Here is a 57,160-nt window from a genome sequence, read left to right on the forward strand (position 1 = left end):
CACGCCGGCCGAAGCCGCGTGGCTGACCGACGACGAAAAGCGCGTGATCCTGCAGCGCCTCGCGCGCGAAAACAGCGCGGCCGCGGCGGCCGGCGCCGAGCATAGCCTCGCGGTGGCGCTGCGTTCGGGCCGCTTCTGGCTGCTGACGCTGATCTACTTCTGCCTCGTCACCGGCAACGCGGGTTTCTCGTTCTGGCTACCGCAGATCGTCAAGGATCTCGGCGTGACGAACCTCGTCACCAATGGCTTCGTCACCGCGATTCCTTATCTGGCGGCGGGCATCGGCATGATTCTGATCGGGCGCTCGTCGGATATCACCGGCGAACGGCGCTGGCATTACGCGGTGTGCTGTTTTATCGGCGCGGCGGGATTGCTGGGCAGCGCGTCGGTCACGAACTCGATTCCGCTCGCCGTGACCGGTTTGTCGATTGCGTATGTCGGGATTCTCGCGGGCTTCGGCATCTTCTGGTCGATGTCGACGACTTTCCTGCAAGGCTCGGCGGCCGTCGCCGGGATCGCGGTGATCAACTCGATCGCGAATCTGGCGGGCTATGTGAGTCCGTATGTGCTCGGCATCGTCAAGGACGCGACGCATAGCGTGACGCTTGGGCTGGTGCTGATCGCGGGGGCGTTGATCGTCGGCGGGCTGGTGACGCTGATGATGCCGCGCGTGAAGGTGCAACACGCGGCGGCGGCCGTGCCGGGCAACGCCTGATGCGTTTGCGGCTTTGATGTTTGTGTTTGCGTACGTGCGCGTTGTTTGCGGACGCGCGCATGCGAGGCCCGGCACGCCAAGCAGCGCGGCATGCGGCGCTCACCCGCCCTGGCCGCGCCGCCCGCGCAAAACCTTGCTCTACAATGCGGACGACATCGCCCGCCAGTTCCACACATGACGCTTTTGCAGACTGCCCGCCCTTCCCGACCCACCCGCGAGACCGCTGCCGCGAGCCTCGCCGAACAGGCCTATGCGTTCGTCAAACGCGAGATCATCACGATGCGTTTGCGGCCGAGCGAGGTGCTCAACGAAGCGGAGCTGATGGCGCTGACCGGCATCGGCCGCACGCCGGTGCATCAGGCGCTGCATCGGCTGGTGCACGAAGGCATGCTGACCATCATGCCGCGCAAAGGCATCATGGTCCGGCCGGTTTCGCTCGACGACGTGCTCGCGATCATCGACGTGCGGCTCGTGAACGAAAGCTACTGCGTCGAGCTGGCCGCGCGCCACGCGCAGCAGCACGATTACGACGCGATGCAGGCGCTGCTGGAGCGCTCGTCGGTGTGCGTCGCCGCGCACGACATTGAAGGCATGATGGATATCGACCGCGAATTCCATCTGGCGATTTCGGCCGCGTCGCGCAACCCGGTGCTGGCCGATATTCTGCGCGGCCTGCATGAGCGGTCGCTGCGCTTCTGGTTCATTTCGCTGTCCGAGCCGCATCATCTGGAAGACGTCCATGAGGAGCATCTCGAGCTGTTCCGTCTGCTGCGCGAACGCGACGCCGAAGGCGCGCGCGAGTCGGTGCAGAAGCATATCGAGGCGTTCCGCGCGACGCTGTTCAACCGGATGTGAGCACCCTCGACCGAACGCCCTGAACGGCGCGCTCTCAATCGAACTCAACCGGCTTGCCCGGTTCAACCGGATTCATACCGACATCATGGCCACTGCCTTCACGCCCTTCCCGCCGCTTGCCCAGCTCGCCGCCGATCTCGCCGCCGGCCGCACCACCAGCCGCGCGCTGGTCGAAACCGCGCTCGAACGGATTGCCGATCCGGCCGGCCAGGGCGCGGCCGTCTTCATGCACGTCGACGCGGACAACGCCCGCGCCGCCGCCGATGCGCACGACCGCCTGCGCGCCGCCGGCACGGTCCTCTCGCCGCTCGCCGGGATTCCGGTGTCGGTCAAGGACCTGTTCGATATCGAAGGCCAGCCGACCCGCGCCGGCTCCGTCGTACTCGCCGACGCGCCCGCCGCCAAAGCGGACGCGGTGGCGGTCGCGCGGCTGAAGCGGGCGGGCGCCGTGCTGGTCGGGCGCACCAACATGAGCGAGTTCGCGTTCTCCGGACTCGGCCTGAATCCGCACTACGGCAACCCGTTCTCGCCGTACCAGCGCGGCGTGAAGGGCGACGAGCGGATTTCGGGCGGTTCGTCGTCGGGCGCGGCGGCCTCGGTCGCGGACGGCATGGCGGCGATCGCACTCGGCACCGACACCGGCGGCTCGATTCGCATTCCGGCGGCGCTGTGCGGGCTGACCGGCTTCAAACCGACCGCCGACCGGATTCCCAGGCAAGGCGGCGTGCCGCTGTCGTCGACGCTCGATTCGTTCGGCCCGATCGGCGTCTCGGTCGCCTGCTGCGCGCTGGTGGACCGGATGCTGGCCGGCCTCGAGCCGCGCATTCCGGCCGCCCGGCCGCTCGAAGGCGTGCGCCTCGGCGTGCTGACCAATTTCGTCACCGACGGCGTCGAACCTGCCGTTGCCGCCGCGATCGACACGGCGCTCAAGCATCTGGAAGCGGCCGGCGCAATCGTCACCGAAGTGCGCTTCGCGCCGCTCGACCGTTTGCCGGAGATCAACCGCTTCGGCTTTTCGCCGATCGAAGCGTATGCGTGGCACCGTCCGTTGCTGGAGAAGCACCGCGAGCAATACGATCCGCGCGTGCTGGTGCGCATTCTCAAAGGCCAGCCGGCCAGCGCCGTCGACTATCTGGACCTGCTGGCCGAGCGCCAGGCGCTGCTGGACGAAGCCGCGCGCACGCTGTGGCAGCGGTTCGACGCGGTGATCGCGCCGACCGTGCCGGTGCTGCCGCCGCGCGTGGCCGACCTGGTGAACGACGACGACGCGTTCGGCCGCACCAATGCGTTGATCCTGCGCAATCCGAGCGTGTTCAACTTCCTGGATTCGTGCGCGCTGTCGCTGCCCTGCCATCTGCGCGGCGACGCGCCGGTCGGGCTGATGCTGGCCGGCGCGCCGCATGCCGACGACGCGTTACTCGCCATCGGCCGGGCCGCGGAGGCGGTGCTGAACGCGATTCGTTGAGTGGGTGAAGGCGGCGGGAAGGCGAAGGCGGGGCGGGAGCGCATTAATACAGCCGCAAGCGCGCCGGAAATGCGGCGAATCGCCGCGTTCCCCGCCCGCAAACGTGCCGTAATACCGCGATAAGCGGCGGGGCGGGGGTTCGCGCTAGAATCGCGGGCACCCGCCCTTTCCGTTTCCAAGACAGCCACATAATCCATGAATAACGACACTGCGATGCTGCGCCGCGAGCGCTCCCTGCTGGTTCTGCTTGGCCTGATCTGCGTCGCCCTCGTGGCCGGCGCGCTGTATTTGCAATACTTCCTGCACGAAGACCCCTGCCCGTTGTGCATCATCCAGCGCTATTTCTTCCTGTTGATCGCGATTTTCGCGTTCCTCGGCGCGCGTTTTAATAGCTGGCGCGGGGTCCGGCTGCTGGAAGTGATGGCGGCTTTGTCGGCGCTGGCCGGCGCATTGACGGCCGCGCGCCACGTCTACGTGCAGGCGAATCCGGGCTTTAGCTGCGGTTTCGATGCGTTGCAGCCGGTGGTCGACAGCCTGCCGCCCGCGCATTGGCTGCCGGGCGTGTTCAAGGTCGCCGGGCTGTGCGAAACGGCCTATCCGCCGATTCTGGGCCTGACGCTGCCGATGTGGTCGCTGGTCGCCTTCGTGGTGGCGTTCATCCCGCTGGCGCTGACACTGACGAAGAATCGCCGCCGGTTCGCCTGAACCACCCGCGGTATTGGAATAGCGCCGGCGTGCCGGCCGCCGTTCGCGGCGGCGCGAACTCCGGCGTTTTTTTGCGCTCATTACGTTTGCGCTCCCTCGCGCGCCGTTCCCCTCCGTATTCCGCAACACATCCCCGCCACACCCCGCCCCATCTGGCTTTGCGCCATTTTCACCGTCACGCAACTTCCCGGCGCGGCGCGAATCGTACTTATTCATGACCGCATCCGAATAAGCGTCATGCGCCATGGGAAATATTTTTGAGACTGGGTAGTGCTAAATTCGGACCTGGATGGCGATCTACGTGCGCGAGGCCGGCTTTGGCGCGACCCCATGCGTAACGCGCGCCCGGTCCGCACTGTCTTCTGGATTCGCCATGACATCGCAAACCATCCGCTTTTATCACCAGGGGTCCGTCCGTGAAGTCGCGGACGTTCCGGCGACGCGCACCGTGCTTCAGCACCTGCGCGAGGATCTGCGTTGCACGGGCACCAAGGAAGGTTGCGCGGAAGGCGACTGCGGCGCCTGCACCGTCGTGATCGGCGAACTGGACGCGCACGGCGAACTGGCGCTGAAAGCGGTCAACGCCTGCATCCAGTTCCTGCCCACGCTCGATGGCCGCGCCCTCTTCACCGTCGAAGACCTGCGCGCCGCCGACGGCACGCTGCACCCCGTCCAGCAAGCCATGGTGGATTGCCACGGCTCCCAATGCGGTTTCTGCACGCCCGGCTTCGTGATGTCGATGTGGGCGCTGTACGAAAACCAGCCGGCCGCCGCCGGCCTGCCCACCCGCGATGAGATCAACGCCGCGCTGTCCGGCAATCTGTGCCGCTGCACCGGCTACCGGCCGATCGTCGACGCGTCGCAGAAAATGTTCGATTACCCGCAATACCCGCGCGTGACGCTGGACCGTCAGGCCATCGCGGAGCAACTGCGCGCGCTGCAACGCCGCGACACCTTCGAATACCGCGCCCCCGACTCGCGCGGCGCCGGGTTCGGCTCACCCGCCTTCCACGCGCCGGTTTCGCTCGACGCCTTCGCCCGTCTGCGTGCCGAGCATCCGCAGGCGCGCCTGCTGGCCGGCAGCACCGACGTCGGCCTGTGGGTCACCAAGCAGTTCCGCGATCTCGGCGACATTCTGTACATCGGCAACGTCGCCGAATTGAAGACGATCGAGCGCGACGCACAAATGCTGACCATCGGCGCCGCCGCCACGCTCGAAGACGCGTACGCCGCGCTCGCCGTCGATTACCCCGAACTCGCCGAACTGTGGACCCGCTTCGCGTCGCTGCCGATCCGCAACGCCGGCACGCTCGGCGGCAATGTCGCGAACGGGTCGCCGATCGGCGATTCGATGCCGGCGCTGCTCGCGCTCGACGCCGAAGTCGTGCTGCGTCACGGCCCGAAAACCCGCACGCTGCCGCTCGACGCGTTCTACCTCGGCTACCAGAAAACCGCGCTGGCAGCGGGCGAATTCGTCGCGGCGCTGCGCGTACCGCGGCCGGCGGGCACGCTGCGCTTTCGCACTTACAAAGTGTCGAAACGCTACGATCAGGACATCTCGGCGGTGTGCGCGGCCTTTGCCTTGCAGATCGACGAAACCGGCACGATCCGGCAAGCCCGTATCGCATTCGGCGGCATGGCGGCGACGCCGAAGCGCGCCGCGCAAACCGAAGCCGTGCTGAGCGGCGCGACATGGAACGAAAGCACCGCGCGGCAAGCCATGAACGCGCTCGTCGCCGATTACCAGCCGCTTAGCGACATGCGGGCGTCGAGCGCTTACCGGCTGAAGGTGGCGCGCAACGTGCTGTGGCGCTTCCACCTCGAAACGCGCGACGACGCGCCGCTCGCGCTGTGCGACGTGAATGCATTCGCGTTCGAAACCGGCGCACCGGACGCCCTCGTGGCGAAGGAGCCGTCGTGATGAACCGCACCGATGCTTTCGTCGATCAGGCCGTGAAACCGATCGTGAATCAGGCTGCAAGGCACGCGGCGAATCCGGCCGCCAGGCACGTCGCGTCGCTCGACCACGACACGGCAATCGGCGTCTCGCTGCCGCACGAATCCGCGGCGCTGCACGTCAGCGGCGAAGCCACCTACACCGACGACGTCGCCGAACTGCACGGCACGCTGCACGCCGCGCTTGGCCTGTCGCGCCACGCGCACGCGCGGATCGTCTCGATGGATCTGGACGCGGTCAGAAACGCGCCCGGCGTGATCGCCGTGCTCACCGCGGAAGATATCCCCGGCGAAAACAATTGCGGCCCGGTGCTGCACGACGACCCGATTCTCGCCGTCGACGAAGTGCTGTATCTCGGCCAGCCGGTCTTCGCCGTGATCGCCGAAAGCCACGACCTCGCGCGCCGCGCCGCCGCGCTCGCGAAGAGCGACGACGTGATCCGCTACGAGCCGCTCGAAGCGATCCTCACGCCCGCCGAAGCCAAGGCGCGGCAGCAATACGTGCTGCCGCCGCTGCATCTGAAGCGCGGCGAGCCGGCCGCTAAAATCGCCGCCGCGCCGCACCGGATCGCCGCCACGTTCGAAGTCGGCGGTCAGGAACAGTTTTATCTCGAAGGCCAGATCGCGTACGCCGTGCCGAAAGAAATGGACGGCATGCTGGTCTACAGTTCGACGCAGCATCCGAGCGAAATGCAGCAGGTAGTCGCGCATATGCTCGACTGGCCGGCGCATAGCGTGGTGTGCGAATGCCGGCGCATGGGCGGCGGCTTTGGCGGCAAGGAATCGCAATCGGCAGTGTTCGCGTGCGTGGCGTCGCTGGCGGCGAAACTGCTGCGCCGCCCGGTCAAACTGCGCGCCGATCGTGACGACGATTTCATGATCACCGGCAAGCGCCACGACGCGATCTACGCATACGAAGCCGGCTTCGACGACAACGGCCGCATTCTCGGCGCGCGCGTCGAAATCGCTTTGCGCGCGGGCTATTCTGCCGACCTCTCCGGCGCCGTCGCGACGCGCGCCGTGTGCCATTTCGATAACGCGTACTACCTGTCCGACGTCGATATCGTCGCGCTGTGCTGCAAGACCAACACGCAATCGAACACCGCGTTTCGCGGCTTCGGCGGCCCGCAAGGCGCGCTCGTGATGGAGGTGATGATCGACAGCATCGCGCGTCAGTTGAAGCGCGATCCGCTCGACGTGCGCGTCGCCAATTACTATGGGATCGGCGAGCGCGATACGACGCCGTACGGGCAGCGTGTCGAAGACAACGTGATCGCGCCGCTGACCGACGAACTGCTCGACACCAGCGACTATCGCGCGCGCCGCGCGGAAATCGCGGCCTTCAACGCAACGAGCCCGGTGCTCAAACGCGGTCTGTCGTTCTCGCCGGTGAAGTTCGGCATTTCGTTCAACGTGCCGTTTCTGAATCAGGCCGGCGCGCTGGTGCATGTGTACAAAGACGGTTCGGCGCTGGTCAATCACGGCGGCACCGAGATGGGCCAAGGGCTCAACACGAAGGTCGCGCAGGTCGTCGCCAATGCATTGGGGTTGCCGCTCACGCGCGTGCGGGTCACGGCAACCGACACGTCGAAGATCGCCAACACCTCGGCGACCGCGGCATCGACCGGTAGCGATCTGAACGGCAAAGCCGCCGAAGCCGCCGCGCACACCATCCGCGCGCGGCTCGCCGAACTTGCGGCGAAGCAACTCGGCGGCCACGCGAACGACGTGCGCTTCGCCAACGGCGAGGTGTCGGTGAACGGCGGCGCGATGCCGTTCGAACAACTGGTGAGCGCCGCGTATCTGGCACGCGTGCAGTTGTGGTCGGACGGTTTCTACACCACGCCGAAGGTTCATTGGGACGCGAAAACGCTGACCGGTCACCCGTTTTATTACTTTGCGTACGGCGCGGCGGTGTCGGAAGTCGTGATCGACACGCTGACCGGCGAATGGAAACTGGTGCGCGCGGACGTGCTGCACGACGCCGGCCAGTCGATCAATCCGGCGATCGACATCGGTCAGGTGGAAGGCGGCTTCATTCAGGGCATGGGCTGGCTCACCACCGAAGAACTATGGTGGAACCGCGACGGCCGTCTGATGACGCATGCGCCGTCCACGTACAAGATTCCGGCGGTGAGCGACACGCCCGCGGCGTTCCACGTGCAGCTCTATCAGAACCGCAACGCCGAGCCGACCGTGTTCCACTCGAAGGCGGTCGGCGAGCCGCCGCTGTTGCTGCCGTTCTCGGTGTTTCTGGCGATTCGCGACGCGATCGCGGCCGCCGTGCCGAACGCGCAGCAAGCGCCGCCCTTACGCGCGCCGGCCACGCCCGAGGCGATTCTCGACGCGCTGGACGCCTTACATGCGGCAAGCGACACGCAACCCGCCGAATCGAGCGACGTGATGTGAAGAACGTGAATCGAAGCGCATGAACCGAACCACCCGAACCACGGCCCCACGCGACACGAACGCGTCGGACCACACTCAACCGGCCGCACGGACACCCCGCGCGGCCCTGTATGGAGACCCGCCGGATGCAAGCCTGGCTACCTGACCTGCAACAACTGCTCGCGCACGGCGACGCCGCCGTGCTGGTGACGGTCGCGCGCGTCGAAGGGTCGGCGCCCCGCGAGGCCGGCACCAAGATGATCGTCACGCGCGAATCGGCGAAACACACGATTGGCGGCGGCCACCTCGAATGGAAAGCGATCGAGACCGCGCGCCAGGTCTTGCGCGACGGCATGCGCTCGCCGCACATGCGCCGGCTGGAGCGTTTCGCGCTCGGCCCAAGCCTCGGCCAGTGCTGCGGCGGTGCGGTGATTCTCGCGTTCGAGCGGCTCGATATCGGCGATCTCGGCTGGATTACGTCGCTCGCGAAACGCGTGGCCGCGGGCCAATCGACGGTGCGTAGCGTATCATTCGGCCCCGCACCGGATGCGGTGATGCTGTCCGACCCCGAGCCGGGTGTCGACGCCGCCGACTGCCTGCTGTGGGACGGCGCCGGCTTCGACGACAGCGGCGCGCTGCTCACCGAGACCGTCGCGCCAGGCGACTTTTCGGTCGTGCTGTTCGGCGCCGGTCACGTGGGCGCGGCGCTGGTTCGCGTGCTGGCCACGCTGCCGTGCGCGGTGCGCTGGGTGGACGAGCGCGACGCGCAGTTTCCGCCGGCCGAACTGCTGCACGCGGCCAACGTGAAAATCGATCCGAACGACGCCCCCGACGAAGCCATCGACCAGGCTTTGCCGAACACTTACTTCATCGTGATGACGCATAACCACGCGCTCGATCTGGAACTGGCCGAGCGGATTCTGCGGCGTGGCGATTTCGCGTTCTTCGGCATGATCGGCTCGCATAGCAAGCGCAAGCAGTTCGAACACCGGCTCGCCGCGCGCGGCCTCGACCCGGCGCTGATCGGGCGAATGAAATGCCCGCTCGGCGTGGACGGTATCGTCGACAAGTCGCCGGAAATCATCGCGATCTCGGCGGCGGCGCAGGTGTTGCAAGCCGTCGAGGCGAACGCAGGCCTGCATCACGCGACGCATACGGTTTGACGCAAGGCGCCTTGTCCGACAGCCCTCAGATAAGGCGACAGCATCCAGTGCGAACCGACTCCAACACCACCCCTGACCGACCATGACTACAACGACCGCTACCCCCACGACGCTCGCCGACAAAACCGCGCGGGCACCGAAGGCCGAGTTGCACATTCATATTGAAGGCTCGCTCGAACCCGAGCTGATTTTCGCGCTCGCCGAGCGCAACGGCGTGAAGCTCGCGTACGACTCGATCGACGCATTGCGCGCCGCGTACGCGTTCACCGATCTGCAATCGTTCCTCGACATCTATTACGCCGGCGCGAGCGTGCTGCTGCACGAGCAGGATTTCTACGACATGACGACGGCATATGTGGAACGCTGCCTCGCCGACAACGTGATTCACAGCGAAATTTTCTTCGACCCGCAGACGCACACCGAACGCGGCGTGCCGATCGCGACGGCCGTCGCCGGCATTGAACGCGCGCTCGCCGACGCTGAAAAGCGCGGCATGACCAGCAAGCTGATTCTGTGTTTTCTGCGTCATCTGTCGGAAGAAGATGCGCTCGCCACCTTCGAAGAAGCGCGGCCGCTGTTCGAGCAGTACAAGCATCGCCTGATCGGCGTGGGGCTCGATTCGTCGGAGCGCGGCCATCCGCCCTCGAAGTTCGAACGCGTGTTCGCGAAGGCGCGCGCGCTCGGTCTGAAACTGGTCGCGCATGCGGGTGAAGAAGGCCCGCCGTCGTATATCTACGAAGCGCTCGATCTGCTGAAAGTGGACCGCGTCGATCACGGCGTGCGCAGTATCGAAGATCCGGCGCTCGTTGCGCGTCTGGCCGATTCGCGCGTGGCGTTGACCGTGTGTCCGCTGTCGAACCTGAAGCTGTGCGTGTTCGACGATCTGACCAAACACACGCTAAAGGACCTGCTGGATCGCGGCGTCGCCGTGACGGTGAATTCCGACGATCCCGCTTATTTCGGCGGTTACGTGAACGCCAATTATTTCGCCACTATCGACGCGTTGAAGCTCAACGATGCCGAGGTCTACACGATCATCCGCAACAGCTTCGAAGCGTCGTTCGTCACGCCCGAGCAACGCAGCGAACTGATCGCGAAGCTCGACGCGCACTGGCACCCAGACGGCCCGCACTGACGGGCCGACGTATAGCAGCCGGCGGCGGCGCACGCTCTCCAGAGAGCGCAGGCAAAACACCGTCGCCGAGCTGTTCAGCTTCCCACAATCGGAGACGGTTTTTCCATGACTCATTCGGCCAACCCGGCTAAAGCAGGCCAATCCGCATTCCGCGCACAACTGCTGACCTTCAACGGCGATCCCGCGCAATCGCCCAATGCGGCGGTCTTCAACGAGGACGGCTTGCTGATCGTCGAAGACGGTCATGTGGTCGCGGCCGGCGCGTATGCGGCGCTCGCGTCGCAACTCGCGCCCGGCACCCAGGTGCAGGACATGCGCGACAAGCTGATCGTGCCGGGCTTCATCGACACGCACATCCACTATCCGCAGACCGACATGATCGCCTCGCCGGCGCCGGGTCTGTTGCCGTGGCTCGACACGTACACGTTCCCGACCGAACGCCGCTTCAGCGATCCGGCGTATGCGCAAGACACGGCGAGCTTTTTCGTCGAAGAACTGCTGGCTTGCGGCACCACCACCGCGCTGGTGTATTGCACGGTCCACAAGGAATCGGCCGACGCGCTCTTCACCGAGAGCGAAGCGCGCAATCTGCGGATGGTGGCCGGCAAGGTGCTGATGGATCGCCATTGCCCCGAGTTCCTGCAGGACACGCCGCAATCGGGCTATGACGACAGCGCCGAATTGATCGGCCGCTGGCACAACCGTGGCCGCCAGATGTACGCGCTCACGCCGCGTTTCGCGCCGACGTCGACCGAAGCGCAACTCGAAGCGTGCGGCGTGCTGGCCAAAGAGCATCCGGACATTTTCATTCAGAGCCACGTCGCGGAAAACACCGACGAAGTGAAGTGGGTCGCCGATCTGTTCCCGGGTCACCGCAGTTATCTGGACATCTACGATCACTACGGTCTGCTGCGCCGCCGCGCGGTGTACGGCCATTGCATCTACCTCGACGAGGAAGACCGCAAGCGCATGGCGCAAACCGGCGCGGTCGCGTCGCACTGCCCGACGTCGAATCTGTTCCTCGGCAGCGGCCTGTTCGACTTCGACAAGGCCGACGCAGCGGGTATGCCGATCGCGCTGGCTACCGACGTCGGCGGCGGCACGTCGTTCTCGATGCTGCAGACCATGAACGAGGCGCACAAGGTTGCGCGTCTCACGGGCCATCATCTGACCGCGACACGCATGTTCTATCTGGCGACCGCCGGCGCCGCCGAAGCGCTCGACCTCGCGGATAAGGTCGGCACGTTGAAGCCGAAGTCGGAAGCGGACTTCGTCGTGCTCGATCCGCAAGCGACGCCGCTGCTCGCACGCCGCACCGCGCGCACCGAATCGCTGGAAGAGTTGCTGTTCGCGTTCGCGCTGCTCGGCGACGATCGCGCGATCTATGAAACGTATGCGGCAGGCAAGCGCGTGCATCGTCGCGACGACGTGCGGGTGCATGCACCGCGTACGGCGAGAATCGCGGCTTGAGCGTGATTTGAGCGTGGCATAACAATCGTCACGCAGCGGAATGAAAAAACGGCGCTTCGATTCGAAGCGCCGTTTCTCTTTGGCTCATACCGTGGCGGCCGTGGCGACAGTGACGACGACCCGCTCAACGCATGGTGCAAATCTCATGCAACGCGTTAAGCCGCCGCACCGGATCGGCGACATACGGATTCGACTCGTCCCACGCATAGCCCGCCAGCACCGCGGCGATCATCCGCCGGATCGACGGCGCCTGTTCCGGATAGAAAATGATGTCCTGCAACGCCCCCGTATACCAGCGCTCGACAAACGCGCGGAACGTATCGATCCCCTTGCGCAACGGCACGTCGTAAGCGGCGGACCAGTCGACCGCTTCGCCGTCCAGTTGCCGGTTCAAGGTCTCAACCGCGAGATGCGCGGAGCGCAACGCGATCGTCACACCGGACGAGAACACCGGATCGAGAAACTCGCCCGCATTGCCGAGCAACGCGTAACCCGGCCCATGCAAGCGCTCCACGTTCGCCGCATAACCACCGATATGCCGCACCGGCATCAGGAACGGCGCGTTGCCGATCAGCCGGTTGAACGTCGGCTCCTGCTGGATCAACTCGCGCAGCTTCGCGTCGCGCTCCGCTTCCGGCACCTCGAGGAAACTCGCCTCGGCCACGCACCCCACTGACGAACGCCCGCCCGCCAGCGGAATCATCCAGAACCACACGTCGCGGCGCTCCGGATGGGTCGCCACGCAGATCTTGTTGCGATCGGTGACGCCGGCCGGAATGCCGTCCTGCACGTGCGTGAAGATCGCGGCGCGGGTCGGCATGCGGGTCGGCGCTTCGAGGTTCAGCAGGCGCGGCAGCACGCGGCCGAAACCACTCGCGTCCAGCACGAAACGCGCTTCGATCTGATACGCGCGATCCGCCTCGTCGATCACGTCGACCAATGGCCTCGCGCCGGTGTGAACCGCGCGCACCGCGTGACCGAAACGCACGTCGGCGCCCTGCTGCGCCGCGCAGCGAATCAGAATGTCGTCGAACACCGCGCGTTCGACCTGATAGGTCGTGCCCCAACCCGGCGAATGCTTGTCGCGGAAGTCAAACGCCGACGACTTGTCGCGGTGAATGAAATGCGCGCCGTTCTTGTACTGGAAGCCGGCTTCGACCACAGCCTGCAGCATGCCGGCTTCTTCGAGGTAGGCCATGCTCTGCGGCAGCAGGCTTTCGCCGATCGAGAAACGCGGAAAGTGCTGGCGCTCCAGCACCAGCACGGAACGACCCGCTTTGCGCAGCAGCGCTGCCGCAACCGCGCCCGCCGGACCCGCGCCGATGATCGCGACATCGACGCTAGTGCGCTCTGACGTGTGTGTAGTCAAGTTTGCCTCAAATCGTTTGCTTGCCATGTGCAGCGTTACGCTGCATCCTTACTTCTCGTTACAATTGCCTGCTAAACGCCCCGCATGAAATGCGCCCGGGGCACAGCAAAAACAAAATTTCGCCGCGGAGCCCAGCGTGTCGCCATCCGAAACATCCAGCGTGCCGTACGTGCCCGAAACGGCCTTCGGGATCTGGTTCCTGCGTACCCACACGTGGGAACACCATGTCCTGCGGGTCGCGATCAACGACCTCAAACGCCTGATCGACACGCCGTTACCGGCTGCGCCGGTGATCGTCGACGTCGGCTGCGGACAAGGCATTTCGTTCCGGCTGCTGGCCGAGGCGTTCAGGCCGCGGCGCATTGTCGGGGTCGACTTTCACGAGGCGTCGCTGGCGCTCGCCACGAACGCGGCCAAGGCGTGCCGCGCCCAGTGCGCCGATATCGAGGTGCTGCACGGCGACTGCGCGAAACTGCCGCTGCCTGATGCAAGCGCCGACATCGTGTTCTGCCATCAAACCTTTCATCATCTCGTCGAGCAGGACCGCGCGCTCGCCGAGTTCCGCCGCGTGCTCAAACCGGGCGGCGTGCTGCTATTCGCCGAATCCACCGACGCGTACATCAAGTCGTGGGTGATCCGACTGCTGTTCCGTCATCCCATGCACGTGCAAAAGAGCGCCGACGGCTACCTCGACATGATTCGCCGTGGCGGCTTCAGCTTCACCCCGCGCAACGTTTCGCTGCCTTACCTGTGGTGGAGCCGCGCGAAAGACTTCGGTCTGTTCGAACGCATCGGTCTGTCTCATCCGCGGCCCGGCAAGCGTCGTGAGACGCTGGTCAATGTCGCGGCGGTCAAGGCCGACCCAAGCTCGCTTTAAAGCTCGTCAGGTCAACACCGTTCCAGCACGAATCAAACCTGGTTCCCTGGTTCTCTGCTTCTCTGCTTTAGCGGCGCAAGGCGGCGGCATGCATTGCCGTTCGCCTTGCCACCTCGCCGCCTTCCTGCTTCGCCGCGCCGCGAGGCGCCGCTTCCAACCACCTGCTTTTACTTGCGCAACGTCACCACGTCGCCCGTCAATGCCACACCGGCGATCACCGCACCCGCACCACACGTGAACTCGGTCGCGCTTTCACGCAGTTCGTTCTTGTAGTTGCTCTTGATGTTGATCACCGCGTTGCCGCCTTCCTTGCGCGCGCGTTCCTGCAATTCGATCACCGCCGACAGGAACACGTGCTGGCACGCCTCCAGGTCGCTCTTGCCGAACGCGTTGGTCTTCTTGTTGGTGGCGAATTCGCCCATCGATTTGACAACGGCCGCGTGGTGCTGACCCGCGAAATACAGGCCGATGTCGTCGCTGACCTTGCCCGGTTCGCTGTGCAAGGCGGCGTCGATCGGATAGTTGTCGACCGTATCGCGCGCGAAGGCCGGCGTGGCGCTCAGCGTGGCGAACGAAGCGATCAGTGCAGCACACATCAGATGGCGTTTCATTGAGACTCCTTGGTGGTTGTTGTTGCTATGTGAGTTCTATTTCAATCCAGCCTGCTTCAACGACTCAGTTCGCGTCCAGCACGACGAGTTGCCCCTTCACCGCGACCGCCGCCGCGCTATTGCTCACGCCGCACGTAAAATCCGTCGACGAGTTGGTCTCGGTACTATGAAAACGCGTCTGCACGTCGATCACCGCGTTCGCGTTACGTTCGCGCGCCGCCGCACGCAGCTTGCGCACCGCTTCGGCGAGCGCCGCATGGCACGCGCCATCCGGCGTGTTGACCTGACGGGCAATCCGCACCGAGTACGACACATCGCCCAGTTGGGTCTTCACCGCCGGGTGATCCTGCTGGCCGAAATACACCTGCACGCTCTCGGCCGTTTGACCCGCGGCCGCACCCGGCGCCACCAGCTTGCGGAAATGGACCGGGTCGCCGCCGCCCGATTGACCGCCGGCTGCATTCAGCGGCACCGACAACACCTGCGTCGCACAACCCGCCTGCGTGAGCGCCACGACCGCCAGCGCGCCCAACACACCTATCTTTTTCATTGTTATCGCCCTCGGTTTTTTTAGATTTCGCGGCCGTCTCAGCCGCCTTGCCACGCTTCAAACATCAGGCTCGCGCAACTGCCGCCGAACCCGAACGACACCGACATCGCCGTCTCGATCCGCGCGTCGCGCGTAGTGCGCACGAGCGGCAAATCGCCCAACTCCGGTTCGGGTGTCTCGATCCCCGCCGTCCCCGCGATGAAGCCGTCGCGCATCATCAGCAACGTATAGATCGCCTCGTGCGCGCCGCACGCGCCGAGCGGATGCCCGGTCATGCCTTTGGTCGACGAGAACGCCGGCACGCCGTGGCCAAAGGACCGGTCGGACGCGGCGCCGAACACGTCGCTCAGCGCGCGCAGTTCTTCGACGTCGCCGAGCGGTGTCGAGGGCGCGTGCGCGTTGATGTAGTCGGGCCGCTTGCCCGCTTCGCTCAGCGCACCGCGCATGGCCCGCGCGATGCCGGCCGCGCGCGGCGTGACCATGCCGGCGCTGTCGGTGCAGTCGCCGAAACCGGTCAGCTCCGCGTAGATCCGCGCGCCGCGCGCCAGCGCGTGATCGCGCGCTTCGAGCACCAGCACGCCGGCGCCCGAGGCGATCACGAAGCCGTCGCGCGCCGTGTCGTAAGGCCGCGAGGCGTGCTGCGGCGTGTCGTTGAAGCGCCGCGACAACGCGCCCATCGAATCGAACATCAGCGTCATGTTGTCGTGCAATGATTCGCTGCCGCCGGCCAGCACGATCTGCTGGCGGCCGCTCTGAATCAGTTGCATGGCCTGCCCGATTGCGAGCGCCGACGTGGTACACGCCGACGACGGCGAATAGCTGACGCCTTCGAGCCCGAACACCTGCGCGACGTTGGCCGACGCGGTGCTGCTCATTGCGTGCGGCACGACGTACGGCGGCACCTTGTCGATGCCGCGCGCGTTGGCGATCAGCATGGCCGCGTCGTAACTCAGCATGTTGCCGACGCCCGAGCCGATCACCGTGCCCGCTTGCGGCGAATGCAACCGGGCTTGCGCGAGCCCGGCGTCGTCGATCGCCTGGCGTGCGGCGTGACAGGCGAAGCGCGCGGTGTCGCCCATGAAGCGCTCGAGCTTGCGCTCGAACGGCGGCTCGTGCGCGACCGAGGCCACGCCCGCCACCTGCGAGCCGAAGCCGCGCTCGCGCCACGCGTCGATCCGTTCGATCCGCGAGCGACCCGAGCGCAACGCGGCGGACACGCCGTCGAGCGTATTGCCGAGGCACGACACGATGCCCATGCCGGTCACGACGACCCGTTGCAGCGCCACGCTCATCGAACGCGCCTGAATATCAGCGACGTGTTGATGCCGCCGAACGCGAAGTTGTTGCTCATCACGTAGTCGGCGTCGATCTCACGGCCCGTGCCGACGATGTAATCGAGCGGCGCGCAAGCCGGATCGACCTGGCTCAGGTTCAGGGTCGGCGCGTACCAGTTGCGCTTCATCATTTCAATGGTCCACCACGCTTCGAGCGCGCCGCACGCGCCGAGCGTGTGGCCGACATAGCTCTTCAGCGAACTGATCGGCATGTGCGCGCCGAAGGTCTGCGCGGTCGCATGGCTTTCGGCGATATCGCCGCGATCCGTCGACGTGCCGTGCGCGTTCACATACTGAATCGCTTCGGGCGGCAGTTGCGCGTCGCGCAGCGCGAGTTGCATGGCGAGCGCCATGGTTTCGGCGGTCGGCTGGGTCATGTGTGCGCCGTCCGAATTGCAGCCGAAGCCGACGATCTCCGCGTGAATCCGCGCGCCCCGCGCGATGGCATGTTCGTATTCTTCGAGCACCAGCGTGGCCGCGCCTTCGCCGACCACGAGCCCATCGCGCGCGGCATCGAACGGACGCGGCGTCAGATGCGGCTCGTCGTTGCGCGTGCTGGTCGCGTACAGCGTGTCGAACACGGCGACCGCCGGGCCCGACAACTCTTCCGCACCGCCCGCCAGCATCAGCGTCTGCTTGCCGCTCTGGATCGCCTCATACGCGTAGCCGATCGCCTGACTGCCCGACGCGCACGCGCACGAGGTCGGAATGATCCGCCCTTTGAGGTCCCAGAACAGGCTCACGTTGACCGCCGTGGTGTGCGGCATCATCTGCACGTAGCTGTTCGATGTGACATCGCCCATCGAGCCGGTTTTGAGCATCGTGCCGAACGCGCGGATCGGCTGCACCGAGCCCGACGACGAACCGTAGGCGACGCCCATGCGGCCGTCCTTGATGGTGTCGTTATCGGCGAGGCCGGCGTCGGCGAGCGCGAGTTCGCTGGCACGCACCGAATACATCGACACGGGGCCCATGGAACGGGTCTTCTTGCGCGGATAGTGCGTGGGCAGTTTGAATTCCGGCAACGGACACGCGAGCCGCGTATGCAGCGACTCAAAGTAATCCCATTCGGGCATGCGGCGCACCGCGTTCACGCCGCTTCTCAGGCGCGGCTCGATCGCGTCCCAGCTATCGCCGAACGCCGTGACGCCGCCCATGCCGGTAATGACGACACGCTTCATCACACCATCCCACCGTTGACGCCGATCACTTGACGCGTGACGTACGAGGCCGCATCCGACATCAGGAAGCTGACCACGGACGCCACCTCGGCAGGCTGGCCGACGCGGTTCATCGGCACCGTCTTCAGCGCGTGCTCGAGTTGCAGTTCTTCGAGCATGCCGGTCTCGATCAGACCCGGCGCCACGCAGTTGACGGTGATGTTGCGCGTCGCCAGTTCGACGGCGAGCGCCTTGCTCGCGCCGATCAGGCCGGCTTTCGCCGCGCTGTAGTTGACCTGGCCGCGATTGCCCATCACCCCGGACACCGACGCGATCGTGACGATCCGGCCGCCCTTGCGGGCGCGCACCATCGGCATGGTCAGCGGATGCACGACGTTGTAAAACGAGTCGAGACCGGTTTCGATCACGATGTCCCAGTCTTCTTCGGTGAGCGCGGGAAATGCGGCGTCGCGGGTCACGCCCGCGCTGCAGACAATTCCGTAGTACGGGCCGTGCGCGGCGACATCCGCTTCGAGCACGTCGCGGCACACCGCGCGTTCGCGCACGTCGAATTGCAGCACGCGCGCCATGCCGCCCTGCGCGGCGATGCCCGTCGCAACCGCTTCCGCTTCAGTGCGTCCCGTGCGGCAATGCACGGAGACGGCGAAGCCGTCGGCGGCCAACTTGTACGCAATCGCACGGCCAATGCCGCGGCTTGCGCCGGTAACGAGAACACGCCGGCTCATGAACTGAAACTCCCCTCAATGAATGACTGAAAATCGGGCGGTTGAAACACCTTGATGACGGCCTCCGCGCAGTGCAGATCGCCGTGTTGGATCGTGCATTCGTACGCGCCGTGGCCTTCTTCGCTGCGCAGCAGTTCGGTGACGTGAACTCTCAGTTGTGCGCCGCCGCTGAACGACGGCTCCAGCGCTTTGTAACTGCGCGAGCCGAGCAGGACACCGGGCCGCGCGCGGCCGCCGCCGCGCATGGCCAGCAACGCGACATGCGCGGCGATCGTCTGCGCCATCAGTTCGATGCCGAGCCATGCGGGCATCGCGCCGTCGGCGTCCGCGTACCAGGCATCGGCGTGGACGGTGGCGCGCGCGCTCAGCGTGTCGTCGTCGAAGGCTTCCACGGCGTCGATCAGCAGCATGGTGCCGCGATGCGGGATGATCGCTTCGATCGGCTGTTGCAGCAGTTGCTCGTGAGTTGGCGTCGGTGTCGACGTTGGCGTTTGCGTCGCAGCCGGCGTGGTTGGGGTTAGCGTCGTCGTAGTCATGGTGCGCATTACCGGGCCAGAATCAGGCTGACATTGCTGCCGCCGAAAGCAAACGAATTGCTCATCACGTACTGCGAATCCGCGCCGCGCGGCAGAAAGCGCTCGTTCTCGACGAGGTCCAACGCCGGTAGTGAAGGATCGGCCTCGCCGTCCCACACATGACGCGGCAGCGGCACGTCGTCGCGCGACAGCGTCAGCCACGCGAAGCCGAGTTCCGTGGCGCCGGCAGCGCCGAGCTGGTGGCCGGTCAGCGGCTTGGTGCCGCTCGCCGCGACGCCCTCGGGGAAGACTCGCGCCATCAGGCCGGCTTCCATCTCGTCGTTCTTGCGTGTGGCGGTGGCATGCAGATTCACATAGCCGATCGCCGACGACGCGACGCCCGCATCCGCGAGCGCTTCGCGCAGCGCGAGTTCGCCGCCCACGCCTTGCGGGTCCGGCGCCGAGATGTGATGCGCGTCGCTCGACTCGCCGACGCCCGCGAGCCGCACCGTCGCTTCGTCGCGGCTCATCAGAAACACCGCGGCGCCTTCGCCGACGTTGATGCCACAGCGATTGCGGCTCATCGGATTAGTGCGCACGGCGCTGGTCGATTCGAGCGAGGCGAAACCCTGCACCGTCAACTCGCACAGCGAATCGACGCCGCCCACCACCACCGCATCGCACAACTGCAACTGCAGCAGACGACGCGCCGACGCAAACGCCTTCGCGCTCGACGTGCAGGCCGTCGAAATCGTGAACGCCGGCCCACGCAATCCGAGCACAGCGGCGGCGAACGGCGCGGCGGTGCCGATTTCCATCTGCCGGTAATTGAAGCTCGCGGGCAAGCTGCCGGCCTGCGCCCGATAGACGAATGCGGCTTCGGCCGCTTCGATGCCCGACGTGCTGGTGCCGAGCACCACGCCGATCCGGTGCGCGCCGTAACGTTCGCGCGCGACCTCGACGGCGGGGGCGATCTGCGTCAACGCGGCGAGCAGCAGACGGTTGTTGCGGCAGTCGTAACGCGCGAGTTCGGCGGGCGGCGCCAGATCGAGCGGCGCGAGCACGCTGCCGACGAACGCCTCGCCGATTCCCGTATGCGCGCTGCCCATGCCGGGCGACTGCGCGGCGGCGAGCGCCGGAGCGATGTGGTCGAGGTCGCCGCCGAGCGCGTTGATCATGCCGAGCGCGTGCAAATAAACTGATGGCGCTTTCATGCGACCCTCCTTGATTCCGATGGCATGCCGATCGGCGCGAGCAGCACCGAGACGAGAATGCCGAGCGCGAGCGTGGCGCCAAAACTCTTCAGCGCGGGCATGGCGCTCATGCCGAGCATGCCGAACGACAACAGCGTAGTGGCCGACGAGAGCAGCACGCCGGTCCAGACCGCGCCGAGATCCGCCTCCGCGCGCAGACAACCTTCGCGCAGAAACACGGCATAGTTTGCGCCGACGCCGAGCACCAGCATGAGCGCGAGCCAGTTGAACAGATTGAGCGGCACGTGCGCATAGCCGAATGCGGCCAGCGTGACGCCCACGGCGAGCAATACCGGCAAGGTCACGGCGATGCCGCCGCGCAGACGATCGGCCACGTGGATTGTAGGTCGGGTGCCTGGCACACGGTCGTTCTGCGAGGTGTCCGTCACGGATGCTGCGTTCGCGGCGCGCACCGGGCGGCCTTCCTGCGAGACATCCACCGAGGTAACGTCCTTCGGCGCGTATCTCACCACCAGCAGAATCAGCACGAGCGCAAGCGCGCCGCCGAGCCACCAGCCGCTATCCACGCGATACGCGCCGAACAGCTTCGACACGCTCGCGGCTTTGTCGACGAACACCACACCCGGCAGACTTTGCGCCGTCGCGATCAGCGTGGGTTCGTTCTGCGGCGTCACGCCTTGCGGAATCACCACGGCGGCATACGCTTTCGTAGCAGGATCGACTTCGCCGAGCCACAGGTGCCGATACGGTTGCGACCACGGCGCGGCGAGCCATGTGTTCACCGTCAACGGCACTTGCGGTTTGGCGAACGCGGCGAGCCACGCGTCGGCAACTTCGTCCTTGAAGCCGGCTTGCAGCAGCGTCGCGCGCAACGCGGCCGGGTCATTGAAAACGTGTTGCGCGAGCAACGCATGATCGTCGTTCTGCTGTTTCGCGGACGGCACGAATTGCGCGACCGATTGATAGCTGCCCACCTTGTTCGCGGTGCCGTTCAACGCATCCAGTTTCGTGCCCAGCGCTTCGGCGCGTTGCAACACGAGCTCCGGCGTCTCGCCACGTACGACGAAAAACTGCGCGCTGTTGTCCACGCCGATCGCGTCGCGCACCTTGTCCTCCTGCGCGACGAGCGACGGATCGCGCTGGATCAGCAAATGAATATCGTCGTCGCTGGTCAAACGCAGCCAGCCGGGAATCGCGACGATCAGCAGCAGCGCCGCGACGAACCACGCGCGTCGGCCGCCGATCGCGCGATGCCAGACCGTCAGCCCACGCGCCGCACCCGCGAACAGACGCTGCGGACTGCGCTTCGGCGGCCGCGTCAGCAAGGCCGGCAACAGCCACAGCACCGAGGCGAATGCCGTCGTGATACCGGCCATCGCAAAGCACGCAATCTGCTTGAGCGCGGGGAACGGCACCCACATCAGGATCGCGTAGCCGAGCAGGCTGGTCGTCAATGCAACCGTCAGCGCGGGACGCACTGCGCGCGCGCCGCGCCGGGCATCCCAATCGCGGCCCGCGCCGAGATAGACCACGAAATACTGGATCGAATAATCGACGGCCTCACCGATCAGGCTCGCGCCGAACACCAGCGTCAACAGATGGAGTTTGCCGAACACCAGCATCGTGACGGCGAGCGCGCAGACAATGCCGAGCGCCGTCGACACGAAGCCGAGCAGCAGCAGACGCGGCGAGCGGAACACCCACATCATCAGAAGCGCGATGCCGCACAGCGACGCGACGCCGATCAGATGTACCTCATGTTCGGAAGCGCTGCGCGCCGATTCCGCGTAGAACACCGCACCGGTTCGCGCGACCGAGACGTCGGGGAACGATGACTTGAGTTGCTGTTCGCCTCGGGCAAGCGCGGCGAGCACGGCGTGCTGCGTCTTCGTTTCGTACGCCGAGCCCGGCAAGGTCGCGACGATCAGCACGCTGGTCGCGGCGCCGCGATGCGATACCAGCAGGTTGTCTTCGAGTTCGAGATTCGAGGTGGCGAGCGGCAGGCCGTTCAGCCAGTGTTCGAGCCAGCCGAACGGGTCGTCGGCGAGTTGCGTCGTCAGGCCGCCGTGCAGCGGGCTATAGATGCGCTGCGCGAGCGCGTCGTGCAAGGTGGATTGTTGTGGTGTAGCGAGCGCCGCGCGATCGGCCGGCGTCAACAACCCAAAGCGATACGGCAGATACAACGCGCCGATCTGCGACAGATCGAACGGCGGCAACTCCGCCGTCACCGAACCAAACGCCCCGCTCTGCCGCAGCGACGCGCCTAATTGCCGGGCCGCGGCCTTGGCATGCGCGTCGTCCTTGCTGGTGACGAGAAACACCGTGCGATCGCCGAGCGCGCTCGCCAGCGTGTCGACCGCCTGTTCGGCGACCGGGTCGGCCTCGGTGGCCGGCAACAGCGCGAGCAGATTGGTCTGCAACGGCGACGGCCCCGCGAAGCGCCAGCCGCAATACAGCGTCGCGATCAGCGCGAGCAGCAGCCACGCGGCGCGCATGCTCCACGCCTGTTTCGCGGACCGCTGTTGCAGCATGTCCATTACGGCGCTCCGAGCAGGCTGCGTTCAGCCGGCGTGAGTTCGGCGACCGCCGCACTCTTCGCGAAGTCGAGCTTCGTCACATCGCCGTTCGCGAGCGTGATGCGCAAGCTTTGCAGAAAGTCGCCGCCGCTCATCTCCAGGCCCTTGATCGATTGCGCGATTTGCGGCTGGTTCGGCGTGAGTTGCATGCGCCATTGCGCGGCGCTGCCTTCGGCTTGCACGTCGAATTGCGAGTACAGCGCGGACAGATCGCCGCCGAGCATCGCGCGCATCATCTTCGAGACTTGCGCGACGCCGCGCGCGCCTTGTGCGCTGTGAGCCGTCACGCGCTGGCCGGCGGCGTTGAGTTCGGCGACGCCGGAATCGGTGATCACGTAGGTGGCTTTGTACGGCGTGTCGATCTGCCAGATCACGCCGCGTTCGCGGAAGAACAGCAGCGAGCCGCTGCTGACCAGCGGCTGTTTCATCGCGGCGAGGGTCTGCGTCTGCGTGAACTGCGCGCGCACGCCCTTGGCCTGCGCGAGATGCGCCGCGATCTGCGAGACCAGCGCGGGGTTGCCGGCAGCGGATGACTGCGATGCCGACGATGCCGGCGATGTCTGCGACGATGGCGACGATTGCGCGGCCATGGCGGACAGCGGCCACGCGAGCGCCCCCACCACGCCGCACGCACCGAGTGCGACCCAGCCGCTCACCAGCGCCGCGCGCAAGCTCATTGTCCCCATGCGCGCTCCAGCTTGTCGAACACGACCGGCGGCGACACGAACTGCAGCTCCTGGGTCGCGGCATCGACCGCGACCTGAATCGTATAGCCTTTGGTCAGCCGCGTACCGGACGCGCAGTCGACGATTTCGTAGCCTATTTTCAGGCGGTTTTCGTGTTCGAGCAGTTGCGTGCGCACTTCGATCTGCTGGCCGTAAATGGCCGGCCGCACATACTTGAGATGTACCTCGACGATCGGCCACAGATAGCCGGACGCCTGCATCTCGCGGTAGTCGTAATCGAAGGTACGCAGCAGCGCCGCGCGGCCGATCTCGAAGTACTTCAGATAATGGCCGTGCCAGCAGACGTTCATCGCATCGACGTCGTGGAACGGCACTTCGACCATGGCGCTCGCGCTCGGCACTTTGCGGGACTCGCTCATGCGTGCGTCCCTCCGCGATAGTCTTGCAGCAGATCGCAATCGGCAATGCGCGCGGTCAGCGCGCGCAACTCGTGTTCGAGCGCACGGTCTTCGTCGACGAACGGCGATGCCGCGCTCACACGGTCCATAAAGCGCTGCAGCGGCGCCGGCACCGGCGTCTCGCTATCGAGCCTCAAGCGCAGGCGCGCGGCCTGCACGGTTGCCAGCGTGTGCGCGGCGGCCACCTGTTCGGTCAATTCCAGCACGCGCAAACAGTCGCGTGCTGCGATCGTGCCCATGCTGACTTTGTCCTGGTTGTGCGCCTCGGTGGAGCGCGAGAACACACTCGCGGGCATCGTGTTCTTCAACGCTTCGGCAGTCCATGCGGACGACGAAATCTGCACCGCCTTGAAGCCGTGATTGATCGCCGCCCGCGCGGGCGCCGCGCCCGACAGATTGCGCGGCAAGCCATTGTTGAAGTTCACATCGACCAGCAACGCGAGCTGCCGGTCCATCAGGTCGGCGAGATTGGCCACCGCGACCTTCAGCGAATCCATCGCGAACGCGATATGGCCGCCGTAGAAGTTGCCGCCGTGCAGCACGCGTCCGTTGTCGGGATCGATCAGCGGGTTGTCGTTCGCGCTGTTCAACTCGTTCTCGACGTCGCGACGCACCCACGTCAGCGCGTCGCGCGCCACGCCGATCACGTGCGGAGCGCAGCGAATCGAATAGCGATCCTGCAGCCGATGACCCGGCGTATCGCCGCGTCCGCTCAGATCGTCGCGAATCCAGGCTGCGGCTTCGGCCTGGCCGGCGTGCGGCTTTACTTCGAACAGCATCGCGTCGAAGTGCGCGGCGCGGCCGTCGAGCGCCACCGTGCAGAGCGCCGTGAGACGCGCGGTGAGACGCGTCAAGTGATCGGCGCGCGCGAACGCGAGACAGGCGAGGCCTGTCATCACCGCCGTGCCGTTCATCAGCGCGAGGCCTTCTTTCGGCGCGAGTGTGAGCGGCGCGTGACCGAGTTCGCTCCAGACGTCGCGCACGTCGCGCAGTTGGCCGGCGAACATCACGTCGCGTTCGCCCGCCAATGCGGCGGCCACATACGACAACGGCGTCAGGTCGCCGCTCGCGCCCACCGAGCCTTCCGACGGAATGCGCGGCAGCACGCGATGATTGACCAGATCGGCGAGCCGTTCGAGCAACACCGGACGCACGCCGGAAAAGCCATAAGCGAGCGAGTTCAACCGCGCGGCGATCACCGCGAGGGTTTGCGCGTCGTCGAGATACTGGCCCATGCCGCAGCCGTGATAGCGCGTGAGTTGCAACGGCAGCGCTTCGACCAGTTCCATCGGCACGTCCACCACGCAGGCATCGCCGTAACCGGTGTTGACGCCGTAGACGGTCGCGCCCTCCGCCAGATGACGGCGCAGGAAATCCGCACCGCGCTGGATTCGCGCGCGCCACGCCGGATCGGCGCTCAGCGCGATCGGCGCACGTTGATGGGCAATCGCGACGATCTCTTCGATCGTCAGCTTGCGGCCGCCGACCACGACGGCGTTTGCGCCTGCATCGGCATTAGCTTTTGCGTTCGTCTTCGCGTCGGCTACCGACGCATCGATCAGATCATGTTCGGCCATTCGCGCCTCGCTTGGGGCTGGCCCAGAAATCGAAGAAATTGAACCATTGATAAGGGGCCTTGCGGCAATAGTGTTCGAGCCGCGCGGCGTAACGTTGCGCCCATGCCGCGAGATGCTGCGCGCGTTCGCGGCGCGGCAACTCGATGCGCTCGGCGAACGGCTCGAAATAAAGACGGTAACCGTCCTGTTCTTTCAGACAGAAAAACAGATAGACCGGGCAGCCCAGCGCGTGCGCGAGCACATAAGGGCCTTGCGCGAACGGCGCGGTCGAGCCGAGAAATTGCGCTTCGGTCGTGCGGCCCGTTTCGTGCGCGGGCACGCGGTCGCCGACGATCACCAGCAACTCGCCGTTGTCCACGCGTTCCTGCATCAGCATCGCGGTCTCGGGACCGAAGTCGCGGACTTCGAGCAGATGGCGCGCGAACTCGCTATTGGCCGACGCCAGCACGCTGTTGAAGCGGCGCGCGTGCTCGGTATAGACGACCGCGGTGACCTTCGCATAAGCGCCCTGCGCGGCGAGCGCGCGGGTCATTTCCAGATTGCCGAGATGCGCGCCGATCACGAGCGCGCCCTTGCCGCTCGCGGTCAGCGCCTGGAAGGCGGCGGGATCTTCGAATATGACGTCGGCGTTGTTGACGCGGCCGGACCACGCCGCGAGTTTGTCGAAGCCCGATTGCGCGAACGCCAGCATGTGCCGGTACGCGGAAAGCCAGCCGGGACGCGGCGTATCGCCGTGCGGCGCGGCTTCGCCGAGATGTCTGAAGTAGTTGCTCGACGCTTCGCGCGCGGCGCGGCCGGTCAGCAGAAAATACGCAACGATCGGATGCAGCCACAGCGAGGTGAAACGGCGGCCGAACAGCTTGCAACTGAGCGCGAGCAAGGACATGCCGAGGTGGCTGCCGCGTTCGGCGATGCGCCACCAGTCTTGCTGGGTTTTATCGTGCTTGTTGGGCTTTTCGATTGGAGCGCTTTGGTGGCCTTGAGCGCTTTGGTCGGTTCCGGCATTCGCGAGTACAGCGCGGCGCGGCATTACCTTGTGCGCGAGCAGCATCGGCAGACGCCACAGCATGCCGAACACGAGCCGCGTATGGCTGCGACTGATGCGCACGTTGTCCCACAGCACATCGAAATGCGACACGCCGTCGGCGGCATACGTGACGCGCGTCGGAATGGAACGGAACGCCGCGCGCCGCCAGTAGAGGCGCACGAGGATCTCGATGTCGAAGTCCATCCGCGTGGGCAACTGCACGCGATCGATCAACTCGCAGGCGAGCGCCAGCGGATATAAACGGAAGCCGCACATCGAATCGCGAATGGTCAGCGACAGCGTCTCGATCCACACCCACACATGCGTCAGATATCGGCCGTAGAGGCGCGCTTTCGGCACGCTCTCGTCGTAGACCGGGCGACCGAGAATCACCGCGCCGGGTTCGGCTTGCGCGGCTTCGATGAAACGTGGCACGTCGGTGGCGTCGTGCTGACCATCGGCGTCGATCTGCAACGCGTGCGTGAAACCGGCGCGGTGCGCGGCGCGCAGCCCCGCCATCACCGCCGCGCCTTTGCCGCCGTTGACCGGCAAACGCAACAGCGTCAACTGATCCGCGTACTGCTGCGCGAGCGCGGCGAGCACCTGCTGGGTCGCCTCGTCGCTGCCATCGTCGACGACGAACAGCGGCAAACCATGCACCGCGAGATGGGCGACGGTCGCGCCGATCGCGTCTTTATGGTTGTAGATCGGAATGACGATGCACGCGGCGAACTTCATCACGCGGGCTCCCGGTAGACGATCACGCCGGACGCGCATTCACGGCCGCTCAGTTTGTAGACGAACTGCACGCGCCGACGCTCGGCGTCGTGGGCCAGGGTCAGTTTCAGGACCGCGCCCGGCGCCACCGGCGCCATGAACTTCAAACGATCGATCGATGCAATCGCGCGCGCCGCCGTTACGTGATCGGCCGCGAGGCGGATCGCCCAGTCGACCTGCACCACGCCAGGCAGAATCGGCAGCCCCGGAAAATGGCCGGCGAAATGCACGAGCGTGGGCGGCACACGCAGGTCGTAGTGCAGCGTGTCGCCGCTGCGCGCTTCGGCGAGTACTTCCATGCCTTCGCTGCGCGGTTCGAACGCGGCGGCGAGCGCCGCGACCGGCAGCTTGCCGCGTGCGTCGAACGGCAGCGTCGCGCGAAACCGCCAGTGACGCGGCAGCACGACGACGTCGAAATAGTCGGCGAGATAACGGCGCAGCGTCTTCGCAAGCGCCACGCGGCCTTCGTCGCGCAACGCCTCGCTGCCCGCTTCGGTCAACGCCACCACAGCGCCGACGCGCTCGCGCGTGGCGCCTTCCAGCGGCACCAGCGCCGCTTGCGCAACATGCGGATGCCGCGCGAGACGCGCTTCCAGTTCCGGCAACGACACGCGCTTGCCGTCCAGCTTCAGCACGCGATCCAGGCGTCCTTGCAGACGGAAACGGCCGTCTGAGTCGAGCGCGATCTGGTCGTCGGTACGATGCCAGCCGCGGTGGTCGAGATGCGGCGAGCGCACGTTCAATGCGCCGTCTTCGTCGCGACGCACGTCGATACCGGCTACCGGTTGCCAGGCGTCCGTCTGATCCTGACGCCGCCACGCAATGCCGCCGGTCTCCGTGCTGCCGTAGATTTCGAGCGGCGCGGCGCCATAGGCGGCGGCGTATTCCTGCGCGGCGTCCAGCGCGAGCGGTCCGCCCGACGAGAAGAACGCGCGCGGCGCCGGCGTCAATGCGGCAAAACCGGGCAACGCGGGCCAACGCGACAGTTGCGCGGGCGTCGACACCACGACCGTCGCGCCGCTTTGGTAGATCTGCTGTTGCAGATGCAAGGGTTCCAGGCTGATCGCGCGGTCGAACGCGCGGCCCGCCGCGAGCGGCCACAACACGCGAAACAGCAAACCGTAGATGTGATGATGCGGCACGCTCGTGAGCATCGTCGCGTCGCCGACCAGCGCGCCCCATTGGCGTTCGAGCGTGTGCACTTCGGCGTTGAATTGCGCGAGCGTTTTGCGGATCGGTTTGGGGATACCGCTGCTGCCGGAGGTGTAGAGCGTGAGCGGGGCTTGCGGGTCGATGGGGTGAGCGGCGTAGGCCGCGTGGGTTGCCGCTGGGTTATCGCCCGCCACGAACAGCGGCAAATCCGCATCCGTCAGCACCGCGTCATAAGCATCGGCCAGATCCGCGAGATACCCCGGCGTCGCATTCGCCGGAATCACCGGCTCTTTTCCGCACGCGAACAGCGCAAACAACGCGCAGGCAAAATCAAAGGGATCGTCGATACACAGCGCGTAACGTTGCGCGTCGCGCGTTTGCAGCAGCGCGATCAACCCCGCCACGCGCGCGCGAAACGCGGCGCGATCGAGCACCACGCCGCCATCGCGGCATACCGGCGTTTTCAACCCGGCGGCTTCGGCAGCCGCCGACAACACAGCATGCAACGCAATCATGCCGCCTCCGAACGCGCGGCTCGCGGCAGCACCACCAGATAGCGCCAGACAATCTCGGCCACCAGCAGCACGCCGATCAGCCCGTACGCGATCGCGCCGTTATACAGCGACCAGTTCGCGCGACTCCAGTACAGCGCCGTATAGGCGGAAAACGCGCCGTTCAACGCAAAGAAGCCGCACCACACCTGCGTCACACGCCACGTATGACGCACCGCGCGCGGCGGCAGATCCGGATTGCCGAGCCGCGCGAATTTCTCGATCATCGACGGCCCGCGCACGAGCGTCGCGCCGAACGCGATCAACAGCCCCAGATTGACGAGCGACGGATAGAGGCGCAACAGCAGTTCGCTGTTGGTCAGCACGATCGCCGCCGACGCGCAGCTCAGCAAGCCGACCACGGTCCAATCGATCGACGAAAGCCGCCGCAGCGAAGTCGCGACCGGACCGCTGCCGGCCCAGCGCTGCAACCACAGGATCGCGAACAGCATGCAGCCGACGTAGCGCGGCGTGTCCCAGCGCCACGCGCACAGAATCAGCGCGGGATAGGCGAGCTTCAACAGCACCTGGACGGCGGTTTTAGCCCAGCCGCGCCCGGCGTCCGGCGAGGCCGGGACGGTCCCGGCGGCCGTGACGTGAGCGTGAGCGTCGGCGTCGGCCTGATCCGCCGCCGCTTGCCTACGCGAGCGCGCGGCGAACATCAGCCTTGTGCCGCCAGCAGGGATTCGACCGCACCGATCACATCGCCGACCGTGCGCACCGATTTGAACTCTTCCGGCTTGATCCGGCGGCCGGTCATTTCCTGCAGTTTGATCGCCAGGTCGACAGCGTCGATGCTGTCGAGATCGAGCTCTTCGAACAGGTTCGCTTCGGGCGTCACGCGCTCCGGCTCGATCGCGAAGTTCTCTTTGAAAATGGCGCGGATGCGCTCAAGAATCTCAGCCTCGGACACGATTTATTCCCCCTTTCTGGTGGTTTCATTCACAGCGTGCGCCGCTTCGCGCTGGCTCGCGACGAGCGCGGCCAGGGTGCTGATCGAACGGAAGTGTTCGCGCGTGCGTTCGTCGTTCGCTGCGATGGTCAGTTGGTATTGTTTGCGCAGCACGATGCCGATTTCGAGTGCATCGATCGAATCGAGACCGATGCCGTCGGTATCGAACAACGGGGCGTCGTCGTCGATATCGGCGGGGCTCAGGTCTTCCAGATCGAGGGCCTCGATCAGAAGCTGTTTAATTTCCAGTTTTAAAGAATCCATAATCGAACAGGTGCTGAGTAATGTGTGCTTCGATGGCGCTCGTCACGCTGCGCGCCGCAAGGGCCGGTGTCGCGTCATGCGCCGCGAGCTGCTCGACGTCGAGCGGCTCGAGGACATTCACGCGCATCCGGAATGCGCGCGCCGGCACGTCGTACCAGCGCATCTGCTTGGTGAAAGCGGGGGGATCGCAGTCCATCAGCACCGGCACGATCGGTGCGCCGACCTTCAGTGCCATGTGCGCGAAACCGCGCGAAAACGCATGCAAGCGGTTCGGCGCGGGACTGCGCGTGCCTTCCGGGAAAATGATCATCGTGTAGCCGGCCGCCAGTTGCCGCGCGCCAGCCTCGACGAGTTCCGAGGGGTCGGCATTGCTGACGTATTCCGCCGAGCGCACGATGCCCCAGAAACAGGGGTTGCTCCAATGCGCGTTTTTCACCACGCAACAGGCGTGCGGCGTGAGCGACAACAGCACCATCACGTCGAGATAAGTGGGGTGATTCGCGACCACGATCGCCGGGCCGCCCGCGCGCAACGCCTCGACGTTCGACACATCGAGCTCCATCACGCCGACGCGCTGCAGCACCGCGACCAGCGCGCGGAAAAACCAGTGGATCACGCTCGTCACCGCGAATTGCCGCGACGCGCGATGCGGCCATACCCACGCAAGCGGAAACACCAGCACCGAAAACAGGGTGCCGCATACGCCGAACACCACGAAGGCCATGCCCGTCGCACAGAGACGCCAGCCGTAATCAAGCCGCGAGGTCATGCCAGCTCCAGTGCCAGGTGGCGTCGGCGTGTTGCCAGGCGCCCGGGTTGCCGGTTTCCAGGCAGTGCAGCAATGCCTGGCTTTGCGTCGCGAAAGTAGTCTCGGGGACGGGGGGGTTTGCAGCGCCGGCCGGACTGTCTGCATTGTCCGGCGCGTGCGCCTTGTCGGACGCATCTGCCATGCCCACGCCGTCACCCGCGGACAACCTGCACATCAGTTGCCCTGTGGCTGCGTCGCTGTCCAGCAGGATCGCCAGCGCGCCACCAGGCACTTCGTCTTCGATCGTGCCGTAGGCCGGATCGGCCGGTTCGTCGGCATACACCAGCAGCACCGGCGAGCCGGGTTGCGCCGCGTATTGCGCGTGCGCTTCCAGCAACGCGTAGCCGAGCGTTTCGGCACCGGCCGAAATCGCGCTGGCCGCGGACCGGTCGCCGCGCGCAATGCCGAACACGCCGGTCATCGCGTTGAGCACCGACAGGCTGAACGCGGTCGGCGACACCGGCTCGCCGGCGCTGATGGCGCGCAGGATGTCGGTGGTTCGGCGCAGTTCGCCGTGACGCGACGCGAACACGACCCGCGCCGGCTCTTGCGCGACGCACTCGTGCGCAACCTTCAGCGCGACTCGCGACAGAGTGCTGAGACGACGCCGTACGATCGGCTCGATAAAGCCGATGTCGGGTGCGGCAGATGCGGCAGCAGGCCAGCTAGACCAGCGAGCGACCGGAATGGTCCAGTGCAGATCGGGCATATCGGTGTTCGCGCGTTGATGCGAGGAGAGGCTGAAGCGCCTGACGGAATACGCAGCCGTCACAGCGTGCGGGCGCCGCGCGGACCGGCAATCTCCAGCCGGGAGTCAATCCAGATCCAGCTTTCTTATATAGGGTTCAGCGAATTAACGGCACCGAGCCCCATTTATTTAGGCACCGTTGACAATTAGTGTGACAAATTGTCCCGAGCCCCCGTACGGTGGCCGAATCATACTGAATATTGTGGATTAAATCAGCCACAAAAGACGTATCCATCTGTATCCGTATCGCCTGCACGACGGTTCTTCAAATACGCGTCAAGCCGCGCCGGCGGCGCTTCCCCGCACCGCGCTTGTGCCGCGCGCCCTGCCCCGCCGGGCTCGGCCGCCGACAACGATGCTTGGGACGATATCCTTACGCTCCAATACTTTCATTTAACTTTCTTAATAACTGTTTCATTTGACGAATTTTCCAACTTCACGCGACGCCCCGTTTTAATCCGCGCTACGCGCCATGCAGGTTCGCTGGCGGTAAAAACGAAACGGCCCGGCAGTCATCCCTGCCGGGCCGTTCTGTTTCTTCCGCCTGGATTGCTGGAGCGCGTCATCACGCCCTCCAGCGCACCCGCTTACTGCGCTTACTGGTTACTGCACGACCTTCGGCGCGGAAGCCGGCGCCGGCATCGCAGCGGGTGCGGCGCCCGTGGCGGCCATTTCGTTCGGTGCGCCGTCGTTTTTGTCGAGCGGAATCTTGACGGTATGCACGATGCCGTTGCCCAGCGGGAAATCGGCCAGCGCACTGCGCGCCAGATACGGCATGGCCCTGACCAGCGACGACTCGGCGCCCGAGTTGCGCGCGGTCACGTTATAGACTTCCTTGCCGGTCGCGCGCTCGGTGATCCGCACGCCGAGCAGATGCGTGAAGATCGGATAGCTCTGGCTCACATACCCGTTCGGAAACGGTCCATACGGACCCCACGGGCCCCACGGATCGAACGACCTTCCCCAGTAAGGCGCGGGCCACGGGTTGTAGTACACCGGCTGGGAGACCGTCACCATGTCCGAGCGAATCCCGTATGAGAGCCCGACCAGATAGCGCGCCTGCGCGGTGTCCACCTGACGGAACGCATGCGTGGCCAGTTCGTTGGCCACCGCGCGCTCGTAAGTACTGAGTTCCAGATTGTTCTGCTGATCCGCCGCCCGCGTGAAGGCATAGGTGCGGGTCGCGTCGTTGCCGCTCCAGTCGGAGAAGGCCGTGACCTGGGTGGTCACGTAGGTCGTGCAGCCGGACAGCAGCACCGCCAGCGACGCTAGCAGCAACGTGGCGCGGCGGGTCCATCGATTGATTGTCATGGTCTACCTCGTGAAGCTCTGTGTTGCCCGTTATCGCCCGTCATGAGCGGATTCGCCGACGCGCGGGCTTTGTTCCGCGTCGGCGCCCGATAATACGCTGACCAGGCGATTCGGTAAAAAGTTCGCGCCGCACGAATGGCCGAGGCTTTGTACAATGGCTCGACAAGCCCGGCTCGCACGCCAGAAGCGAGCTTGCCGACTCGAGTTCCCATCCTACAGAACGCCATGGCCGATACCGCTACGCCCAATGTGATCCGCCGCGCCGATTACGCGCCGCCCGCTTTCCTGATCGACACCGTCGCACTCGAGTTCGATCTCGTCCCCGAACGCACAGTCGTGAAGAACACCATGCGGGTGCGCCGCAATCCGGACGCGTCGCACGCCACGCAGCTCGCGTTGATGGGCGAGCAACTCGAATTCGTCAGCGCTGCGATCGACGGCAAGCCGTTCGCCAACGTGCATGCGCATGAGCACGGCCTGCTGCTCGACCATGTCCCGGACGACTTCGAACTCACGCTCACCAGCGTCTGCAATCCGGTTGAGAACACCACGTTGTCGGGCCTCTATGTGTCGGGCGGCAACTTCTTCACGCAGTGCGAGGCCGAGGGTTTTCGCCGCATCACCTACTTCCTCGACCGACCCGACGTGATGGCGACCTACACGGTCACGCTGCGTGCCGACAAGGCCGATTATCCGGTACTGCTGTCGAACGGCAACCTGCTCGAAGAAGGCGATCTGCCGGACGGCCGCCACTTCGCGCGTTGGGAAGATCCGTTCCGCAAGCCGAGCTATCTGTTCGCGCTGGTCGCGGGCAAGCTGGTGGCGCTCGAAGAACGCGTGAAGAGCGGCTCAGGCAAGGAAAAGCTGTTGCAGGTCTGGGTCGAGCCGCACGATCTCGACAAGACCCGTCACGCGATGGATTCGTTGATCAACTCGATCCGCTGGGACGAGGAACGCTTCGGGCTCGAACTGGATCTCGACCGTTTCATGATCGTCGCGGTGAGCGACTTCAACATGGGCGCGATGGAGAACAAAGGCCTCAACATCTTCAACACGAAGTACGTGCTGGCGAACCCCGAAACGGCCACCGACACCGACTTCGCGAACATCGAGGCCGTGGTCGGCCACGAGTACTTCCACAACTGGACCGGCAATCGCGTGACCTGCCGCGACTGGTTCCAGCTGAGCCTGAAGGAAGGCCTGACCGTGTTCCGCGATCAGGAGTTCTCGGCCGACATGGCCGGCGGCCAGACCAACAGCAGCGACGAAGCCGCGCGCGCCACCAAGCGCATCGAAGACGTGCGCGTGCTGCGCCAGATGCAGTTCGCCGAAGACGCGGGTCCGATGGCGCATCCGGTGCGTCCGGAAAGCTACGTCGAGATCAACAACTTCTACACCATGACGGTCTACGAGAAAGGCTCGGAAGTCGTGCGGATGTATCAGACGCTGTTCGGCCGCGACGGCTTCCGCAAAGGCATGGACCTCTACTTCAAGCGTCACGACGGCCAGGCCGTGACCTGCGACGACTTCCGTCACGCGCTCGCCGACGCGAACGGCCGCGATCTGGCGCAGTTCGAACGCTGGTACAACCAGGCCGGCACGCCGCGCGTGTCGGTACGCACCCGTTACGACGCCACCCAGCAGCGCTACAGCGTGACGCTCACGCAAGGCTACGGCGAGGCGGCCTCGGCCGCGCGCGAGACGCAAAAGGGACCGCTGCTGATCCCGTTCGCGATCGGCCTGATCGGCCGCGATGGCGCAGACCTGCCGCTGCAGCTTGACGGCGAGGCGCAGGCTTCGGATAACACCACGCGCGTGCTGGAATTCACGCAGACGGAGCAGACCTTCACGTTCGTCAACGTGGCGCAAGAACCGCTGCCGTCGCTGCTGCGTAATTTCTCGGCGCCGGTGATCGTCGAATACGACTATTCGGCGGACCAACTGGCGTTCCTGCTCGCGCACGACAGCGATCCGTTCAACCGCTGGGAAGCGGGTCAACGCCTCGCAACCCGCGAGCTGCTGACGCTCGCCGCGCGCGCTGCGACCGGCGTGCCGCTGCAGCTCGACGACTCGGTCGTCGCCGCGTTCGCGCGCGTGCTGACCGACGAAACGCTCTCGCCGTCGTTCCGCGAACTGGCGTTGATGCTGCCGTCCGAGGCGTATCTGGCCGAGCAGATGGCGGAGTCGAATCCGGCCGCCGTGCACGCGGCGCGCCAGTTCGTGCGCAAGCGTCTCGCCAATGCGCTGAAGAGCGACTGGCTCAAGGTGGTCGAGCAACATCGCACGCCGGGTGCGTACGAAGCCACGCCGGAGGCGTCCGGCCATCGCGCGTTGAAGAATCTCGCGCTCTCGTATCTCGCCGAACTGGACGATCCGGCCGAAGCCGTGCGTCTCGCGGCCGCGCAATACGACGCCGCCAACAACATGACCGACCGCGCGGCGGCGCTATCGGTGCTGCTCAGTTCGGCAGCGGCGCACGGCAGTGGCGCCGACGCACAGCGCGCGCTCGACGACTTCTACCGGCGCTTCGAGAAAGAGCCGCTCGTGATCGACAAGTGGTTTGCCTTGCAAGCCGTACAGCGCGGCAGCGCGCAGCGTCCGGTGATCGACGTCGTACGCAAGCTGATGGCGCACCCCGCGTTCAACCTGAAGAACCCGAATCGCGCACGCTCGCTGATTTTCAGCTTCTGCGCCGCCAACCCGGCGCAGTTCCATGCTGAAGACGGCTCGGGTTATGCATTCTGGGCCGAGCAGGTGATCGCGCTCGACGCGATCAATCCGCAGGTGGCCGCCCGCCTCGCCCGCTCGCTCGAATTGTGGCGCCGCTTCACGCCGACGCTGCGCGACGGCATGCGCGCCGCGCTGGAGAAAGTGGCCGCCCAGGTGAAATCGCGCGACGTGCGCGAGATCGTGGAGAAAGCGTTGGGGTGATGCTCGTCTGAGCGCTGTTTTGTTGCGAGAAGCCGGCACGCGTTGCCGGCTTTTTTTCGTTCTGAATTTGTCCTGGGTGGGACGAGGCGGCCACGCGCGCGGTGCTCAACGTTAGCCATCTGGCCGACTGTTCGAATAGCGCTGACAGGGTGAAAGTAAACGTACTCTTTTAACGGTTTACGTTTAACGCGATGCGTTATATCATCCATGATCACGACATTCAACGACAAGGCTACGGCGAGAATCTTTCAGGACGAGTTCGTGCGATCACTGCCGCTTCACATGCAGACACTCGCACGGCGCAAACTGCTCATGATCGACGCCGCCCACTGCATCCAAACTCTACGCGCGCCGCCCGGCAACCGGCTCGAAGCGTTGCAAGGCGAGCGCGGTGGGCAATGGAGCATCCGTATCAACGCGCAGTGGCGCATCTGTTTTGGCTTTGTCGGCGAACACGCGCTGAATGTCGAGATTGTCGACTATCACTGATTATTGGGAGGCCACCATGGTCATCAAACGCTCCGATCTGGGCCGCATCGATTTCTCGGACATCGATACCGGCGAGAGCATGCCGGAAATCCATCCGGGCGAGATTCTGCGCGGCGAGTTCCTCGAACCGCTCGGCATGTCCGTCAATGCGCTCGCACTCGCGCTGCGGGTGCCGGCGCCGCGCATCAACGACGTCGTTCGCGGCAAGCGCGCCATCTCGGCCGACACCGCGTTGCGCCTCGAACGCTATTTCGGCGCGAGCGCGCAATTCTGGCTCAATCTGCAAATCGCCTACGACCTGCGCGTCGCCGCCGCGGCCGCCGGCGAGCAGATTGAACGCGAAATCGAGCCCATGCCCAAGGCGGACCGGCCGAAAATGCCGAAAATCACCGCCGAACACGCCCGCGCGGCGGCACTGGCCACCAGCTTGCGCAGCAGCGCCGAAGACGGCCGGGCACAGCGCGCAGCCTGACTCCCGGCACGCCGCGCGCGGCGCGTTGCGGCGTCGGCCAGTGCGGTCTTCGTCAAAAGCACGGAGCAGACACAACGAACGGTTAAAATCGAGAAATTCCTCAAGCCTTCCCGGAGTACAGCAATGGCTTTGCAACGTCGTACCACTCTCACGAAGTACCTGATCGAGCAGCAGCGCGAGACCAACAACCTGCCGGCCGACCTGCGCCTTTTGATCGAAGTCGTCGCGCGCGCGTGCAAGGCGATCAGTTACCACGTCAGCAAAGGCGCGCTGGGCGATGCGCTCGGCACCGCGGGCAGCGAAAACGTGCAGGGCGAAGTGCAGAAAAAGCTCGACATCCTGTCGAATGAAATTCTGCTCGAGGCGAACGAATGGGGCGGCAACCTGGCCGGCATGGCGTCCGAGGAAATGGAGCAGTTCTTCCCGATCCCGGCCAACTATCCGAAGGGCGAATACCTGCTGGTGTTCGATCCGCTCGACGGCTCGTCGAATATCGACGTCAACGTGTCGATCGGCACGATCTTTTCGGTGCTGCGCTGCCCGGACGGCCAGCAGCCCACCGAACAATCGTTCCTGCAGCCGGGCACGCAGCAGGTCGCCGCGGGCTATGCGGTCTACGGCCCGCAAACCGTGCTGGTGCTGACCACCGGCAACGGCGTGAACTGCTTCACGCTCGACCGCGAACTCGGTTCGTGGGTCCTCACGCAAAGCGATATGCGCATTCCGGTCGAAACCCGTGAATTCGCGATCAACGCGTCGAACGAACGCCACTGGTATGCGCCGGTCGAGCAGTACATCGGCGAATTGAAAGACGGTAAAGACGGCCCACGCCAGAGCGACTTCAATATGCGCTGGATCGCGTCGATGGTGGCGGACGTGCACCGTATCCTGAATCGCGGCGGCATCTTCATGTATCCGGCCGACAAGCGCACGCCGGACAAGCCGGGCAAGCTGCGCCTCATGTACGAAGCGAATCCGATGGCGTTTATCGTCGAACAGGCCGGCGGCGCTGCGACAAACGGCGAAAAGCGCATTCTGGACATCCAGCCGAAGAGCCTGCACGAGCGCGTAGCAGTGTTCCTCGGCTCGAAGAACGAGGTCGACCGGGTCACGCGCTACCATCTCGAAGCAAAAAAATGAGCGCAGGGGCTTGCCAAGCCCGTAAAGAAGTCCCTATAATCTCGTTTCTCCTGATGCCGGAATAGCTCAGACGGTAGAGCAGCGCATTCGTAATGCGAAGGTCGGGGGTTCGATTCCTCTTTCCGGCACCACAAGATTCAAGCAAAAAGCCCAGTCCTCGTGACTGGGCTTTTTGCTTTTCGGCGCTTGTTTCAGCACGCGTTTCAACACTCGCTCAAGCGCCATCGATCAATGGACGATCTCGTCCATTACCCGCCGAAGCATCGGACGGGAACGCCCATTCATTCACCGCTTTTTTCGTCGCGCCGTTGGCCCATGGGTCTTCGGCCGCCTGGCACGCGTCTCGCTCTAGCTGGTCCGGCGCCCTTTCATTAAACCAATAAGGGCGATCCACACAGTGTTGCTTGCTGGCAGCCGCTGATCCTCGCTACGTCGATGGAGCAGCAGCACGCGCCGGCCGCCGGTATTCCGACCGGCGTCCATGCGCAAACGTCTCGGGCCACACCGTTCTCCTGACCAACTTAAGGATCGAATCCCATGACCACCGTCGGCGAACTTCACACAAAAAACCTCGAAGCTATGGTTCCGGCAGCCAGTTCGACCTGGACGTCTCTAGGCGGCGCGTTTCGCGGCATCGCGGCGCCCGTCTACTACGGCGGAAGCCTCTATGCCTTCACGCGAAATACGGACAACACGTTGGGCATGTGTACCGTGACGTCGCCGACAACCGGTAGCTGGATGCAACTCGGCGGCCAACTGACGAACAGCCCGGCGTCGGCGATTTCGCCGAACGGAACGCTCGGCGTGCTCGGGCTCATGCAAGGCAACGTGGTCGAAATCAACTACGTCAATCCGTTCCAGGGCACGCAAACCGGCTTCAGCAATTTCGCGGGCGGCACGCCGTCGGGCGTCAGCTGGTCTGGCGCGCCGGTGATGACCGTCAACAGCAACAACCGGCTCGAGGCATTCATGCTCGACAGCCACGGCAACATGTGGCACACCTATCAGACGAGTGTGGGAACGAACCCGACCTGGAGCAACTGGTCGGTACTCGGCAGCACCTTCCTCGTCGGCGCCTCGTTCCAGGTTTTCCTGAACACGAATACCGGCGCGCTGCAGGCGGTCGCCATCGGCACGAATAACCAGATCTATCAGATGACCCAATATCAGGGCGGTGGCCGCGACGGCTGGAGTTCGCCGGCCCTGGTCGGTACGCTCCCGAGCGTCACGCCGCAATTCACGCTCGGCACGGCGGCCGCGTTCAATCCCGGCACGTCGTACTCGGTGTTCTCCGGCTTCAACAGCCAATCCGGTGTATCGGCAAACCCGTTGATGTATTCGAGCGGTTCGTATTCCAACGGAACCTGGGTGAACCTCACGCTGGCCGACTCGCCGATCACCACCTCCGCACCGCTGATGCTCAGCAACTCCGGCACGCCGCAATTGATTTACCAGTCGCAGACCAATCCGGGGCAAGTCGTGCTGCTGTCGCAGAACACGGCGTCGACGAGCTTCTGGAAAGGGCAGCAGCAGGTCGGCACGGCAAGCGGCGACTTGAGCGGCCAAATGTCCGGCGTCATCAATGCCGGCAACGTGGCGTTGTTCCAGTGCGGTCAGAGCAAGGGCCAGCTTTACTTCATCAACTATCTGCCGTCCTGATTGGTGAATTTCGCTTTCGCCCGCTGGTGAACATCTCCGGCGCGCCAGGCGCCGGAGATGACGACAACGGTGAGCGCCATCGCCGCTCGCCGTTTTTTTGCGCTCGCCTGGCGAAAGCGGATCGGCAGCGCCGCGCTGCCGAGCATGCGAATCCCGGCATCGACCGACAGGATCGATCGCTCCAAAGACGCCAGACCGTCGCGTGCCGCTCGCTATCTATAGGACGCGGTGGTGACGAGATTGCGAGCCAGCATCGACTGCTCGACACTGACCGGTTCGCTCCGCTGGGGCCCGTACGCGAGCACCGCCTCGCGCGGCGCCGACGTGAACCACGAAATCCGGCCCGCGCACTCGATGCCGACCTGACGTCCCTTCCAGTACACAGCGTTTTCCATGGCGGACTCCTTGTGAGGTAAAGCAGCCATCTTCCGCGCTCGCCTGGCCGCGTCCGTTCGCGACCGCACGCGAGAGCGCTATCCATTCGATTCATTCGATCCATGATAGGCGGCGCGCCCGCCCATGCGCCGGGTTGTCATCCGGTGACGCCATTCTGGCGCAAAAACATGACCGCACCGCCGCCCGGAACGGCGGCGTGAATTTCTGCTTTCCGGCGGGTATCGTCTACGCTGTCAGTCGTCGCGGCGCCGGCAACGTTGCCGTGCCGTGATAACTCAAACGGAATCCACTCATCGCCGGGCACAGTCCGTGCGGCCACATCCGCGTTCAACGCCCGTAACCGGGCTGCCGCCCCAACCCGCTATTCATCCCCATGGACGCCATCCGCAAACCGCCCCGCTCGACAGCGACACGCTCCGATACTCCCGCGTTCACCGGCTTCGTCCGGGTGCGCGGCGCACGCGAACACAACCTGAAGAACATCGACGTCGACATTCCGCGCGATGCGCTCGTCGTGTTCACCGGCGTATCGGGCTCGGGCAAATCGTCGCTCGCCTTCGGCACGTTGTACGCCGAGGCGCAGCGGCGTTACTTCGAATCGGTCGCCCCGTATGCGCGGCGGCTGATCGACCAGGTCGGCGTACCCGAAGTGGACGCGATCGAAGGGCTGCCGCCCGCGGTCGCTTTGCAGCAACAGCGCGGCACGCCGAGCGCGCGTTCGTCGGTGGGCAGCGTGACCACCTTGTCGAGCCTCGTGCGCATGCTGTACTCGCGCACCGGCGACTATCCGCCGAAGCAGCCGATGCTGTTCGCCGAAGACTTCTCGCCGAACACGGTGCAAGGCGCCTGCCCAACCTGCCACGGACTCGGGCGCGTGTACGAGGTCACCGAGAAGTCGATGGTGCCGGACGACTCGCTGACCATCCGCGAGCGCGCGATCGCCGCGTGGCCGCCGGCGTGGCACGGACAGAATCTGCGCGACATTCTGGTGACGCTCGGCTACGACGTCGACACGCCCTGGCGCGATCTGCCGAAGCAGGACCGCGACTGGATTCTGTTCACCGACGAGCAACCGACGGCGCCCGTCTACGCCGGTCTCACGCCGAAGGAAACCCGCGCCGCGCTCAAACGCAAGGACGAGCCGAGCTACCAGGGCACGTTCACGGGCGCGCGCCGCTACGTGCTGCACACCTTCGCGAGCACCCAAAGCGCGCTGATGAAAAAACGCGTGTCGCAGTACATGATCGGTAGCGTGTGTCCGGCCTGCCATGGCAAGCGGCTCAAAAAGGAAGCGCTCTCGGTGAAGTTCGCCGGGCTCGATATCGGCGAGTTTTCGCAGTTGCCGCTGGCGGGGCTGGCCGCGCTGCTTCGGCCGATCGCTCGCGGCGAATGGCCGGAGTCCGGTGCGGCTCAGAGCGCGGCAAAAAACAAAGGCGCCGTACTGAGCGAGAACGCGATGCGCGACGCCATCGACAAAAGAGTTGCCGCCGGCGGCTCGGCGCACAAAACTTCCCGCGACGTGCGGCGCACGCCGAACCTGTCCGAAGAAAAACGCGTCGCCGCGCAGCGCATTGCCGCCGAACTGCTGGAGCGGCTGACTACGCTGATCGATCTGGGACTCGGTTACCTCGCGCTGGAGCGCAGCACGCCGACGCTGTCCTCCGGTGAGCTGCAACGCTTGCGGCTGGCGACGCAGTTGTCGTCGCAACTATTCGGCGTGGTGTATGTGCTCGACGAACCCTCGGCCGGCCTGCATCCCGCCGACGGCGAAGCGCTCTTCACCGCGCTGCAATCGCTGAAGGCGGCGGGCAATTCGCTGTTCGTCGTCGAACATGATCTGCAGATGATGCGGCGCGCCGACTGGTTGGTCGACGTCGGCCCCGCAGCCGGTGAAGCCGGCGGCCATGTGGTCTATAGCGGACCGCCCGCCGGGCTCGAGAAGATCGAGGCCTCGCAGACGCGCCGGCATCTGTTCGCGCCGCCCTCGCCCGTCGCTCGCACGCCACGCGAGACCGCGGGCTGGCTGAAGCTCGCCGGCATCACGCGCAACAATCTCCGTGGCCTGAACGTCGCGTTTCCGCTTGGCTGCCTGACGGCCGTCACGGGCGTGTCGGGTTCCGGCAAATCGAGCCTGGTGAGTCAGGCGCTGCCCGAACTCGTCGCGAGTCATCTCGGGCGAATCATCGAAAGCGCGGACGACGACGAACTCGACCCCTTGCTCGCCGATGCCACGCTACCGACCGGCGGCCATATCGCCGCCGGCATGGACGCGTTGCGGCGGCTGGTGCGCGTCGATCAGAAACCGATCGGCCGCACGCCGCGCTCGAACCTCGCCACTTATACGGGTCTGTTCGACCACGTGCGCAAGCTGTTCGCCGACACGCCGTTAGCGCGCAAACGCCGCTACAACGCGGGCCGCTTCTCGTTCAACGTCGCCCAGGGCCGTTGCCCGACCTGCGAAGGCGAAGGCTTCGTCAGCGTCGAGTTGCTGTTTCTGCCGAGCGTCTACGCGCCCTGCTCGACCTGCCACGGCACGCGCTACAACCCGCCGACACTGGAAGTAACCTGGCGCGACAAAAACATCGCCGAGGTGCTGGACCTGACCGTCGACGCCGCCTGCACCTTCTTTGCCGACGAACCCGGCGTGATGCGCGCGTTAAGTGTGCTGCGCGACATCGGACTCGGCTATTTGCGGCTCGGACAACCCGCCACCGAACTGTCAGGCGGCGAAGCCCAGCGCATCAAACTCGCCACCGAACTGCAACGCACGCAGCGCGGCGACACGCTGTACATCCTCGACGAGCCGACCACCGGCCTGCATCCCGCCGACGTCGATCGGCTGATGATTCAGTTGCAGGGACTCGTCGACGCCGGTAACACCGTCGTGGTCGTCGAACACGATATGCGGGTGGCCGCGCAAAGCGATTGGGTGATCGACGTCGGGCCCGGCGCGGGCGACGCCGGCGGCACGATCGTCGCGAGCGGCACGCCGTCTGAAATCGCGCGCGCGAAGGATAGCCGCACGGCCGTTTATCTGCGGCCACTGCTGGCGGCGTGACGCTTTTTTAATTTTTGCAAAAAAAACTTAAAAACGCCTGTTGGGCGTCAACGAAATCGGAGAATCAATCGTTTACGAAAAGATTAGGCGGCTGAATGAGCAGACCAACGAACCGGTAATTAACGAACGTTCGGCCTCTTAACGAGAAAAGCCTGCCGATGCGGCAGCGCACAAAAATCACCGCGGTTTGTTCATATCAACTGCGTTGAACGTGTGACGCGCGAAGCATGAGAAGCACTGCGGCGAAATGCCCGTGCGACAGGGCTGACAGGGAAATGGAGGGGAGTATCGGACTGGTTTGAACGGGCGCGGGTAAAACCGGACATCCGCAAGGCAACCGATAAATTTTATTCAAACACTCTGTTCAAATGTTGAGCTGTGCCGATAAAGCAACAAAGAACAGGTGAGCTGCATCAGCTGCTGGTGCAAAACGGGGACCGAGGCAGATAATCGGTTTGTAAAGGAGAAAGATCATGGATGCCAAACCACCGAAGATTCCGACCCCGGACAAAGTTTTCAGCCCGGATCCGGAACCCGCTGGCGTCGAGTTTCTGGGTGCAGAACTGCCGGAGCACGTTCGCGCCTTTTTCGACGAACAACGAAAGTCGTGCGACTCGAAGTAATCAGTCGGTGGCGCGATGCAGCATCGGCGTCCGCGCATTCGGCGCGCGGCGCGGATTCGCACGCCCCTCGCGATGAGTTTTACGCTCTGCGGGTGACGCGGGTTAAAACCGTCTGAATTCGACGCCCGGGCGCGACGCAATGCTCTCAACTTAAGCCCCAAAGTGCTTGTAAACGAGGCATTGCCCCTGTAAACTTCATCGCATAACTCACTGATAAATCAACGATATGAACTCAAATACCAGCGTCCTCGCGGCTTCTGGCTGAGTTCTCCGATTTCCTGCTCGATCCGGCGCTCGCCGATCGCGTGCGTCGTTCTCCCACCGCCTTTACCCGCAATCGCACACTGACCTTGCCGCGCATGGCCGCGCTGATGATGTCGGGCATGTGTGCCAGCGTGCAGACCGAACTCGACGCGCTATTCGGCGCATTGGGTGAGCACGGCGCACGCAGCCGCGCCGTCAGTGCGCAGGCGTTCAGCAAGGCCCGACGCGGACTGTCGGCCGACCTGTTCGAACTGGCCCGCGCCCGCCTGATTTCGCTGGCTCGACCCCATATCGATTCGATGCGCTGGCACGGCCTGAGGCTGGTCGCCGCTGACGGCAGCCGCCTGCGCGTAGGCACGCGTCGCGGCCATGAACTGCGCGCTGATCACTACGCATTTGCACTGTTCCTGCCGGGAGCAGAACTGACCCTGCACGCCACGCTTCATCCCGCTGACGGCGCCGAGCGGCAGATGCTGTTCGAAGCACTGGACGTGCTGCAGCCGCGTACCGATCTGCTGCTGCTCGATCGCGGCTACATCGGCAACACGATGGTGGCGGCACTTGTACAACGCGAAATCCCGTTCTGCATGCGTGTCGATGCGCGTAACTGGAAATGTGTCAGCGCCTTTGCCCGCAGCGGTAAAGCCGAGCATGTGGTGACACTGGAGGCGCCTGGCGAGCAGGATGCCCGCGACTATGAACTGATGCGCAGGCCGACTACCGTACGCCTGATCCGGGACGTCACCCCAAGCGGTCGCGTGCGTGTGCTGATGACCTCGCTGCTGGACAGCGAGCGTTACCCGGCTGCATCGTTCGGCGCGCTCTATCATCAGCGCTGGCGCGTCGAAGAAGCGTTCAAACGCCTGAAACACCGGCTGCGACTGGAAGCCGTCACGGGCCTCGATTACCTGGCATTGCAGCAGGACTTCGGCGCAAAAATCCTCGCTGACAATCTTTGCACATTGCTCAGCGAGCTTGATGCGCCGCACGATGACGGGCAAGCCAGCCGGCCTAACCGGGTGTACGCACTGGGCGCACTCAAGCCGATCCTCGGCGGGTGCCTGCTGCGTGTCCGACACTGCCTGGACCGCCTCGCCGCTGTGCTGGACGTGATCCGCCTGACCCGATGCCGGATACAGCCGTCACGCTCTTATCCAAGACCACCCAGAAAAGCCAAGCCCCACTTCCATCTCGCGTACAAACTCGCTTGATGCAGTGGGGCTTAAGTTGAGAGCATTGGGGCGCGACGCCCAGCGTCCGGTTACGCTCGCCCTCAAGGTTTAATACGCGCTACGGGTTCTGTCTCACGCGCCGCTTTTCGCCGATGAATACGCCCGCAGCGCCGGGCATCGTCTATTCTTCTGGTTTTTCTTCCACGGCCGTCCGGCCATCGCCTTCTCCATGAATCGTTCGTTTCGCATTGGCGCGTTCTGTGCGCTGACGTTGTTCGCCGCGCTTGCTTTCACGTCCGCTCCCGCTGTGGCGGATGGCGACGACACAGCGCTCACCAATCTGATCGCGCTGGCTTCGCAGCGCCTTGCGCTGGCGGAGCCGGTCGCGCGCTGGAAGTGGGCGAATCATCAGGCCATCACCGACACGCCGCGCGAAAACGCACTGCTCGCCGATGTCGAGAAACGCGCGGCGGCCGCCAATGTCGACCCCGCGTTCGCACATGCGTTCTTCCAGGATCAGATCGACGCGAGCAAGGACGTGCAGAACGCGCTGTTTGCCGACTGGCGCGCCACGCAACCACCGCAAGGCCCGGCACCGGATCTCGCCACCACGACGCGGCCGCAGTTGGATCGGCTGACGCAATCGCTGGTGGCCGGGCTTGCGCGCGTGCAGCCGCTGCGCTCGGCGCCGGATTGTCCGTCGCGCGTCGCGCAAGCGCTGGCTAATTGGAAGTCGCTGACACGCTACGACTCGGCCCGCTCGGGCGCGCTGACTCGCGCGCTGGGTCATGTGTGCGAGACGGGCGGTGTAGGCGCGACGGGTTGAGGCTACGCGGCGTGATAAAACGCCGCCAGGCTCAACCGGCTGAATGGTTTAAGCGAGACTCGGCGCGGATGCGCCGCTCGTCTCGCTCAACGGCATCACGCGCAAACCGCGCGCGAGGTGACTTTGCAGGATGCGGTAGGTCGACAGTTCGAACGGCCCCGCGACGCTCGACGCGTGCAAATCCGCCGCCTGCGCGAGCGATGGCGCATGGCCCACATAGCGCCAGCGATCAACCACATGAAACGCGCGCGCCTGCGATCCTTCCTCGCGCTCCTCGAAAACAATCGGGCCTTGAAACGGCCAGGGGGCGTCCGCCGGATCGCTTTTCGTGACTCGCGGCACCCGGTTGTGACCGGGACGCAAGGTCGCAATCCACTGCGCTTCCGCCAGCATCGCGCCCAGTTCGCCACCGGTCGCGCGCCATTCGACGCGCCGTACTTGCTGCGCAAGTCGAACATCTTTCGACGACCGCTTTTCGCCGGTCAAATGCGAGCGCAAACGCTGACGCACTCGCACGCTTCGTCCGACGTACAGCGGCAAATCCTCTTCCCCATAAAACGCGTAGACGCCGCATCCGGCCGGCGCGCTGTCCAGCAGGTCCTCGGTGATGTCGCCGGCGAGCCGGTAGCGCCGCGTGGTGCGCTCGATCTGGGTCCGCAATACGTCTAGCGGCACGAGGCCATGCAGGCGCTGCCAGAACTGCCAGATCAGATCGGCGTCGGCGAGGGCGCGGTGACGATCTGACGGCACCAGCGCGTGACGTTCGACCAATGCATCCAGCCCGTGACGCTTTTCCGCCGGAAACAACGCGCGCGACAGACGCACCGTGCACAGCACGTCCGGATCGAACGCCAGCCCGGCGCGGCGAAACTCACCGCGCAAAAAGCCGCGATCGAAACTCGCGTTATGAGCGACGAACAGTTTGCCGTTCAGACGCTCGAACAATGCCGGCGCGATCACGTCGAAGGTCGGCGCGCCGCGCACCATCGCATTGGTGATACCGGTGAGCTGCTGGATGAAGGACGGGATCGGCTGCTGAGGGTCGACGAGACTGCTCCAGCGCGACACGCCGGCGGGTCCGATTTCAACCACGCCGACTTCGGTAATGCGATGCTCGCTGGTCGAGCCACCGGTGGTTTCGAGGTCGACGAAAACGATCGGGCCATCCAGGGCCGGCTCCGACAAAAACTGTTCAGACATGGAAAGGGATACTTTGGACGCGTGACTTTGCGGCAAGTATGCACCAGTTGGCTGGTCTGTACCCGGATTGCATCGAACGATCTGGGTTGAACGGCAGCGCGGCGCGCCACATTTCCCGGCCCTTCGCGCGACCGATAAAATCCATCACGATTATATTTTTCGGATAAACGTTGCAACGATCTGAAAAACGTTGTGCATTTGATTTTTTCGATCACAAACGGCCATTCGAACCGGATAGTTAATTCGATCCAGCGCTGCGATAACGTCGAGATAACGAAACAGGCATTAAAAAAGCCCTCGCTTTCGTGCGAGGGCTCCTTGGCGATCCACTGCGCGATACGGCCGTGCGCGGCTTCTTACAGCGGCTGGATATTCGCAGCCTGCTTGCCCTTCGGGCCGGCCTTGACTTCGAACGAGACGCGCTGGTTTTCCTTCAGCGACTTGAAGCCGTCCGCGCGAATCTCCGAGAAGTGCGCGAACAGATCTTCGCCACCCGAATCCGATGTGATGAAGCCAAAGCCCTTAGCATCGTTGAACCATTTGACGATACCAGTTTCCATGTTCCAGTTTCCCTCGAGGATTTATAAAAATCGGGCAATGCCCTCACGCTGAATATCACTGTCAAATTATCCGCCATGGATTATTTCTGACAACCCATCTGAAATCAGATCGGTTAGTGAATTCAGCTTTGCCGTTATACGGGGGACGAAGAATCGTCGTCAAGCAAATTTTTAATATTCGTTTAGCTTGCAACACGCTATGCGTAACGCAAATTCAATCGGCAATGTTTATCGCATATCTCAGTAAATACTGAATAATTTTCACGTCATTATTACTGACTTAACGGCGCGACATGCGAAATAGCGGGAAAAATTTCTGCACGACGCCCACTTATGTAACAAATGATATTTTTAGTAAGTGTTTTTCCGAGTTGTTGCGCCGCACTCGCATCAGCATCATTGAAAATAGTAAATGTTGTGATGCAGATCAGGAGAGTGCCATGTTGTTCAATGAAATCCGCCGGTTGGTCACGTGGCTCACGCAGTCGCACGTCAAGGCAACGGACGGTCAGTCCGAAGCTCACGCGGAAATGGCAGGCTCTTCCGCCTTTCAGTTCGATACTGTGTCTCCCGCCTGGCACGGCGATCACTGGCAGAACCTGTTGTCGTCGCCCATGGACGCGCGCCGCTATGTCATGGAAGACTGGAGCGTGCCGGTCAGCGCCGAATGGGATCTGACTGACGGCGCAGCGCCCGCACACTAACCGGCGCACGCATCCGCACGCCGACAGGCGAAAAAAAAGCGCGACTGGGAAGTCGCGCCGACAAAGGTTTGGAGATCTTTTTCGTCAACGAAAAAGTCTGCTTCGAAAAGCAGAGATTTCAGTATAGCGGTTGAGAAGACGCCGATTATTTACACAATCAACAATCATCTATTTCATTCTCAACAACAATCCTTTTTTACGAATTATCTCGTTGTTTTTTTGCATCGGTTACTGTCGCAAATGAGCAACGACAATCGCTTCGAACCGCTTTCCCCATTCCGCGAATAGCGCCGACAGCCTTTATCTATAAGGCTCGCGCGGCATTCACACATCGTTTCCAATTGCGTAATACTTTATTGCGCAATTCGGAATGTCCATGTCGCAAGCCGTCTCTCTACACTTTGCGTAACCGGAAACCAGCGCGTTTTTTATCGCGCGCATCTCACACGGATCACGCCTCTCGCAGCGGCCGCGTGAAGGTCTCCCTAAAGCCTGGGTTCAATGCCCACTCTCGCTCTCGGAGTTACAAAATGATGAAGAAGACACTCATGGTCGCTGCCCTCACGGGCGTTTTTGCAACGGCTGCGCAAGCTCAAAGCAGCGTCACGCTGTACGGCTTGATCGACGCCGGCATTACTTATACGAACAACCAGCACGGCCATAGCAACTGGCAGGAAACCAGCGGTTCGGTGAACGGCAGCCGTTGGGGCCTGCGCGGCGCTGAAGATCTGGGTGGCGGTCTCAAGGCCATCTTCACGTTGGAAAATGGCTTCGGCATCAATGACGGCACGCTGAAGCAAGGCGGTCGCGAATTCGGCCGTCAAGCGTTCGTCGGTCTCGCGAGCGACCAGTTCGGCGCTGTCACGCTCGGCCGTCAATACGACAGCATGGTCGACTACGTCGGCCCGCTGGCACTGACCGGTACGCAATACGGCGGCACGCAGTTCGCGCACCCGTTCGACAACGACAACCTGAACAACTCGTTTCGTGTGAACAACTCGGTCAAGTATCAGAGCGTGAACTACGGCGGCTTCAAGTTCGGCGCGTTGTACGGTTTCTCGAACCAGGCTGACGGCTTCGCGAACAACCGCGCGTATAGCGCCGGCGCGTCGTACAACTGGGGCGGCCTGAACGTCGCTGCCGCTTACCTGCAACTGAACAGCAACGGCGCGACCGGCGCAGCGGCTGCGTTCAACTCGGGCGGCGCGGTGTCGAGCGACAACACGTTCTTTGCTGGCCGCCAGCAAACGTGGGGCGCGGGTGCGAACTACGCGTTCGGCCCGGCAACGGTCGGCCTCGTGTACTCGCAAACCAACCTGTCGGGTCTGGCTGGCATCGGCGCGGGTGCGTCGGGTCAATCGGCTGGTATCGGCGGCTTCGGCGGCGACAGCGCTCACTTCCAGAACTTTGAAGCGAACGCCCGTTATGCTCTGACGCCGGCAGTGAGCATCGCCGGTTCCTACACGTACACCAAGGCAAGCCTGGCCGGTACGCGTCCGCACTGGAACCAGTTCAACCTGCAAACCGCGTACGCGCTGTCCAAGCGTACCGACGTGTACCTGCAAGGCGAATACCAGCAAGTCAACGACGGCGCGATCGTCGACGCCGACATCAACGGTCTGGCAGCTTCGGGCAACAACAAGCAAGTGGCTGTCACTGCCGGTCTGCGTCACCGCTTCTAAAGCGGCAGGCAGGTCTCGTCGTATCGAAGGCGCCGTTCGCGGCGCCTTTTTTTATGTCGTCGAGCCGCAGGCGCGCCGGGTCAACGTCACGATGTCACGATCGCATCGCCCAGGATCCTGTTGCGACAACGTGGCGGCTCAGCGCCCTAGCCACCCGTGTCCGGCGGTGGATACGTGACGTTGAGTATGTCGATCGGCTGCGGGCCGGCAGGCGTGTACAAGGTCACCGTATCGCCGATTTTTGCCTTGATCAGCGCGCGCGCAACCGGCGAGATCCAGCTCACGTAGCCGATATCCAGATCGACCTCGTCGACGCCGACAATGGTCACGACGTGATCCTCGCCGTCTTCGGTCGCGTACTCGACGGTCGCGCCGAAGAACACCTGATCGATGTTCTCCTGCTTGCTGCTGTCGACCACTTCCGCGAGGTCGAGGCGCTTGGTCAGAAAGCGGATGCGCCGGTCGATCTCACGCAACCGACGCTTGCCGTAGATGTAATCGCCATTTTCCGAGCGATCGCCGTTCGACGCCGCCCACGACACCAGCTTGACCACTTCGGGCCGCACGACGTCGATCAGATTCAGCAGTTCGTCACGCATGCGCCGGTAGCCGGCAGGCGTGAGGTAATTTTTGGTCCCCGCAGGGACATCCGGCTGGGCGACGTCGAGGTCGTCGTCATTCTCTTCACTCGACTCTTTAACAAAGGCCTTGTTCATGATCATCCGTTGACTGCAGCAAACGACTGCCTATCAAGGGTACACGATCATGACCATGAGACAAATCGCAGTTACACCCTTCCCTTTTTGAAAACCTTTGCTATAATCTCGTTTCTGCGTGCGGCTGTAGCTCAGATGGATAGAGTACTTGGCTACGAACCAAGGGGTCGTGGGTTCGAATCCTGCCAGCCGCACCACTTATTCGAGGGCCTTCCTCCCGGGAGGCCCTTACGTTTTACCCAGTTTCATGCAGTAATGCATTACCCGTTTAGCGTGCGGCTGTAGCTCAGATGGATAGAGTACTTGGCTACGAACCAAGGGGTCGTGGGTTCGAATCCTGCCAGCCGCACCACCTATAGAGGGCCTTCCGATCGGAAGGCCCTTTGTTTTTGTTCGACGGATTTTGCTTTGCTCAGTTGCTTCAAGCAGGCAGCCCATGCGCTGATGAGTTCGCTGGGCTCGCAACGGCGCGCCAGCCCTTCAGTTACCGCGGCGCCGACTGAATATCCCCAATCTGCCCATCCGGGTTCGGCATATCGCCACCATACGAACCTTGCGCGGTTTCCTCGCCGATCGGCCGTGCTCGCTCTCCGCTGAGCACCTGTGCCTCGTGCAGCACATCGTCCACGGTCGCGCCATACCGGCTTTCGACGAACGCCCGCAGCAACGCCTCCCGCAGCGAGTCCCCTCGCCCTTCCACCGTCCGGTGACTACCTTCAAAATCCGCGACGCAGTGCGCCGGGCCCTGATCGGTCCGCTCGCGAACTTCGAGCCGTTGCGCGCGCTCCAGTACCGCAGCCGCGGCCTCCCATGACGTGGACGGCATGAACCGGCCGTCCCACGGACGTCCGCGATCATTGCCGCGAATCGAAACGGTTTCGCCGCCGTCGGTAAAGTGGATTTCGCGCACGAAGTCGTGCAGGCTGCGCGCGACCCAATAGTCGAGCGCAAGGCCGGTGAGGTCAGCTACGTTCATGAGCGTTCTCCCTGAAGAACACGTGAGACTCGCAGGCGGCCCGGGCGTTCAGATTGACGCGGAAGGCGCTTGAGACAAGCTAAGTGCAAAAAACAAAAGGCGCGCTCGCGCACGCCTTCGGCCCCATCTCAAGCACATCGCACATGGCGCGCGGTGCGCGGAACAAAATCAGTAATCCGCCCGCTCGCGATCAATCCGCATCCCGCCGTCGTGACGGTGATGACCTTCCTCGCTCGGTCGCTCGCGCGAAATGCGCATGACGTCCGGATTGGTACGCACGCGACGCATCACATTGGCAAGATGGACGCGATCGCTCACCTGAATCACGAAGCGCAGCACCGTGGACTCCTGCGACAGGTCTTCGTCCATCGCGATGTGCACGATGTTCGCGTCCGCCGATGTAATGTCGGCTGCCACGCGGGCAAACACGCCCTTGGTGTTCTGGACCAGCACCTTGACGGCGACATCGAACAGACGCCCCGGCTGCGGCGCCCATGCCACGTCGATCCAGCGACCCGGATCGCGCTTATGGATACGCTGCGCGACGCGGCAATCCGTCGTGTGGATGGCCATGCCGAGGCCGATGCCGATATAGCCCATGATGTCGTCGCCGGGAATCGGACGGCAGCAGGCGGACAGTTGCACCGACATGCCCTCGGTGCCCGTGATAACCACCGGCGGCGCATGCGGCAGATCGGAGTTGGAGCGCGAGCCGTCGTCGTCGGCGTCGCGGCCGCTCATCAGCACCTCGATGCGCTTGGCCATGACGGCCGCGACACGCCGGCCGAGGCCGATGTCCGCGAAAATTTCCTGACGGTTCTTGTTGCCCGTCCACTGCACGAGCTTTTCCCACGCTTCCGGTGTAACGTCCGACAACGCCAGTCCGTAGCCCTTCAACGACTGATCGACCAGCCGCTCGCCGAGCTGCACGGACTCGTTCAAACGCATAGTCTTCAGATAATGACGGATCGCCGAGCGCGCCTTGCCGCTGCGCACGAACCCAAGCCACGCCGGATTCGGCTTCGAATACGGCGCCGTAATCACTTCGACGATGTCGCCGCTCTTCAACTCAGTGCGAAGCGGCAGCAGTTCATTGTTGATCTTCACCGCGACGCACTGGTTGCCCAGGTCGCTGTGGATCGAATACGCAAAGTCGAGCGCGGTGGCGCCGCGCGGCAGCGCCATGATCTTCGACTTCGGCGTAAACACGTAGACCGCATCCGGGAACAGATCGATCTTCACGTGTTCGAGGAATTCGCTCGAGTCGCCGGCTTCGCTCTGAATATCGAGCAGCGACTTGAGCCACTGGTGCGCGCGCTTCTGCACGTCGTTCAGGTCGGCGCTGCCGTTCTTGTACAGCCAGTGCGCGGCCACGCCGGCTTCGGCGATCTCGTGCATCTTGCGCGTGCGCACCTGAAACTCGATCGGCGCGCCGAACGGGCCGACCAGCGTGGTGTGCAACGACTGATAGCCGTTCACCTTCGGGATCGCGATGTAGTCTTTGAACTTGCCCGGCACGGGCTTGTACAGCGCATGCAGCGCGCCGATGCAGGTGTAGCACTCCAACGCACTCTCGACCACCACGCGGAAGCCGTACACGTCGAGCACCTGCGAGAACGACAACTGCTTGTCGCGCATCTTCTTGTAGATACTGAAGATGGTTTTCTCGCGGCCGGTGACTTCGGCGTCGATCTTCGCATCGGCAATCGCGCGTTGCACCGACTCCAGAATCTTGCCCACCACTTCGCGCCGGTTGCCGCGCGCCGCCTTGACGGCTTTTTCGAGCGTGGCGTACCGGTGCGGGTTGAAGTTCGCGAAGCTCAGGTCCTGCAGCTCGCGATAAGTATTGTTCAGACCGAGCCGATGAGCGATCGGCGCGTAAATATCCAGCGTTTCTCGCGCAACCCGGCGACGTTTCTCGTGCGGCACCGCACCCAGGGTGCGCATGTTGTGCAGCCGGTCGGCGAGCTTCACCAGAATCACGCGGACGTCGCGCGCCATCGCGAGCAGCATCTTGCGGAAGTTTTCCGCCTGCGCTTCTTCGCGATTGCGAAACTCCATCTTGTCCAGTTTCGACAACCCGTCGACCAGTTCCGCGACCTTGGCGCCGAATCGCTCGGCGAGTTCGGCCTTGGTCACGCCCTGGTCTTCCATCACGTCATGCAGCAGCGCCGCCATGATCGACTGGGCGTCGAGATTCCAGCCGGCGCAGATTTCCGCAACGGCGACAGGATGCGTGATGTAAGGCTCGCCACTCTGGCGGTACTGGCCGAGGTGGGCTTCGTCGCTGAAATGGAAGGCCGCCTTGATGTCCTTGATCTCTTCCGGCTGCAGATAGCCGGACAAGGCGGACGTCAGTTTGGCAATCGAGACGACGTCATGCCGGCGCGGTTGCTCCGGCGTGGCGGTCGGCCCGAACAGATGGCGAAACGACTGTTCGAGGACCGCGTCGATGTATTTGCGTGCGGACGAGGGCGAGTCGGCGTCGTGTTCCACTTCCGTGGCGGTGGGCGGGGTGGTACTCATGGTCGCCTCCGCAGCGGTTGGGGTTGGACGCCGGTCTGCACGTTGATGCAATTACGTGTAGCAAATGCGTAAAGCGAGTGTAGCGGTGAAGCAAAAAGCACGTGAAGCAAGCGGGCAATCGAAACCGGAAAACAGCGCGCCTTAAACCGGCACCTTCTTCAGCATTTCGACGCCGACCTGGCCGGCTGCGATTTCGCGCAGTGCGACGACCGTGGGCTTGTCGCGGCTTTCGATCTTCGGCGTGTGACCTTGTGCGAGCTGACGCGCGCGATAGGTCGCGGCAAGCGCGAGTTCGAAACGGTTCGGGATCTGTTTGAGACAGTCTTCGACGGTAATGCGGGCCATGTTGGGTTCCTTCTCAGTATGTTGCTTATTCTACCTTATGTGCTCGACACGCCGCCGCGTTCACGCGTGTGGCAGGTGAATGCCGAGCTGCACGAAAAGCTGCGTGTGGCGCGCGTATTGCGACGCAAAGCGCGAACGCGTTGCGGCCACGAGGCACTGCAGTTCGCCGAGCGCGCGATCGAAATTCTCGTTGATCACCACGTACTCCGCTTCGGCCGCGTGCGCCATCTCGCTACCCGCTGCGAGCAAACGCCGCGTGATCACATTCGGCTCGTCCTGGCCGCGTTTCTTCAGACGCTCTTCGAGCGCTTCGAGCGACGGCGGCAGGATGAAAATTTCGACCGCGTTGTGAAACTGTTTCTTCACCTGCTGCGCGCCCTGCCAATCGATTTCGAGCAGCACGTCATGGCCGCTTTTCATCTGATCCTCGATCCAGACGCGCGACGTGCCGTAGTAATTGCCGTGCACTTCCGCGCTTTCGAGAAACTCGCCGGTGTCGTGACGCGTCATGAAATCGTCGACAGTGGTGAAGTGATAATGCTCGCCGTCCTGCTCCTTCGGACGCGGCGGGCGCGTCGTGTAGGAGATCGACAGACGGATCGCGTCGTCGCCGGCGAGCAGCGCGTTCACGAGCGTCGACTTGCCCGCGCCCGACGGTGCCACCACCATGAACAGGTTGCCCGGATAAGCGCCGGCGTAGGGATTGCGCGGAGCGCCGGTTTCGCGTGTGTGGTCGGTCATGTTCGTGTTGCTCCCGCCTTATTCCAGATTCTGTACTTGCTCGCGCATCTGTTCGATGAGCAGCTTCAGGGTCATCGACGAATCCGCCAGTTCTTTCGCGGCGGCCTTCGAGCCGAGCGTGTTCGCTTCGCGATTCAGTTCCTGCATCATGAAATCGAGGCGCTTGCCGACCTTGCCGCCCTTCTGGATCACGTGGCGCGTTTCGTTCAGGTGCGCGGTGAGGCGCGACAATTCTTCGGCGATGTCGATGCGGATGCCGTACATCGTCACTTCCTGGCGAATCCGCTCGTTGATCTCTTCGCGCGACACGATCGTCGCGGCCGTGTCCGGCGCGGCGATGCCGAGCGCTTCCTGCAGACGCTCGACGATCTTCTGTTGATGCTTGGCGATCAGTTCCGGCACGAGCGGCGTGATCTTCGTGACGATCGCTTCCATCTCCGTGACGTTGGCGAGCAGCATGGTGGCCAGTTGCGCGCCTTCGCGGCCGCGCACGTCGATCAGGTCGGTAATGGCCTGTTTGCCGCAGGCGAGCACCGCGTCGCGCAACACGTCCTGCGCCACGCCGGTCTCGGCCAGCACGCCCGGCCAGCGCATGATTTCACCGGTGCGCAGGCGCCCGGCTTCGGGGAACGTGGACAGCACCGTGCGTTCGAGCACCGCGAGTTGCGTCAGCGCTTCATGGTTGACCGAGCCCGCGCTGGCCGTCTGTTCGCTACGCTGCAGATTGATACGGATATCCACCTTGCCGCGCGACAGTTTGTTCATCAGCATTTCGCGCAGCGTCGGTTCGCAGACGCGCACGTCTTCCGGCATGCGGAAGTTCAGATCGAGAAAGCGCGAGTTCACCGTGCGCAGTTCGACCGATACGCTCACACCGCCGGTGCCCGAGGCCGCGACGAGTTCGCGCGTGGCGCTCGCATAGCCAGTCATGCTGTAGATCATCGTATTTCTCGCGATTGTGGCCATGCGCTAGACGATGGCCGGAGAGTCGAATCGCCCGGCGCTGACGAGGCGCGGGGCGGAGAATCGGCATTATCCCATTTTTGCCGGAAGGGCCGTCCTGCCACGCTCGCCGCCGACCGGCGCACGGCGATGCATGCGAGCGCCCCGCACGCGACCGCCGCCACGCGATCGGCGGTAAAATCGCGCTTTCCCTCCCGCTTTTCTTCCAGACCGATCCCAACATGACCCACACCACCCAACGCCCCAGCGGCCGCCAGGCCAACCAGCTGCGCGACGTGCGCATTACGCGCCACTACACGAAGCATGCGGAGGGCTCGGTGCTGGTCGAGTTCGGCGACACCAAGGTCATCTGCACCGCGAGCATCGCCGAATCCGTGCCGTCATTCCTGCGCGACCGCGGCCAGGGCTGGCTGACCGCCGAATACGGCATGCTGCCGCGCGCCACCAACACGCGCAACGACCGCGAAGCCGCGCGCGGCAAACAGACCGGCCGCACCCAGGAAATCCAGCGGCTGATCGGCCGCGCGCTGCGCTCGGTGTTCGATCTCGAGAAGCTCGGCGCGCGCACGCTGCATATCGATTGCGACGTGATCCAGGCCGAC

Annotated in this window: 52 protein-coding genes and 3 tRNA genes (2 of these 55 cut by a window edge); 25 read left to right on the forward strand and 30 right to left on the reverse strand. The window is 64.2% G+C overall.

The annotated features are described in order from the left end of the window. The 9 genes from FA94_RS05575 to guaD form a co-directional block, all read left to right on the forward strand. Nucleotides 1-715, forward strand: the 3' portion of a protein-coding gene (locus FA94_RS05575; RefSeq protein WP_035547649.1) for an MFS transporter. Its footprint begins 638 nt before the window's first position; only the last 715 of its 1,353 coding nucleotides appear in the window; its start codon lies off the left edge, out of view; the stop codon is at nt 713-715. Nucleotides 716-889: 174 nt separating this feature from the next. Continuing rightward, nucleotides 890-1,570, forward strand: a complete 681-nt coding sequence (locus tag FA94_RS05580) for a GntR family transcriptional regulator (protein ID WP_035547652.1) — start codon at nt 890-892, stop codon at nt 1,568-1,570. A gap of 85 nt (nt 1,571-1,655) precedes the next feature. Then, on the forward strand, nt 1,656-3,035 hold the full coding sequence (locus tag FA94_RS05585) for an amidase (RefSeq protein WP_035547654.1): 1,380 nt from the start codon (nt 1,656-1,658) through the stop codon (nt 3,033-3,035). 195 nt (nt 3,036-3,230) lie between these two features. Further along, on the forward strand, nt 3,231-3,740 hold the full coding sequence (locus FA94_RS05590; protein WP_035547657.1) for a disulfide bond formation protein B: 510 nt from the start codon (nt 3,231-3,233) through the stop codon (nt 3,738-3,740). A 373-nt stretch (nt 3,741-4,113) separates the two neighbouring features. Continuing rightward, nucleotides 4,114-5,661 carry a xanthine dehydrogenase small subunit gene (xdhA, locus tag FA94_RS05595; protein ID WP_081935713.1) on the forward strand — a complete coding sequence of 516 codons (1,548 nt, stop codon included), beginning with the start codon at nt 4,114-4,116 and terminating at the stop codon, nt 5,659-5,661. Further along, the gene (xdhB, locus tag FA94_RS05600; RefSeq protein ID WP_035547663.1) at nt 5,661-8,105 is read left to right on the forward strand and encodes a xanthine dehydrogenase molybdopterin binding subunit; all 2,445 of its coding nucleotides are present in this window, start codon (nt 5,661-5,663) and stop codon (nt 8,103-8,105) included. Before xdhA ends, xdhB begins: the two co-directional genes overlap by 1 nt. 125 nt (nt 8,106-8,230) lie before the next feature. Next, a complete protein-coding gene (gene xdhC / locus FA94_RS05605) occupies nt 8,231-9,247 on the forward strand; it encodes a xanthine dehydrogenase accessory protein XdhC (RefSeq protein WP_035547665.1) in 1,017 nt (338 codons plus the stop codon). An 82-nt stretch (nt 9,248-9,329) separates the two neighbouring features. Beyond that, the gene (locus FA94_RS05610) at nt 9,330-10,382 is read left to right on the forward strand and encodes an adenosine deaminase (protein WP_035547668.1); all 1,053 of its coding nucleotides are present in this window, start codon (nt 9,330-9,332) and stop codon (nt 10,380-10,382) included. A gap of 105 nt (nt 10,383-10,487) precedes the next feature. After that, entirely contained in the window at nt 10,488-11,852 is a 1,365-nt protein-coding gene (gene guaD / locus FA94_RS05615; protein ID WP_035547672.1) for a guanine deaminase, read from the forward strand. 124 nt (nt 11,853-11,976) lie between these two features. Here the strand turns inward: guaD and FA94_RS05620 are convergent, their stop codons facing one another. Beyond that, a complete protein-coding gene (locus tag FA94_RS05620) occupies nt 11,977-13,221 on the reverse strand; it encodes an NAD(P)/FAD-dependent oxidoreductase (protein ID WP_035549370.1) in 1,245 nt (414 codons plus the stop codon). Nucleotides 13,222-13,357: 136 nt separating this feature from the next. Here FA94_RS05620 and FA94_RS05625 point away from each other — a divergent pair, with 136 nt between their 5' ends. Further along, nucleotides 13,358-14,098 (forward strand): class I SAM-dependent methyltransferase, encoded by a 741-nt coding sequence (locus tag FA94_RS05625; RefSeq protein ID WP_035547674.1) that lies wholly within the window; start codon nt 13,358-13,360, stop codon nt 14,096-14,098. Nucleotides 14,099-14,265: 167 nt separating this feature from the next. Here FA94_RS05625 and FA94_RS05630 read toward each other — a convergent pair whose 3' ends face one another. The 19 genes from FA94_RS05630 to FA94_RS05720 form a co-directional block, all read right to left on the reverse strand. After that, the gene (locus FA94_RS05630) at nt 14,266-14,709 is read right to left on the reverse strand and encodes an excinuclease ABC subunit A (protein ID WP_035547676.1); all 444 of its coding nucleotides are present in this window, start codon (nt 14,707-14,709) and stop codon (nt 14,266-14,268) included. A 64-nt stretch (nt 14,710-14,773) separates the two neighbouring features. Next, nucleotides 14,774-15,259: a hypothetical protein gene (locus FA94_RS05635; protein ID WP_035547678.1), complete on the reverse strand. Its 486-nt coding sequence runs from the start codon at nt 15,257-15,259 to the stop codon at nt 14,774-14,776. Between the two features lie 38 nt (nt 15,260-15,297). Then, nucleotides 15,298-16,551: a beta-ketoacyl-[acyl-carrier-protein] synthase family protein gene (locus FA94_RS05640; protein ID WP_035547681.1), complete on the reverse strand. Its 1,254-nt coding sequence runs from the start codon at nt 16,549-16,551 to the stop codon at nt 15,298-15,300. Next, nucleotides 16,548-17,774, reverse strand: a complete 1,227-nt coding sequence (locus FA94_RS05645) for a beta-ketoacyl-ACP synthase (protein ID WP_035547684.1) — start codon at nt 17,772-17,774, stop codon at nt 16,548-16,550. Before FA94_RS05645 ends, FA94_RS05640 begins: the two co-directional genes overlap by 4 nt. Continuing rightward, nucleotides 17,774-18,499, reverse strand: coding sequence for a 3-ketoacyl-ACP reductase FabG2 (locus tag FA94_RS05650; RefSeq protein ID WP_035547687.1), 726 nt, complete (start codon nt 18,497-18,499; stop codon nt 17,774-17,776). The genes FA94_RS05645 and FA94_RS05650 overlap by 1 nt, the downstream gene beginning before the upstream one ends. Next, nucleotides 18,496-19,035: a hotdog family protein gene (locus FA94_RS05655; protein ID WP_156126533.1), complete on the reverse strand. Its 540-nt coding sequence runs from the start codon at nt 19,033-19,035 to the stop codon at nt 18,496-18,498. Before FA94_RS05655 ends, FA94_RS05650 begins: the two co-directional genes overlap by 4 nt. An 8-nt stretch (nt 19,036-19,043) precedes the next feature. Continuing rightward, a complete protein-coding gene (locus FA94_RS05660) occupies nt 19,044-20,228 on the reverse strand; it encodes a beta-ketoacyl-[acyl-carrier-protein] synthase family protein (RefSeq protein ID WP_035547690.1) in 1,185 nt (394 codons plus the stop codon). Continuing rightward, nucleotides 20,225-22,765: an MMPL family transporter gene (locus FA94_RS05665; protein ID WP_035547693.1), complete on the reverse strand. Its 2,541-nt coding sequence runs from the start codon at nt 22,763-22,765 to the stop codon at nt 20,225-20,227. The genes FA94_RS05660 and FA94_RS05665 overlap by 4 nt, the downstream gene beginning before the upstream one ends. After that, entirely contained in the window at nt 22,765-23,490 is a 726-nt protein-coding gene (locus tag FA94_RS05670; RefSeq protein WP_035547695.1) for an outer membrane lipoprotein carrier protein LolA, read from the reverse strand. Before FA94_RS05670 ends, FA94_RS05665 begins: the two co-directional genes overlap by 1 nt. After that, nucleotides 23,478-23,909, reverse strand: a complete 432-nt coding sequence (locus FA94_RS05675; protein WP_035547697.1) for an acyl-CoA thioesterase — start codon at nt 23,907-23,909, stop codon at nt 23,478-23,480. The genes FA94_RS05670 and FA94_RS05675 overlap by 13 nt, the downstream gene beginning before the upstream one ends. After that, nucleotides 23,906-25,525 carry an HAL/PAL/TAL family ammonia-lyase gene (locus tag FA94_RS05680; RefSeq protein ID WP_035547700.1) on the reverse strand — a complete coding sequence of 540 codons (1,620 nt, stop codon included), beginning with the start codon at nt 25,523-25,525 and terminating at the stop codon, nt 23,906-23,908. Before FA94_RS05680 ends, FA94_RS05675 begins: the two co-directional genes overlap by 4 nt. Then, the gene (locus tag FA94_RS05685) at nt 25,512-27,290 is read right to left on the reverse strand and encodes a glycosyltransferase family 2 protein (RefSeq protein WP_035547703.1); all 1,779 of its coding nucleotides are present in this window, start codon (nt 27,288-27,290) and stop codon (nt 25,512-25,514) included. The genes FA94_RS05680 and FA94_RS05685 overlap by 14 nt, the downstream gene beginning before the upstream one ends. Further along, entirely contained in the window at nt 27,290-28,996 is a 1,707-nt protein-coding gene (locus FA94_RS05690) for an ApeI family dehydratase (protein ID WP_035547705.1), read from the reverse strand. The genes FA94_RS05685 and FA94_RS05690 overlap by 1 nt, the downstream gene beginning before the upstream one ends. Beyond that, nucleotides 28,993-29,694, reverse strand: a complete 702-nt coding sequence (locus tag FA94_RS05695; RefSeq protein ID WP_035547708.1) for a COG4648 family protein — start codon at nt 29,692-29,694, stop codon at nt 28,993-28,995. Before FA94_RS05695 ends, FA94_RS05690 begins: the two co-directional genes overlap by 4 nt. After that, a complete protein-coding gene (locus tag FA94_RS05700) occupies nt 29,694-29,945 on the reverse strand; it encodes an acyl carrier protein (protein ID WP_035547711.1) in 252 nt (83 codons plus the stop codon). The genes FA94_RS05695 and FA94_RS05700 overlap by 1 nt, the downstream gene beginning before the upstream one ends. A gap of 3 nt (nt 29,946-29,948) precedes the next feature. Next, the gene (locus tag FA94_RS05705) at nt 29,949-30,248 is read right to left on the reverse strand and encodes a phosphopantetheine-binding protein (protein WP_035547715.1); all 300 of its coding nucleotides are present in this window, start codon (nt 30,246-30,248) and stop codon (nt 29,949-29,951) included. Continuing rightward, on the reverse strand, nt 30,223-31,017 hold the full coding sequence (locus FA94_RS05710) for a lysophospholipid acyltransferase family protein (protein WP_035547718.1): 795 nt from the start codon (nt 31,015-31,017) through the stop codon (nt 30,223-30,225). Before FA94_RS05710 ends, FA94_RS05705 begins: the two co-directional genes overlap by 26 nt. Beyond that, on the reverse strand, nt 31,001-31,765 hold the full coding sequence (locus tag FA94_RS05715) for a beta-ketoacyl synthase chain length factor (protein WP_035549377.1): 765 nt from the start codon (nt 31,763-31,765) through the stop codon (nt 31,001-31,003). Before FA94_RS05715 ends, FA94_RS05710 begins: the two co-directional genes overlap by 17 nt. Before the next feature lie 642 nt (nt 31,766-32,407). Continuing rightward, nucleotides 32,408-33,115: a DUF4136 domain-containing protein gene (locus FA94_RS05720; protein WP_035547721.1), complete on the reverse strand. Its 708-nt coding sequence runs from the start codon at nt 33,113-33,115 to the stop codon at nt 32,408-32,410. Nucleotides 33,116-33,340: 225 nt separating this feature from the next. On the opposite strand from FA94_RS05720, the gene pepN reads away from it, so the two are divergent. From pepN to FA94_RS05750, 6 genes are all read left to right on the forward strand, one after another. Continuing rightward, nucleotides 33,341-36,046, forward strand: coding sequence for an aminopeptidase N (gene pepN / locus FA94_RS05725; RefSeq protein ID WP_035547724.1), 2,706 nt, complete (start codon nt 33,341-33,343; stop codon nt 36,044-36,046). A gap of 207 nt (nt 36,047-36,253) precedes the next feature. Next, on the forward strand, nt 36,254-36,535 hold the full coding sequence (locus FA94_RS05730; RefSeq protein WP_035547728.1) for a type II toxin-antitoxin system RelE/ParE family toxin: 282 nt from the start codon (nt 36,254-36,256) through the stop codon (nt 36,533-36,535). Between the two features lie 16 nt (nt 36,536-36,551). Then, nucleotides 36,552-37,007, forward strand: a complete 456-nt coding sequence (locus tag FA94_RS05735) for a HigA family addiction module antitoxin (protein WP_035547731.1) — start codon at nt 36,552-36,554, stop codon at nt 37,005-37,007. A gap of 123 nt (nt 37,008-37,130) precedes the next feature. Then, the gene (locus FA94_RS05740; protein ID WP_035547733.1) at nt 37,131-38,147 is read left to right on the forward strand and encodes a class 1 fructose-bisphosphatase; all 1,017 of its coding nucleotides are present in this window, start codon (nt 37,131-37,133) and stop codon (nt 38,145-38,147) included. Between the two features lie 55 nt (nt 38,148-38,202). Beyond that, a tRNA-Thr gene (locus FA94_RS05745) sits at nt 38,203-38,278 on the forward strand. Between the two features lie 406 nt (nt 38,279-38,684). Then, nucleotides 38,685-39,806, forward strand: coding sequence for a DUF8189 domain-containing protein (locus FA94_RS05750; protein WP_035547736.1), 1,122 nt, complete (start codon nt 38,685-38,687; stop codon nt 39,804-39,806). Here FA94_RS05750 and FA94_RS05755 read toward each other — a convergent pair. Next, nucleotides 39,791-39,991, reverse strand: a complete 201-nt coding sequence (locus FA94_RS05755) for a hypothetical protein (protein ID WP_035547738.1) — start codon at nt 39,989-39,991, stop codon at nt 39,791-39,793. The genes FA94_RS05750 and FA94_RS05755 overlap by 16 nt on opposite strands. A gap of 27 nt (nt 39,992-40,018) precedes the next feature. Next, nucleotides 40,019-40,201, reverse strand: coding sequence for a hypothetical protein (locus FA94_RS05760; protein ID WP_081935716.1), 183 nt, complete (start codon nt 40,199-40,201; stop codon nt 40,019-40,021). Nucleotides 40,202-40,575: 374 nt separating this feature from the next. Here FA94_RS05760 and FA94_RS05765 point away from each other — a divergent pair, with 374 nt between their 5' ends. The 4 genes from FA94_RS05765 to FA94_RS05780 all read left to right on the forward strand — a co-directional run bounded on the left by FA94_RS05765 (nt 40,576) and on the right by FA94_RS05780 (nt 46,145). Next, complete coding sequence (locus tag FA94_RS05765) at nt 40,576-43,260, forward strand: excinuclease ABC subunit UvrA (RefSeq protein WP_035547743.1); 2,685 nt, start codon at nt 40,576-40,578, stop codon at nt 43,258-43,260. Between the two features lie 473 nt (nt 43,261-43,733). Next, a complete protein-coding gene (locus FA94_RS39075; RefSeq protein ID WP_028200145.1) occupies nt 43,734-43,883 on the forward strand; it encodes a hypothetical protein in 150 nt (49 codons plus the stop codon). A 278-nt stretch (nt 43,884-44,161) separates the two neighbouring features. Further along, nucleotides 44,162-45,358 (forward strand): IS4 family transposase, encoded by a 1,197-nt coding sequence (locus FA94_RS05775; RefSeq protein ID WP_156126535.1) that lies wholly within the window; start codon nt 44,162-44,164, stop codon nt 45,356-45,358. 190 nt (nt 45,359-45,548) lie between these two features. Next, nucleotides 45,549-46,145, forward strand: coding sequence for a chorismate mutase (locus FA94_RS05780; RefSeq protein ID WP_035547745.1), 597 nt, complete (start codon nt 45,549-45,551; stop codon nt 46,143-46,145). Between the two features lie 48 nt (nt 46,146-46,193). Here FA94_RS05780 and FA94_RS05785 read toward each other — a convergent pair whose 3' ends face one another. Both FA94_RS05785 and FA94_RS05790 read right to left on the reverse strand, forming a co-directional pair. Continuing rightward, the gene (locus FA94_RS05785; RefSeq protein ID WP_035547747.1) at nt 46,194-47,345 is read right to left on the reverse strand and encodes an exonuclease domain-containing protein; all 1,152 of its coding nucleotides are present in this window, start codon (nt 47,343-47,345) and stop codon (nt 46,194-46,196) included. Between the two features lie 356 nt (nt 47,346-47,701). Beyond that, nucleotides 47,702-47,905 (reverse strand): cold-shock protein, encoded by a 204-nt coding sequence (locus tag FA94_RS05790; protein WP_035547750.1) that lies wholly within the window; start codon nt 47,903-47,905, stop codon nt 47,702-47,704. 440 nt (nt 47,906-48,345) lie between these two features. Here FA94_RS05790 and FA94_RS05795 point away from each other — a divergent pair, with 440 nt between their 5' ends. Further along, nucleotides 48,346-48,609: a hypothetical protein gene (locus tag FA94_RS05795; RefSeq protein WP_035547752.1), complete on the forward strand. Its 264-nt coding sequence runs from the start codon at nt 48,346-48,348 to the stop codon at nt 48,607-48,609. A gap of 533 nt (nt 48,610-49,142) precedes the next feature. Next, nucleotides 49,143-50,291, forward strand: a complete 1,149-nt coding sequence (locus FA94_RS05800; protein ID WP_035549383.1) for a porin — start codon at nt 49,143-49,145, stop codon at nt 50,289-50,291. Between the two features lie 146 nt (nt 50,292-50,437). On the opposite strand, the gene greB is transcribed toward FA94_RS05800, so the two are convergent. Continuing rightward, nucleotides 50,438-51,007 (reverse strand): transcription elongation factor GreB, encoded by a 570-nt coding sequence (greB, locus tag FA94_RS05805; protein WP_035549386.1) that lies wholly within the window; start codon nt 51,005-51,007, stop codon nt 50,438-50,440. 120 nt (nt 51,008-51,127) lie between these two features. Between greB and FA94_RS05810 the strand changes: the two genes are divergently transcribed. Together FA94_RS05810 and FA94_RS05815 are read left to right on the forward strand one after the other, a co-directional pair. Further along, a tRNA-Arg gene (locus FA94_RS05810) sits at nt 51,128-51,204 on the forward strand. 78 nt (nt 51,205-51,282) lie between these two features. Beyond that, nucleotides 51,283-51,359: transfer RNA gene (locus tag FA94_RS05815), tRNA-Arg, on the forward strand. A 132-nt stretch (nt 51,360-51,491) separates the two neighbouring features. Here the strand turns inward: FA94_RS05815 and FA94_RS05820 are convergent. From FA94_RS05820 to FA94_RS05840, 5 genes are all read right to left on the reverse strand, one after another. Beyond that, the gene (locus FA94_RS05820; protein WP_035547754.1) at nt 51,492-51,983 is read right to left on the reverse strand and encodes a phage protein NinX family protein; all 492 of its coding nucleotides are present in this window, start codon (nt 51,981-51,983) and stop codon (nt 51,492-51,494) included. Nucleotides 51,984-52,151: 168 nt separating this feature from the next. Continuing rightward, nucleotides 52,152-54,509 (reverse strand): RelA/SpoT family protein, encoded by a 2,358-nt coding sequence (locus FA94_RS05825; protein ID WP_035547757.1) that lies wholly within the window; start codon nt 54,507-54,509, stop codon nt 52,152-52,154. A gap of 141 nt (nt 54,510-54,650) precedes the next feature. After that, entirely contained in the window at nt 54,651-54,854 is a 204-nt protein-coding gene (rpoZ, locus tag FA94_RS05830) for a DNA-directed RNA polymerase subunit omega (protein ID WP_006025620.1), read from the reverse strand. A 60-nt stretch (nt 54,855-54,914) separates the two neighbouring features. Beyond that, entirely contained in the window at nt 54,915-55,595 is a 681-nt protein-coding gene (gene gmk, locus FA94_RS05835) for a guanylate kinase (protein ID WP_035547760.1), read from the reverse strand. A gap of 18 nt (nt 55,596-55,613) precedes the next feature. After that, nucleotides 55,614-56,537, reverse strand: a complete 924-nt coding sequence (locus FA94_RS05840; protein WP_035547763.1) for a YicC/YloC family endoribonuclease — start codon at nt 56,535-56,537, stop codon at nt 55,614-55,616. Between the two features lie 242 nt (nt 56,538-56,779). On the opposite strand from FA94_RS05840, the gene rph reads away from it, so the two are divergent. Beyond that, nucleotides 56,780-57,160, forward strand: partial view of a ribonuclease PH gene (gene rph, locus FA94_RS05845; RefSeq protein WP_035547766.1) — the 5' portion only. 360 nt of this gene lie beyond the right edge of the window; 381 of the gene's 741 nt are visible here — the first part of the coding sequence; the start codon lies at nt 56,780-56,782; the stop codon falls past the right edge of the window.

The sequence above is a fragment of the Burkholderia sp. 9120 genome (genome assembly GCF_000745015.1).
GTDB lineage: Bacteria > Pseudomonadota > Gammaproteobacteria > Burkholderiales > Burkholderiaceae > Paraburkholderia.

Coding starts and splice junctions, on each gene's coding strand:
- FA94_RS05580 (WP_035547652.1), top strand. CDS start 890: ATGACGCTTTTGCAGACTGCCCGCCCTTCCCGACCCACCCGCGAGACC.
- FA94_RS05585 (WP_035547654.1), top strand. CDS start 1,656: ATGGCCACTGCCTTCACGCCCTTCCCGCCGCTTGCCCAGCTCGCCGCC.
- FA94_RS05590 (WP_035547657.1), top strand. CDS start 3,231: ATGAATAACGACACTGCGATGCTGCGCCGCGAGCGCTCCCTGCTGGTT.
- xdhA (WP_081935713.1), top strand. CDS start 4,114: ATGACATCGCAAACCATCCGCTTTTATCACCAGGGGTCCGTCCGTGAA.
- xdhB (WP_035547663.1), top strand. CDS start 5,661: ATGAACCGCACCGATGCTTTCGTCGATCAGGCCGTGAAACCGATCGTG.
- xdhC (WP_035547665.1), top strand. CDS start 8,231: ATGCAAGCCTGGCTACCTGACCTGCAACAACTGCTCGCGCACGGCGAC.
- FA94_RS05610 (WP_035547668.1), top strand. CDS start 9,330: ATGACTACAACGACCGCTACCCCCACGACGCTCGCCGACAAAACCGCG.
- guaD (WP_035547672.1), top strand. CDS start 10,488: ATGACTCATTCGGCCAACCCGGCTAAAGCAGGCCAATCCGCATTCCGC.
- FA94_RS05630 (WP_035547676.1), bottom strand. CDS start 14,709: ATGAAACGCCATCTGATGTGTGCTGCACTGATCGCTTCGTTCGCCACG.
- FA94_RS05635 (WP_035547678.1), bottom strand. CDS start 15,259: ATGAAAAAGATAGGTGTGTTGGGCGCGCTGGCGGTCGTGGCGCTCACG.
- FA94_RS05640 (WP_035547681.1), bottom strand. CDS start 16,551: ATGAGCGTGGCGCTGCAACGGGTCGTCGTGACCGGCATGGGCATCGTG.
- FA94_RS05645 (WP_035547684.1), bottom strand. CDS start 17,774: ATGAAGCGTGTCGTCATTACCGGCATGGGCGGCGTCACGGCGTTCGGC.
- FA94_RS05650 (WP_035547687.1), bottom strand. CDS start 18,499: ATGAGCCGGCGTGTTCTCGTTACCGGCGCAAGCCGCGGCATTGGCCGT.
- FA94_RS05655 (WP_156126533.1), bottom strand. CDS start 19,035: ATGACTACGACGACGCTAACCCCAACCACGCCGGCTGCGACGCAAACG.
- FA94_RS05660 (WP_035547690.1), bottom strand. CDS start 20,228: ATGAAAGCGCCATCAGTTTATTTGCACGCGCTCGGCATGATCAACGCG.
- FA94_RS05665 (WP_035547693.1), bottom strand. CDS start 22,765: ATGGACATGCTGCAACAGCGGTCCGCGAAACAGGCGTGGAGCATGCGC.
- FA94_RS05670 (WP_035547695.1), bottom strand. CDS start 23,490: ATGGGGACAATGAGCTTGCGCGCGGCGCTGGTGAGCGGCTGGGTCGCA.
- FA94_RS05675 (WP_035547697.1), bottom strand. CDS start 23,909: ATGAGCGAGTCCCGCAAAGTGCCGAGCGCGAGCGCCATGGTCGAAGTG.
- FA94_RS05680 (WP_035547700.1), bottom strand. CDS start 25,525: ATGGCCGAACATGATCTGATCGATGCGTCGGTAGCCGACGCGAAGACG.
- FA94_RS05685 (WP_035547703.1), bottom strand. CDS start 27,290: ATGAAGTTCGCCGCGTGCATCGTCATTCCGATCTACAACCATAAAGAC.
- FA94_RS05690 (WP_035547705.1), bottom strand. CDS start 28,996: ATGATTGCGTTGCATGCTGTGTTGTCGGCGGCTGCCGAAGCCGCCGGG.
- FA94_RS05695 (WP_035547708.1), bottom strand. CDS start 29,694: ATGTTCGCCGCGCGCTCGCGTAGGCAAGCGGCGGCGGATCAGGCCGAC.
- FA94_RS05705 (WP_035547715.1), bottom strand. CDS start 30,248: ATGGATTCTTTAAAACTGGAAATTAAACAGCTTCTGATCGAGGCCCTC.
- FA94_RS05710 (WP_035547718.1), bottom strand. CDS start 31,017: ATGACCTCGCGGCTTGATTACGGCTGGCGTCTCTGTGCGACGGGCATG.
- FA94_RS05715 (WP_035549377.1), bottom strand. CDS start 31,765: ATGCCCGATCTGCACTGGACCATTCCGGTCGCTCGCTGGTCTAGCTGG.
- FA94_RS05720 (WP_035547721.1), bottom strand. CDS start 33,115: ATGACAATCAATCGATGGACCCGCCGCGCCACGTTGCTGCTAGCGTCG.
- pepN (WP_035547724.1), top strand. CDS start 33,341: ATGGCCGATACCGCTACGCCCAATGTGATCCGCCGCGCCGATTACGCG.
- FA94_RS05730 (WP_035547728.1), top strand. CDS start 36,254: ATGATCACGACATTCAACGACAAGGCTACGGCGAGAATCTTTCAGGAC.
- FA94_RS05735 (WP_035547731.1), top strand. CDS start 36,552: ATGGTCATCAAACGCTCCGATCTGGGCCGCATCGATTTCTCGGACATC.
- FA94_RS05740 (WP_035547733.1), top strand. CDS start 37,131: ATGGCTTTGCAACGTCGTACCACTCTCACGAAGTACCTGATCGAGCAG.
- FA94_RS05750 (WP_035547736.1), top strand. CDS start 38,685: ATGACCACCGTCGGCGAACTTCACACAAAAAACCTCGAAGCTATGGTT.
- FA94_RS05760 (WP_081935716.1), bottom strand. CDS start 40,201: ATGGAAAACGCTGTGTACTGGAAGGGACGTCAGGTCGGCATCGAGTGC.
- FA94_RS05765 (WP_035547743.1), top strand. CDS start 40,576: ATGGACGCCATCCGCAAACCGCCCCGCTCGACAGCGACACGCTCCGAT.
- FA94_RS39075 (WP_028200145.1), top strand. CDS start 43,734: ATGGATGCCAAACCACCGAAGATTCCGACCCCGGACAAAGTTTTCAGC.
- FA94_RS05780 (WP_035547745.1), top strand. CDS start 45,549: ATGAATCGTTCGTTTCGCATTGGCGCGTTCTGTGCGCTGACGTTGTTC.
- FA94_RS05785 (WP_035547747.1), bottom strand. CDS start 47,345: ATGTCTGAACAGTTTTTGTCGGAGCCGGCCCTGGATGGCCCGATCGTT.
- FA94_RS05790 (WP_035547750.1), bottom strand. CDS start 47,905: ATGGAAACTGGTATCGTCAAATGGTTCAACGATGCTAAGGGCTTTGGC.
- FA94_RS05795 (WP_035547752.1), top strand. CDS start 48,346: ATGTTGTTCAATGAAATCCGCCGGTTGGTCACGTGGCTCACGCAGTCG.
- FA94_RS05800 (WP_035549383.1), top strand. CDS start 49,143: ATGAAGAAGACACTCATGGTCGCTGCCCTCACGGGCGTTTTTGCAACG.
- greB (WP_035549386.1), bottom strand. CDS start 51,007: ATGAACAAGGCCTTTGTTAAAGAGTCGAGTGAAGAGAATGACGACGAC.
- FA94_RS05820 (WP_035547754.1), bottom strand. CDS start 51,983: ATGAACGTAGCTGACCTCACCGGCCTTGCGCTCGACTATTGGGTCGCG.
- FA94_RS05825 (WP_035547757.1), bottom strand. CDS start 54,509: ATGAGTACCACCCCGCCCACCGCCACGGAAGTGGAACACGACGCCGAC.
- rpoZ (WP_006025620.1), bottom strand. CDS start 54,854: ATGGCCCGCATTACCGTCGAAGACTGTCTCAAACAGATCCCGAACCGT.
- gmk (WP_035547760.1), bottom strand. CDS start 55,595: ATGACCGACCACACACGCGAAACCGGCGCTCCGCGCAATCCCTACGCC.
- FA94_RS05840 (WP_035547763.1), bottom strand. CDS start 56,537: ATGATCTACAGCATGACTGGCTATGCGAGCGCCACGCGCGAACTCGTC.